The organism is Sporacetigenium mesophilum DSM 16796 (assembly GCF_059569055.1).
This window is the reverse complement of record NZ_JCANUR010000010.1, coordinates 57,672-106,505: the sequence shown is the minus strand read 5'-3', so window position 1 is coordinate 106,505 and position 48,834 is coordinate 57,672. Positions and strand designations below refer to the sequence as shown.

Here is a 48,834-nt window from a genome sequence, read left to right as displayed (position 1 = left end):
CTTTTACCTTACCAACTAGCTAATGGGACGCGGGCTCATCTCATACCGAAATTCTTTGATTAAGAAATGATGCCATTTCTTAATGTTATCTCGTATTAGCATACCTTTCGGTATGTTATCCGTGTGTATGAGGCAGATTACCCACGCGTTACTCCCCCGTCCGCCGCTAGGACCGAAGTCCTCGCTCGACTTGCATGTGTTAGGCACGCCGCCAGCGTTCATCCTGAGCCAGGATCAAACTCTCATGATAAACTTGGCATTACTTTATTATAAATGGTGTGTTAATTGACCTACTGTTTAATTTTCAAAGTTCAATGTTTTGCCCTTTTCTTAAGGACAAGTATTAATATATCATGTGTAATATATTACGTCAATAGTTTTTTTCATTTTTTTATAGGATACAAAAAACAATTCTACAAATAATATATATAAATAATTCTTAGGAGGTTTTAAAATGAAACATTTAAAAGCTAAAAATGCTGGTATTCAATTAGAAAAAACTATAGATGTCGATCAATATAAAGATTGGTCAAGAGAATTAAGAGACTCTTCAGTTATGCCTCTTGATATGAAAAAAGATGTAGACTATATAGACCCAGCTCATTTTTATGATGCACCTGTAGAAAATGATACACATAATACTTCAAAATAATATGGTTTTTGACACTCTATATTAAATTTCCATTTCAGTAGACATATTTCCCGAGAAATATTCATTTTCTATAACTAAAACAAATAAAAACCGACTTGTTATAACAAGTCGGTTAATTTATTAATAAGATATTTACTTATCTTTTATACAAAGTCGCAAAATGCATTAAAATTACATAAAAACATGCACATAATATCTCCTAAATTAATATATATATTATAAAGGCTTTGCATAAGTACTTAAATTTTTTTGGGAGGTAATATTAATATGAAGTATGATAAAAAGTACATGAATTGCAATAATAATAATAATATGTACAGTGATAATAATTACATGTATCCAATGCCTTATATAAATCCTATGATGTATAATATGATGAATCCTATGATGGATATGGATACACACCAAGATGTGGATATGAATATGGATGACGCGGTAATGCATAATATGATGATGAATCCTTATATGATGTATATGAATCCTTACATGATGCAACCAATGCCTGGACAAATGCCTATGCCTAATATGACTCAGCATGTGAATATGCAGATGCCTGGTATGCAAATGCCTATGCCTAATATGGATATGGCTCCAAACATGAATATGCAAATGCCTGGCATGCAAGCGCCTATGCCTAACATGAATATGGCTCCAAACATGAATATGCAAATGCCTGGTATGCAAACGCCTATGCCTAATATGAATATGCAGATGCCCGGTATGCAAATGCCGCCTATGCCTAATATGGATATGAACGAAATGATGATGCAACAACCTATGGGAAATCCTTTTATGATGCAACCTTTTATGCATCCTTCTATGTTATATAATATGATGGCTTTAAACCCTGCATGGTTTAACTGCATGCCTTGTTCATGTGGAGCACCATTTGGAATGCCATCGAATATGCAGAATATGAATATGATGCCTCAAAATATGAATATGATGCCAAACATAAATATGGAAGAACAAGACGAAGAAGAAATGTAAATTTTAAAAAAGTTTCTATATAAGTGTATATATTTATAATATTGGTTAATAATAAGTTATGTATTCTTCATAATATTCCCCCAATATTATAAATACCAATATATAAAGCCGTGATATTAATCACGGCTTTATAAGTTTTTGTCTATAAAATTATAAAAATCATTTTCTTCAGATTCTACAAATTCATATAAAATGCTTCCTTTGAACAAATATTCATTTTCTTTTTTTATATAGTCTTTATATTTAGTGTTTAATATTTTATCTGTATATATTCTATCTCTTTCATTATAACAAGCGACTAATAATTTATTATTTATTACATAATAAAGAGCCTTTATATCATCACTAATTAAATATGTATCTTTCTTTACATGGTTATTATTAAAATTAAATCTAGTAAATAGCACCCCATTTTCTAAGTTACTTTTAAGAGCAAATGGATTGTCACTATAAAATTTTTCTGAAAAATAATTTTGACTATTTACATTGTAGACAACTAGATATTCGTTTTTTATCATTTCATCTAAAACATATATATGATCTATATATTCTCTATCAACAACAATTAAAGATCTTATTTTATATTCTCCATCTATTATATCTATGTTAAACGCCAGTTTGCATTTATAGTATCCGTCATTATCTTCATACATAGCTTCACATATATATTTATTATTTTCTTTCGATATAACCTTATTCTTTAATAACACTCCATTAATATTGGTTATATGCATATTGGCTATATCTTCATTAACACAAAAATATCTTAAGACTTCTCTGTCTCTTGCTATAAACCTCATAGTCATATAATTTATAAATTCTATGTCGTTCTCAATTAATTTGCACATCTTGGGAAATATATGTTCAAATGTTATATCCGATTTATATTCTTCTATAATATACATATATTCATCTATTTCACCTGGCAATTCCTTATTATACATAATTGTTTTATTTCCAAATTGATTGACTAAAAATAACGCCTCTTCTTTAGATATATAAATTCTATCTGATCCAAGTCCCCCCATCAACCTTTCTTGTTCCATATAAAATTTATGTTCATCAACATTTTCTAAGCTAACGTAATCAGCTATTCCCAGGCCTTCAGCATCTAATAAAAAATATTGGTTATATATATGTTCATCTTTATCCCAAGATATTATAAGTCCCATACTTCCCATTAATCTAGAATTAGTTATTTTTGCATATCTAAATTTCATTGTACCACTTCCTTTATCTGTACATACTATATTAATATACTATCAAATTTATCTCAAAATAATTATATATTAATATGATATATATTAACAAAATTGGATAAATTTATAATATAATGTATTAAACTATTAATCTGAGGTGATTTTAATATGAAACAAACAGCAGCATTTTTTGATATAGACGGAACATTGTACAGAGATTCCCTCATGGTAGAGCATTTTAAAAAATTGATAAGGTATGAAATAATCGATCCTAAGCTATGGCACGAACATGCTAAAGATACATTTTTAAATTGGGATAAAAGACAAGGGAATTACGATGACTATCTTCTTGAAATATGCGACCTATATATAAAATCTATTATGGGACTAGACACATCTTGTATAGAATTCACTAGCGAGCAAGTTATAAAATTAAGAGCAGATAGAGTGTATAAATATACCAGATCTCAAATACAATGGCATAAAGATCAAGGTCATATAGTTATATTTATATCTGGAAGTCCAGACTTCTTAGTAAACAAAATGGCACAAAAATACAATGTAACAGATCGTATAGGAAGCCAGTATATACTTGAGAATGGAGTATTTAATGGCACAGTTATTCCAATGTGGGATTCTGAAAGTAAAAATAAGGCAATTGATAAATTTATAGAAAAATATAATATAGATTTATCTAATTCATATGCTTACGGAGATACAAATGGAGATATAAATATGTTAAGAAGAGTAGGAAACCCTGTTGCTATAAATCCTACAAAAGAACTACTTACAAACATCAATAACGATCCTATTATATCTAATACTGCTAAAATCATAGTTGAAAGAAAAGATATAATATATGAATTACCTACAAATATAAGTATATATGATATATAAAAAAGGTGTGTAACATACACACCTTTATTTTTATAGTTTATCCTTAGGAGAATATGATGTATGAAGTAAATGATGAGCTTTTTCACTCATAGGTTTTCCTAAAAATGTTTCATATAACTCTATTACCGCTGGATTTTCATGTGATTTTCTTATATGCTTATTATCATCTTCTCTCAATATCGCATCTCTACGTTTAGCAACTATATCTATATTATTATTGTAGAATGGTTGACCTCCACCACCTACACACCCGCCTGGACATGCCATTATTTCTATAACATGTAAATTACGAGGATTTCCACTTCTTATTTCTTCTAATAATGTTCTTGCATTTCCTAGACCATGAGATATTCCTACATTTATTTGTAAATCTCCAAAATCCACAGTTGAAACTCTTATACCTTCTAAGCCTCTTACCGATTCAAATTCAACCTTTTTTAAGCTTTTACCCGTATATACTTCATATGCTGTTCTTAATGCAGCTTCAGCAACCCCGCCTGTTTGACCAAATATAACAGCGGCACCAGTTGACTCTCCAAGTGGCTTATCAAAATCTTCATCTTCCAATTCACGGAAATTTATATTAGCCATTTTTATTAACTGAGCTAATTCTCTAGTTGATATAGAATAATCCACATCAGGATTTCCATCCACTGAAAATTCCTCTCTTGAACATTCAAATTTTTTAGCCAAACATGGCATTATAGATACAACTACCATTTTTTCTCTATCTATATTTAGTTTTTGAGCAAAATAAGTTTTAGCAATAGACCCAAACATTTGTTGTGGAGATCTTGCTGTTGATGGTATATTTAATAAATCTGGAAATTGACTTTCAAAGAAGTTTACCCATGCCGGGCAACAAGATGTTAATATAGGAAGTTTAGTTTCATCTCCTTTTAAAAACTTATCTAACCTTTCAAGTAATTCTGCTCCCTCTTCCATTATTGTTACATCTGCAGCAAAATCTGTATCAAATACATAGTCAAATCCTAAATTTCTTAGGGAGGCTACCATCTTACCAGTTACTAAAGTTCCTGGTTCCATATCAAATTCTTCACCTAAAGCAGCTCTTACTGCCGGAGCTGTTTGAACTACAATAATCTTTTCTGGGTCCGCTAAATCTTGTATAGCTTTCATAATATGGCTATTTTCACTTAAAGCACCAACAGGACATACAGAGACACATTGTCCACAATGAACGCATACTGAATCATCTAAATTCACTTCAAATGCAGGTGCAATTGCTGACTCAAATCCTCTACGTACAGCAGATAACGCTCCTACAGTTTGAACTTTATTACACATAGTCTCACATCTTCTACACATTATACACTTTTCCATATCTCTTATTATTGATGATGAGAACTCTTTTCTAAATTCCATCCTTCCGCCTTCGTCATATCTTACCTGTGTTACTCCAAGTTGTTGTGATAGATATTGAAGTTCACACTCTCCTGATTTAGAACATGTTAAGCAATCTTTTGGGTGATTAGATAACAATAATTCTAAAACTGTGTTTCTTGCATTAATAACTTCCATTGTGTTTGTTTTTATAATCATATCATCCTGAACTGCAGTTGCACACGCTGGTACTAGCGTTCTTCTTCCTTCAACATGTACTACACATATTCTACATGAAGCACTGTTATTAACTAGCTTTATATTGTGTAAGTTTAGATGACAAAGAGTTGGTATATTTATTCCTACTTCTTTTGCAGCATCTAATATAGTTGTACCTATGGGTACTTTTACTTGTTTTCCATCTATGGTTACCTTAAATTTTTTCATCTCTATTTCCCTCCTTTAAACTATCCTCTTGTAATAGCTGAGAACTTACACTTATCTATACATGCACCGCATTTTATACACTTATCTTGACCTATAATGTGAGTTTTCTTCACTTCTCCAGATATAGCACCCGTTGGGCATATTCTAGAACAAGCTGTACATCCTATACACATATTCTCTAGTATTTCATACTTTAAAAAATTAGCACATTGTCCTGCTGGACACTTATGATCTCTAATATGAGCTATATATTCATCTTCAAACTCTCTAAGAGTAGATAATATTGGATTTGGAGCTGTTTGTCCTAGTCCACATAAAGATGTCTTAATTATAACTTGAGATAAATCTTTAAGTTTCTTAAGATCTTCCATTGTACCATTACCTTCTGTTATCTTATCTAGCATTTTAGATAACCTTCTAGTACCTATTCTACAAGGAGTACATTTACCACAAGATTCTTCTTCTGTAAACTCTAGATAGAACTTAGCAACACTTGGCATACAGTCATCTTCATCCATAACTATCATCCCACCTGATCCCATCATAGAACCTTTAGATACTAATGTATCAAAATCTATTGGTGTCTCTAAATCTTTCTCTGTTAAACATCCTCCAGATGGCCCCCCTGTTTGTACTGCTTTAAATTTCTTACCATCTGGTATTCCTCCACCTATATCAAATATAACTTCTCTTAAAGTTGTTCCCATAGGTACTTCTACGAGACCTATATTATTTATTTTACCAGCTAGAGCAAAAACCTTTGTACCTGACGATTTTTCTGTACCTATAGACTTAAACCATTCTGCACCTTTTAGTATTATTTCAGGGATATTTGCTAGAGTTTCTACATTATTTACATTTGTAGGTTTCCCTCTATATCCTTCTTCTGCTGGAAATGGTGGTTTACTAGATGGTTCCCCTCTTTCACCTTCCATAGAGTGTATTAATGCAGTTTCTTCGCCGCAAACAAATGCTCCAGCTCCATATTTAATATCTATCTTAAAATTAAATCCTGTTCCTAATATATTTTCACCTAATAATCCATATTCCTTAGCTTGTTTTATAGCTGTTTTTAAACGATTTATTGCTAGTGGATATTCAGCACGTATATATACTTTACCTTCGTCTGCCCCTATGGCATATCCACAAAGAGCCATAGCTTCTATAATAGAATGCGGATCTCCCTCTAATATAGACCTATCCATAAATGCTCCTGGATCTCCTTCATCTGCATTACAAACTACATATTTCTTATCTGATTTATTTTTATATGCAAACTCCCATTTTAGCCCTGTTGGGAATCCTGCCCCACCTCTACCTCTAAGCCCAGAGTTCTTAATAATATCTATTAATTCTTCTTGACTCATATTTGTTAAAACTTGACCTAGGGCCCTATATCCATCATTACCCAAGTATTCGTCAATATTTTCAGGGTTTATTAATCCGCAGTTTCTTAATGCTATACGCATTTGCTTTTTATAAAAAGACATATCATGATGCTTTTGAACCTTTTTATGTTCAGTTGGCTCTTCAAATAAAAGCCTTTCTATAACCCTATTATTTATAATATGTTCGTTTATTATTTCACTAACATCTTCAGGCTTTACCTTTACATAAAATACATCGTCTGGCATAACCTTAACTATAGGACCTTGTGCACAAAATCCAAAACATCCTGTTAGATCAACTGTAACACTATCAGAAATCCCAGTATTTTTTATATGTTCATTAAGTTTTTCTATTATTTCTTTACTCCTAGATGCTTGACATCCTGTTCCACCACAAACTAGTAATTGTTTTTTATTACCTTTTACATCATTATTTTCATGTCTTAAAGCTAGTAAAGGCTTACATTTATCTATAACTTGAGTAAGTTCCTCAAAGGATTTTATCTTAGCCATTTCCTATACCTCCATGTTTATTTTTATTTATACTCACCTATAATGGCAGCAACATCTTTAGGCGTCACATGTCCATAAACCTTTTCATTAACCATAACAACTGGCGCTAATCCACATGCCCCTACACAACGTACTGTATCAAGAGAAAAGCTTCCATCTTCAGTTACCTTGCCAACTTCTATATTAAGATGTCTCTTAAACTCATCTACTACTTTTTGTGCTCCCTTTACATAACAAGCAGTACCTGTACATACAGATACTTGATATTTTCCTCTTGGAACCATAGTAAAATATGAGTAAAAACTTACAACTCCATATACCTTTGATGTTGGAACACTTAAATTTGCTCCAACAAATCTTTGTACTTCTAAAGGAAGATATCCGAATATACTTTGCGCTTTATGTAAACACTCTATCAAAGCACCTTCTTTATCTTCTAAACCATCTATAAATGATTCTAATTCTTTAAACTTTTCTTCACATAAAAAGTCATTTTTAGCAGTCATAATACACCCTCCTCTTAGCTTACTATTTATATTTACACATAATAAATTATTATCTTATTTGTTATTTTCATTCAGTTTCTAGAATTATTTTATTTTTTATAGTTATTGTTTAGATTTTAATTTATATAAACTTTAATGATACTTTATCTAAAGTACAATACAAAAAAAGACTACCTAAAAGTAGTCTTAATTGATTATAATATTTTATTTTATTATATTTTTTCTTATTTTTTCATAGTAATAATTTATAGCTAAACTATAAGAATAATCGTATATAAGGAATACTAATTGGCCAAGTAATACTGTCATTATATTAAAAGGAATATTAATAAATTCTTTTATAAAGAAATGTCCTATGCCTATTATTATATTAAAGATTGCTAGCTTTACTATATATTCAACAAATATATTTCTATCTCTTTCAATAAAATACTTTATTATCCCATATAATCCAAAAGTAAAAGTATAGAAAAGCCAATTTAATTTATCTGGCATAAATAAAAAACTCAATATAATAGATGCTATATAAAAGACTATACCACTTTTAATCCCTTGTTCTATTATAACTATTGATATAGGAAGTGACGCCAATCCCATAAAAAACAAGGTATTAGTAGGTATGACAAAGGACAGTATCAAAAGTACTATGTTAAGTGCCAATAACAAGCCGCTATAAGCTATATTTTTACTCATATCTTTTCTCCTAACAACAGTCTATAAAGTCCCCACCAAATGATTCACATAAGCAATCTAGACAGTATAATTTACCACATGTATCACAGCAATCATCACCTGGGCAACAACAACAGTCACAACACGAATCAGCGCAGCAACAACAAGCAAAGTCATTGTAATGATTTCTACGACTCCTATGGTAATTATTTGATCTACTTCTATAAGCTTTATGTGTATTTTTTAGATCATTAAATCTAGTAGTATACTCTGGATTATTAGGATCCATAAAATGTGCTCTTTTTACATAGTCCTCACCTTGTTCATAATATCCTAGATTCATAGAACATAGACCCATTAAATAATGCCACTCAGCATTTCTATTGTTAACATAGTTTAGAGCCTCATAGGCACCTCTATAATCGCCTCTATTTATCCTATCTCTTACAGCACGAAAATCATTGTACTGATGGTTGTTTAACACCTTTATCACTTCCTTTTAATATGTTTTTATACCTTAAATACATTCCAGAGTATACTATATTATCTATAATGCTTATATTATTTTTTATATGTAGTTTATCTATTTCTTGTGATAAAAACCCTAATATATACATCATTAAATTATCTACCTTAAGTTTAAGTTCATCCTTATTATTTATGTATCCAATAAATGGATTATATCTTCCTTTTCTATAATCTTTCTCTAAGTCTTCATAAGCATCTAAAACATATACATACTTTCCTATATTAAAACCTATATTCTTAAGTATATTAGTATACTCATCTTCCTTATAAGTAAATATTTCACCCATTATATCCCCAAATACATTCGATACCTCATCTATATTATTTACTTTGTTTTTTTCTAATCTATGAAGTTCATTTAGTCTATTCTTTATATTATTTGACTTATCAGTATATTTATTATGTGATTTTTTAAATATAGACCTATATAAATAATATACTATTTTATCTCTAAATCTTTTTTCATCTTTAACATTATCTTCTAATTTATAGTATGTTAGCAGTATGTTCATATCAGCTGCATATTCTGTTATTTCATTTGTTATTTTCATTTTTTTCCTAAGTGGATTTGCTAAACACCGTTCATTAACCATATTTGGCTTTATTTTATATAATGAAGATAGTAATAATATTAAAAATGTTATATCGTAATTTAGAGATAAAGTTGATGTTATTCCTCTATTTTCTTTTAAACTTTTACAAAGTCCACAGTAATATCCCTTATATATATCAAACTCGCTAAACGTTAAATCCATTTTATTTATTCTCACATAACCAAACATAATATACCCTTTCTTCTTAATCTATATTTATAAATTCAACATGATACTCACTACAGCTTTCTATATTTAGAATGGCCATGGTAATAGGTAACTTAAACCTTTTACGACCTGCTCCCCCTGGATTTATATATAGTATATCATTTTTTTCATATTTATCGTATTTATGAGAATGCCCATATACAACTATATTTATATCTTCTCTTTTTAAATCTATGTCTATAGTTTTTATATCATGTACAATATAAATTTTTGTATTATTTATATTAATTATTTCACTAAATGGTAAATCCTCTAATTCTTCATCTTTGTCACAATTTCCCTTAACTGCAAATACATTTGATATATTTCTTAATTCTTCAAGAACTTCTCTTTTCCCTACATCCCCAGCGTGAATAATCAAATCACATCCTTTTAAATTTGCTATAGCTTCTTGTCTTAATAATCCATGGGTATCTGATATAAGTCCTATTTTTTTCATATTTAATTATCCTTTAGTATTTATAATAAAAAATTCGCGACCCTCAAGTTTATTAGTTAATTTATCCATAAACCAGATAAATTATAATATCCTTGTAATTAAAAAAGCTAGGTTTATAAAACCTAGCTTTTAAAATAGTTTACTCCACATTCAAATATTCTTTGATCTTTTTCTCCTATTATATTCTTTATAACGTTTTGCCCTAGTCTTTCTGAATGACCCATTTTACCTAATATTCTTCCGTCAAGGCTGGTTATACCCTCAACAGCATAGAATGAACCATTAGGATTAATTTCTATATCATAAGATGCATTTCCATCAAAATCTACATATTGAGTAGCTATTTGCCCTTTTGATATTAGTTTATCCATCACATCTTGTTCACATACAAATCTTCCTTCTCCATGAGATATGGCTATACTGTGTATATCCCCTACATTGGTACTAGAAAGCCATGGAGATAAATTAGAAGCTATTCTAGTTTGAACTATTTTAGATTGATGTCTTCCTATCTTATTGTAGGTTAGAGTTGGAGAATTTTCATCTATATCTCTTATTTCCCCATAAGGAAGTAATCCTAATTTTATAAGAGCTTGGAATCCATTACATATACCCAACATTAACCCATCTTTATTTTTTAAGAAGTTCATAACTGCATCAGAAACCTTTGGATTTCTAAATATAGTTGCTATGAATTTTCCTGAACCATCAGGTTCATCCCCTGCACTAAATCCACCTGGCAACATTATTATTTGAGATGAATTTATTTCTTTTACTATTGTATCTATCGAATCCTCTATATCCTTATAATTTAAGTTTTTAAAAACTTGTATACTAGTTTTTGCACCTGCTTTTTCAAAGACTCTAGCACAATCATACTCACAGTTAGTCCCTGGGAACGCTGGAATAAATACCTTCGGAGAACTTAAATTTAATCCTGATGAATTATTATTTTTAGTCATAAATGTTATAGTTTCTATTTTTTCTTTTAATTCAGTTGATTTTGTTGGAAATATTGACTCAAGTGGTTCGCAGTATTTTTTATAAATTTCATCTATGTTTATAGAAATATCGTTAACTTTTATATTGTTTTCCCTAGTAGTTATACCTAATAATTTGTAGTTATAATTTAACAACTCTTTTTCTACATCTACATCATTAGATAATTCCAATATTATAGATCCGTACTTAGCCTCAAATATTTCTGTATTATTTATTTTATTAAACTCAAATCCTATCTTATTTCCAAAAGCCATTTTGCTTATAGCCTCACATATTCCACCATTAGTCACTACATAAGACGATAAAACATTTTTATCCTTTATCATTTGATTTATCTTTTCTAGGTTTTTCTTTAATTCATCAAAATCCAAAGTCTCATCTTCATTTTTTGCAGTACTGATTAATACTACTTTAGAGTTTACATTCTTAAATTCAGAGGATATAACATTATTAGCATCTACTATATTTACTGCAAATGATACTAATGTAGGCGGAACATCTATATCCTTAAATGTACCAGACATACTGTCTTTCCCACCTATAGCTGGTATATCTAGTTTACTTTGGGCATAGTACGCACCTAATAATGCACTAAATGGTTTACCCCATTTCTCTGGATCACTACCTAATTTTTCAAAATACTCTTGTAGTGTTAACCTTGTTGTTTTATAGTCTCCGCCTATAGCCACTATTTTGCATACAGATTCAACTACTGCATACATAGCTCCATGGAAAGGACTCCACTTCCCTATTTTAGGATTATATCCATAAGTCATTATTGTAGATGTATTAGTTTCTCCATTTAGTACAGGTATTTTAGCAACCATCCCCTGTGCTTCAGTGGCCTGATACTTACCTCCAAATGGCATTAATACAGTATTTCCACCTATTGTACTATCAAATCTTTCTACTAATCCTTTTTTAGAACATACATTTAAATCTTGTAATGTATTTATCCAATTTTCCTCTATATCAACATATTCTTTATTTCTAAAACATTTTACATTTTCTGAAGGAGATTTTACCGAAATCTCTGTACTTTGTTTTATTCCATTAGTATCCAAAAATTCTCTACTTATATCTACTATAGCTTTATCATTCCAAAACATTCTCATTCTACCATTGTCTGTAACCTTCGCTACAACTGTTGCTTCTAGATTTTCAGATTTTGAAATTTCTATAAATCTATCTGCATTTTTAGGACTTACAACTACAGCCATACGTTCTTGAGATTCTGATATAGCAAGTTCAGTTCCATCTAACCCATTATATTTTTTAGGCACTAAATTTAAATTTATGTCAATACTATCGGCTATTTCACCTATAGCAACGCAAACTCCTCCAGCTCCAAAGTCATTACATCTTTTTATCATCTGCGCTAATTCTTTATTTCTAAACAATCTTTGGATTTTTCTTTCCGTTGGAGCATCTCCTTTTTGAACTTCTGCAGAACAAGTAAGTATTGACTCTTCGCTATGTTCTTTAGATGAACCTGTGGCTCCTCCACATCCATCTCTTCCTGTTTTTCCGCCTAATAATATTATAATATCGCCTTGAGACGGAACTTCTCTTACAACATTTTCTTTTGGAGTTGCTGCTATAACAGCTCCAATTTCCATTCTCTTTGCTACAAAGCCCTCATCATAAACTTCTGCAACTTGTCCCGTAGTAAGTCCTATTTGATTCCCGTATGAACTATATCCATGTGCAGCCCCTGTTGTTATTTTCTTTTGCATAAGCTTGCCCGGTAAAGTGTCTTCTATAGATGTTCTAGGATCTCCACTACCAGTAACACGCATAGCTTGATATACATAACTTCTTCCTGATAATGGGTCCCTTATCGCTCCACCTAAACAAGTAGCTGCCCCTCCAAAAGGTTCTATTTCTGTTGGATGGTTATGTGTTTCATTTTTAAACATAACTAGATACTTTTCTATTTTCCCATCTATTTCAACATCTACATTTATACTACAGGCATTGATTTCTTCCGATACATCTAAGTCTTCTAATAACCCTTTTTTTCTTAGTTCTTTCATAGCCATAGTAGCTATATCCATTAAGCATATATCTCTATCTTGATTACCATATACATATTCCCTTGAATTTATATACATATCATAAGCTTGTTTAACTATATCACTGTATTTTCCACTTTCTATTGTTATATCTTTTATATTAGTTAAAAATGTAGTGTGACGACAATGATCCGACCAATAAGTATCTACAACTTTTATTTCTGTTATAGTAGGATTTCTTTTTTCTATATTATTAAAGTAATTTTGAATATGCTTTAAGTCATCAAATGTCATAGCTAAATTATTTAATTTCATAAAATCTAGTAACTCTTCATCAGTATAATCTACAAAACCATCTAAAATTTTAACTTCTGTTGGTATATCTGTTCTCATTTTTAAAGTATCTGGTTTTTGAAGGCTAGCTTCTTTAGAGTCTACTGGATTTATACAATATGATTTTATTTTATTAAATTCTTCATCAGTTATATCTCCACTTAGTACTATTATCTTTGCTGTATTTATATTAGGTCGTACTCCATCGTTTACAATTTGTATACATTGAGAAGCCCAATCTCCTCTTTGATCATATTGGCCAGGAAGATATTCTACTCCAAACACTTTAGTATTATCTTCAAATTGCATTTCTTCATAACATATATTGTCTACATTCGGTTCCGAAAATATTGTTATGGCTGCCTTTTTATATACTTCATCTGATATACCTTCAATGTCATATCTATTTATAATTCTAACTTTAGTTAAGCTATTTATATTTAATCCCTCTGCTATATCTTTATATAGACCAGTTGCTTCAACATCAAATCCAGGTTTTTTTTCTATTAATATTCTTCTTACTATATTATTAATCATTATCCCCACCTGCCTTAATTTATTTTAGTCCTATATCATTTCTATAGTGAGCACCTTCAAATTTAACTTTTGCTACATTCTTATAAGCCTTTTCAGTTGCTTCCTTAAGAGTTTTTCCCTTAGCTGTAATTCCTATTACCCTTCCTCCATTAGTAACTAAGTTATCATTTACTAATTTAGTTCCACTATGAAATACCATTATATCTTCGTCGACACAATCAGTGCCTGTTATGATTTTTCCCTTTTCATAATTATCTGGATATCCTTTTGATGTAAGCATTACACATACAGTAGCACAATCTTCATATTTTATATCTATATTTTTTAAATCATTATTTAATATAGAATCTATAATATCTGTTAAGTTTGTTTTAAGCCTTGTGAGTACAACTTGAGTCTCAGGATCTCCAAATCTAACGTTATATTCTAATACCTTTGGTCCATCATTTGTCATCATTAAGCCTATAAATATAACTCCCTTATAGTTTAATTTATCTTTTTTTAAACCATCTAATGTTCTTTGTAATACTTGGTCTTTTATAATACTTGATAATTCTTCAGTATATATGCTACTTGGAGAAAACGTACCCATTCCTCCTGTGTTAGGCCCTTCTTCATTATCATATATTCTCTTGTGATCTTTAGCACTTACCATAGGAACTATGGTGCCACTATCTACAAAAGCTAGTATAGAGGTCTCTATTCCACTTAAATATTCTTCTATAACTACTTTATTTCCAGCTTCTCCAAACTTTTTTTCTTCCATCATTTCTTTTAAAGTATTTAATGCCTCTTCCCTATTCTGAGCTATAACTACTCCTTTTCCAGCAGCTAACCCATCTGCTTTTAAAACTACAGGATATCCGAAGTTATCAATATCTTTTATAGCACTATTTATATCAATATATTCTCTATATTTTGCTGTTGGGATATTATGTCTTATCATAAAATCTTTTGAAAATGATTTACTTCCTTCTAACTGTGCACATTGTTTATTCGGTCCAAATATTTTAAGACCAAGAGCTTGAAATTTATCAACTATTCCATTAACTAACGGAACTTCTGGTCCAACTATAGTTAAATCTATATTATTAGTTAAAGCAAAATTCGATAATCTTTCAATTTCATTGTCACCTATATTTATACACTCAGCTATTTTAGATATTCCTGCATTACCTGGTGCACAATATATCTCTTTTACATTGTCTTCACCCTTTAATTTCCATACTATGGTGTGTTCTCTTCCTCCACTGCCTATAACTAAAACTCTCATATTGTCCTCCTTAGTGTTTGAAGTGTCTTATTCCTGTAAATACCATAGATATATTATTCTTATCACAAGCCTTTATAGAATCTTCATCTCTCATAGATCCGCCAGGTTGTATTATCCCTTTTATTCCATATTTAGCAGCTAAAGTTACGCAATCTTCGAATGGGAAAAATGCATCAGATGCCAGTATTGCACCTTCAAAATTCTTATCAATATTATTTTCTATAGCATTTTTAAGTGCCCATATTCTAGATGTTTGCCCACATCCTAGTGCTAATGTTTGCCCATCTTTAACTATTGCTATAGCATTAGATTTCATATGTTTAACCACCTTAAGCCCAAATTCCATATCCTTTATTTGGTTGGAAGTTGGAACATTTGCAGTAACTACTTTATAACTTTGTGCTAAAGATTCATTTTTATCTTGTGCTAATAATTTACCATCTAAATATTTAAAGTCATAGTTTTGATTGCTTCCTTCTAGGTTGTTTATCTTTAATACCCTTAGATTTTTCTTTTGTTTTAATATTTCTAAAGCCTCTTCCGTAAAGTCATACGCTACTATTATCTCTAAGAATATCTCATTCATTTTTTGTGCCGTTTTTGTATCTATAATAGATGTAATTCCTACTATGCCTCCGAATATAGATGTTTTATCACCTTCATAACACTTTTGATAAGCTTCAAAAGAATCGACACCCATTCCAACACCACATGGATTTGTATGTTTTATTGCGACACAGGCTATTTCTTCGCTATTTTTAAATTCTTTCATAATTTCTAGTACTGAATTTAAGTCATTTATATTATTAAAAGATAATTCTTTACCATTTAATTGTTCAAAATTTAATATAGAGTTTTGTGCATTACTTTGTTTATATAAAACAGCATCTTGGTGTGGATTTTCCCCATATCTTAAGTTACATTCCTTTTCAAATGTTAGATTTAAGTAGTTAGGATATTTTTCATTTAGTACATTTGCAAAGTAGTTAGATATTAAAGCATCGTAGCGACCAGTTAAAGAAAACGCCTTAAATGCAAGTCTTTTTCTATCTTCTAAACTTAATCCTCTATTTTCTAGTTTTTCTATTATAAAATTATAATCTTCTATATCTACAACTACTGTTACATCTTTATAATTTTTAGCAGATGACCTTATAAGAGTTGGGCCGCCTATATCTATATTTTCTATCATTCCACTGTGATCTTTTCCGCTTTTTAATGCCCCTTCAAAATCGTATAAGTTTACAACTACCATATCTATAGGACTTATACTGTATTTTTGTATAGTTTCTAAATGTTCTTCTTTATCTCTTTTATATAATATACCTCCATGTATATATGGATTTAGAGTCTTAACTCTTCCATCTAACATTTCTGGAAAATTTGTAACTTCATCAACTTGGATAACATCTATATTATTTTGTTTTAATATGCTATATGTGTTTCCTGTAGATACTATTTCATATCCAAGGGTATTTAAACTTTTAGCAAAATCAACTATTCCCTCTTTATTAGTAACGCTTATTAATGCTCTTTTATTCATTTATAAACACTCTCCCACTATGAAATTTTATTTTATTATCACAGAAAAGTTTTACAGATTTTTTAAGTATTTCATGTTCTATATCTAAAACTCGCTTTGCTATAGTATCTACTGTGTCATTTTCTAAAACGTCTATACATTTTTGTATTATTATAGGTCCAGCATCTGCTTCCTCATTTACAAAATGTACAGTAGCTCCTGTTATTTTAACTCCATAATCAAGAACGGACTTGTGCACTTTTTTGCCATAATATCCTTCACCACAAAAGGATGGTATAAGTGATGGATGTATATTTATTATCTTATTTCTAAATTCATCGACAAATTTAGGGCTTATAATTTTTAAATATCCTGCTAGAACTATTAATCCTATGTTTTTTTCTTTTAATAATTTTATTATATTTTCCTCATCATTTTCATATATAGCCTCTATATTGTTTTTTTTAGCACGTTCCAGTCCATAAGCATCTTTTTTATTAGATATTACTAATTTTATTTCTCCATTTATTTCATTTTCAGCAGCAGAATCTATAAGAGCTTGTAAATTTGTTCCTCCTCCAGATATGAGAACTGCTATATTTAGCATAATTCTACTCCGACCTGTTTTTTAGTAACCTGACCTATAATATACCCCTTATCAATGGAATTGATATATTCTAGTATTTCATCAGCCTTTTCTTGTTCTACCGCTATAACTAAGCCTATTCCCATATTAAAACTTTTGTGCAATTCTATTTCACCTATGCTATTAATATTTTCTATAAGACTAAATATTGCTGGTTTATCCCATGAATTCTTGTTTATGCTTACTCCTAATCCCTTGGGTATAACTCTAGGTATATTTTCTATAAGCCCGCCTCCAGTTATATGCGCTATGGCTTTTATATCATATTTATTTAATAAATCCATAACTAATTTTACATATATTTTTGTCGGCTCTAGTAATGCTTCTCCTAATGTTTTTCCTAGTTCAGGTACATATTTACTTAAATCCCATTTAAGAGTATCTAAGAAGATTTTTCTTACAAATGAGTATCCATTACTGTGTATCCCACTTGAAGATATCCCTATTAATACATCTCCTTCTTTAACATCACTTCCTGTAACTATTTTTTCTCTATCACATATTCCAACTGAAAACCCCGCTAAGTCATATTCTCCATTGGAATACATCCCTGGCATTTCAGCAGTTTCTCCACCTATCAAAGCACAATTTGCAAGTTTACAACCTTCTACTATCCCACCTACTATACTTTCTACATTTTCAGCCTTTAGCTTCCCAGTTGCTATATAATCTAAGAAAAATAGAGGTCTTGCTCCTTGACATATAAGATCATTAACACACATTGCAACCAAATCTATGCCTACAGTATTGTGTATATCTATCATTTGAGCAATTTTCAACTTCGTGCCAACTCCATCAGTTGAAGAAAGTAATACTGGCTCTTTCATTCCTGTAAATTCTTTTAAACTATATAATCCACTAAAATTACCTAAATCTCCTATTACATTATTGTCATAAGTAGATTTTATTTTATTTTTGATTAAATTTACCGCTTTATTTCCTTCATCTATATCAACACCTGAATCTTTATAAGTTATATTAAGCATAGATATCTTCCCCCTTATCTGTAATTTCTACTGGATAACTTCCATCGAAACATGCTTTACAGAATATATTTTGGTTATTCCCTGCTTCTAAAATTCCATCTATATCTATAAACTTAAGACTATCTGCTCCTATAGATTTACAAATCTCATCCACTGAATTATTAGCTGCAATTAGATGTTTGCGATTTGGAGTATCTATTCCATAAAAACATGGATACTTTACAGGAGGAGATATTATTCTTACGTGAACTTCTCTAGCTCCTGAATTTTTTAGGGAATCTATTATTTTTTTAGAAGTAGTACCTCTAACTATTGAATCATCTACTAATATTATAGATTTACCTTTAACTACTGAAGTTAGAGGGTTGAGCTTTATTTTAACACCTATTTCACGTTCAGCCTGAGTAGGCTTTATAAAAGTTCTTCCAACATATCTATTCTTTACTAATCCTTCAGCTAGCCGTACATTACTAGCTCTTGAATATCCAATTGCTCCTGACCAACCTGAATCTGGAACAGGAACTACTATATCTACATCTATATCATCTTCCTTTGCAAGTATTTCTCCACACCTAACTCTAAATTCATAAGCATTTACCCCATCTAAAGTGGCGTCATTTCTAGCAAAGTATATATGTTCAAATATGCAAGTTTTCTTTAATTCCTTGTAATTTTCCCTATAATTATAAGACTTTAATTCATTGTTTTTTATAACTATTATTTCTCCAGGTTCTATATCTCTGACTATTTCTCCACCTATTATATCTATTGCACAAGTTTCAGATGCAACTATATAGGTATCTCCTTTTTTACCTAAAACTAAAGGTCTAAATCCATGAGGGTCTCTTACCGCTACCAATTCATCTTCACTCATTATAACCAAGGAATAAGCTCCCTTTATATAATCCATAGTTATTTTTAGACTTTCTACAATATCGCCTTTATAGTACCTAGCTAATATATATAATATAACCTCAGAATCTGTATTAGTTTGAAACATAAAACCTTCATCTTCTAAAGTTGTTCTTAAATATTTTTCATTTACCAAATTTCCATTATGTGCTAACGCCAACTTTCTTCCTCTACATATTCCTACCAAAGGTTGACAGTTAGATATATGACTTCCACCAGCTGTTGAATATCTAACATGACCTATACCAAAATTACCATTTAACTTTTCTAACTCCTCTTCCTTAAATACTTCTCCAACTAATCCCATATCTTTTTTGTATTCTATTCCATTATCTGATGATACGGCCATCCCGCAACTTTCTTGACCTCTGTGTTGTATGGAATATAAAGCATAATATAACTCTTTTGAAACATCCTTATTTGAATATACACCCACTATACCGCACATATTTATTCCCCCTATTAGCAACCCATTCTAGTTAAGACTTCTTTGTAACCTTCTATTACATTTCCTAAGTCCCTTCTAAATCTATCCTTATCATATTTTTCGTTAGTATTAGCATCCCATAACCTACAAGTGTCAGGCGATACTTCATCTGCAAGTATTACTTTTCCATCTGACGTTTTTCCAAATTCTAATTTAAAATCTACTAATTTTAGATTCATATCTTCGAAAAATTTCTTCATAACATTATTTATCCTAAAAGTTTGTTGTTTTATATAATCTATTTCTTCTTTAGTCGCTAACTTCATAGCTATAACATGATCGTCATTTATTAATGGATCTCCATATTCATCATTTTTATAGCATAATTCAAATACAGGTTCTTCAAATTGTATTCCTTCTTCTAGCCCTAACCTCTTACACATAGATCCTGCTGATATATTTCTAACTATAACTTCAAGAGGAAGTATTTCTACCTTTTTTACTAACATTTCTCTATCAGATATATTTTTAATATAGTGAGTTTCTACGCCCTCTTTTTCCAGCATTTCAAATACTATAGAAGATATCTTATTATTTATTATTCCTTTTTCATATATTTCATCTTTTTTAATTCCATTAAAAGCAGTCGCATCATCTTTAAAGTAAACTACATATTCATTGTTGTTTTCTGTTAAAAATACTCTTTTTGCTTTTCCCTCGTATAATAATTTCATTTTAATTACCCCCTTAATTTTTCATCATCTTCTAATACCTTGTTTTCCATTTCAATTCTATAATTTTTTAGTTTTTGTTTTAATTCTGGATATTTTATAGACATTATTTGAATTGCCATAAGAGCTGCATTTAAACCTGAATCTATCGTTACTGTTGCAACAGGTATTCCCTTAGGCATTTGAACTATTGAAAGAAGTGAATCTAATCCATCGAGAGTGGATGATTTAATCGGCAGACCAACTATAGGTATTAATGTATGAGAAGCTATTACTCCAGGAAGATGCGCTGCTTTACCAGCAGCTGCTACTATAACATCTGTATTATTTTCTATCTCGTTTAAAAAACTCATTAGTTGTTTTGGAGTTCTATGTGCTGACAATGCTCTAACTTCAGTTTTTATTCCAAACTCTTTAATTAGGTCTATTCCTTCTTCTAATTTTGGATAATCTGATATAGATCCCATAATTATTGATATTTTCATGTTTTTCCCTCCTTTAAAATTAGATTCTAAGTATTTCTCAAACTTTAATTCACCTTTTAATATTATAGTTCGATATATACCTAACTTTTATATTTATATGTTAGTATATTGTACGCATATAGTCAACAATAAATACGTATGTTTTTTAAAAATATATAAACATAATTCGTAATATATGTAAAAACCATAAAAAAATAACATACATCGAATAATGTATGTTATTTCAAGTTTAAATTATGAGTTTGTTTTATAGTAAAGCGAATTTTACTATAAATAACAGAGATAGTATAATAAGTGAAATTTGAACTTCTTTAGTTCTCTTAGTCAATAATTTTATAATTGTATAAGATATTATCCCAAACATTATTCCATCAGCTATACTGTAAGTGAATGGCATAATTACAACTGTTAAAAATGCTGGTACTGCATCTGTGAAATCATCAAAGTTTATATTAAGCAATGAACTTGCCATCATAACTCCAACCAATATAAGCACTGATGCTGTTGCTTGGGCTGGTATCGCTATAAATATCGGAGCAAAGAATAATGACATTAAGAATAACATTCCTGTTGTTAAAGCTGTAAGTCCAGTTCTTCCCCCTTCAGATATTCCTGAAGCACTTTCTATATATGAAACTACTGTAGACGTTCCTAGAAGTCCAGCTGTTGTCGTACCTATAGCATCTGCAAGTAACGCTTCTTTAGCCCTAGGCAATTTTCCATTTTCATCTAACATCCCTGCTTTACTAGCTAGTCCAACTAAACATCCTACTGTGTCAAACAGATTAACAAATAAGAATGTAAATACTATAACTACCATATCTAAACTAAATAATTTCGATTGGTCTACATTCATAAATTGCATAAATACTGGTTTTAAAGATGGAACTGATGATACTATACCTGTTGGTAATCCAACTATATTTATTGCCATCCCTATTGCTGAAGTTACTAATATCGATATTAAAAATGCACCTTTTATATTTCTAGCTAATAATACCGAAGCCAATATTAGGCCAAATAACGCAAGTAAAACTAATGGCGATTTAAGATTTCCTACTTCTAGAATCGCTCCACCTTGTTTAATTACACCTGCATTGATCAATCCTATAAATGCTATAAAAAATCCTATTCCACCTGTAATTGCATGTTTTAAAACTGTTGGTATTGCATCTATTACTTTTTCACGAATATTTGTAAGACTTAGAATGATAAATATTACACCTTCTACGACAACCGCACATAATGCAAACTGCCAACTATACCCCATTCCTAAAACTACCGTATACGCAAAGAACGCATTAAGCCCCATACCAGGCGCTAGTGCTATAGGGTAATTTGCAAGAAGTGCCATAGCTACAGAAGCAATAAATGAAACTAGTGCTGTAGCTGTAAATACAGCTCCTTTATCCATTCCCGCATCACCTAGTATCATTGGATTTACAACTAATATATATGCCATAGTCATAAACGTAGTAATCCCAGCTAATACTTCTGTTTTAATATTCGTATTATGCTCTGATAACTTAAATAATTTCTCTAATAATCCATTTTTTTTCCCAAAATTTTGAGATGTCTGCATGTTTATCCTCCTGTTAGTCACATTTTTTATTTTTATATAATTAATATTCATATTTTGTCTAATTTTGTCTAACATTATACTCTTATTATATATTATAGTACGTATTTTTGCAATATGAAATTCCGAATGTTTTTATATGTTCCACATAAATAATTCGAATTTTTGCATAAAAAAATTGATATATATTAGGTTTCCCAATATATATCAATTTTATTTTTAAAGTAATATAAATTTTGCTATAAACAATACAGATAATATAATCAAACTTAAATTAACTTCTTTTCTTTTATTAGATAGTCCTTTTATAACTGTATAAGATACTATTCCGAATATTATACCGTCAGCTATACTATAAGCAAGAGGCATCATTACAACAGTTAAAAATGCTGGTATTGCATCTGTAAAATCATCAAAGTTTATATGAAGTAGCGAGCTAGACATCATAACGCCAACCAATATAAGCACTGGTGCCGTTGCTTGAGCTGGTATCGCTGTAAATACTGGAGCAAAGAATAATGATGCTAAAAATAAAATTCCTGTTGTCAATGCTGTAAGTCCAGTTCTTCCACCTTCAGATATTCCTGATGCACTTTCTACATAAGAAGTTACTGTTGAAGTTCCTAATAAAGCTCCTGCAGTAGTGCCTATCGCATCAGCAAATAATGCTTGTTTTGCCTTAGGTAATTTTCCATTTTCATCTAGCAGATTGCCTTTGCTTGCAACCCCTACTAAACATCCTACAGTATCAAATAAGTCAACAAACAAGAATGTAAATACTATAACTACCATATCCAAACTAAATATTTGAGAAGTTTCTATATTAAATGCTTGTAAAAATATAGGCTTTAACGAGGGTACTGAAGATACTATCTCACTTGGGAAAGGTACGATTTGAGATACCATGCCTATTGCGGATAAAACTAGCATAGCTATTAAAAAAGCTCCTTTTATGTTTTTGACTAATAATATTGAAGCCAATAGTATTCCAAATATTGATAATATTACAAGGGGAGACTTCATATTTCCTAACGCTATTATAGCCCCGCCTTGGGTAACTATGCCTGCATTAACTAAACCTATAAAAGCTATAAACAATCCTATACCTGCTGTGACAGCATGTTTCAGAACTGTAGGTATACAATCTATTATTTTTTCACGAACATTTGTAAGAGTCAACAATATAAATATTATTCCTTCTATTAAAACTGCACACAATGCAAACTGCCAACTATATCCCATTCCTAAAACAACTGTATATGCCATGAATGCATTAAGCCCCATACCAGGTGCTAATGCTATTGGATAATTTGCAAGAAAAGCCATAACTGCGCAAGCTATAAATGAAGCTAAAGCTGTAGCTGTAAATACGGCTCCTTTATCCATTCCAGCATCTCCTAATATCATAGGATTTACAACTAATATATATGCCATGGTCATAAATGTAGTTGTCCCTGCTAGTATCTCAGTTTTAACATTAGTTTTATTCTCAGTTAACTTAAATAACTTATCTAGCAGATTTCTTTTTTCATAATTAATATTTTTAGATAATTGCATTTTAAAGCCCCCTTTTTCCCTTATAATATTTTTTGTATTGTTATTATAGTTCGTTATATGTCTAACTTTATATTTATATTTTAATATATTATATGTTGTTAGTCAATGCATTTTACGAATAATAATTTAATTTTATAAAAAATAATTCGAAATACTTATAAAAAAATTGATATACGTTAATTAAATTAACATATATCAATTTACATTGTAATTTATTAAGTTTTCATTCTATAAAAATATAAACTTTAGTACAAATAATACAGACAATATAATTAAAGTTATATTCACTTCTTCTCTTTTATTAGATAAAACCTTTATAATTGTATAAGATATTATACCTAGCATGATTCCATCAGCTACACTATAACTTAATGGCATTAATATAAATGTTAAAAACGCCGGTATCGCATCTGTAAAGTCATCAAAGTTTATTTTTAGTAATGAACTAGCCATCATAACTCCTACTAATATAAGTACTGGAGCTGTTGCTTGTGCTGGTATAGCTATAAATATCGGAGCAAAGAATAAAGATATTAAAAACATTAATCCTGCCACACAAGCTGTAAGACCTGTTCTTCCTCCTTCTGCTATACCTGCCCCACTTTCAACAGTTGTCGCTAATGTAGATGTTCCTAGAAGAGCTGCCGTAGTAGTTGCAATAGATTCAGCTAATAAGGCCTTTTCTACTCTAGGCAGTTTTCCATTTTCATCTAACAAATTAGCCTTACTTGCTATTCCTAATAAAAATCCTATAGAGTCAAACATATTAACAAATAATAAAACAAGAACTACAACTGCCATATCTAAACTAAATAGTTGAGCTTTATCAACATTAAATAACTGCATAAATACCGGCTTTATAGATGGTACCGATGATACTATGCTACTTGGCATAGGTACTATACTAATAACTATACCTAAAATAGTTGTTACTACCATAGATATTAAAAATGCACCTTTTACATTTCTAGCTAATAATATAGATGCCATTATAAGGCCAAATAAAGAAAGTAATACCAGTGGAGATGTTAATTTACCTAGTGATAGTATAGCTCCACCTTGTACTATTAGGCCTGCATTTACAAAACCGATAAAAGCTATAAATAATCCTATACCTGCTGTAATTGCATGTTTTAAAACATCCGGCATACAATTTATTATCTTTTCACGAACATTAGTAACAGTTAACAATATAAATATTATCCCTTCTATAAATGCTGCACATAGAGCAAACTGCCAACTATAACCCATAGTCAAAACTACAGTATAGGCAAAGAATGCATTTAACCCCATGCTCGGCGCTAACACTATAGGATAGTTAGCAAGAAGTCCCATAATAAGACACCCTATAAATGAAGCAACAGCAGTAGCTGTAAATACAGCTTCTTTATTCATTCCTGCTTCCCCTAATATTGTTGGGTTTACAACCAATATATATGCAATAGTCATAAAAGTAGTTATCCCGGCTAACACCTCAGTTTTAACATTTGTGTTACTTTCTGATAACTTAAATATTTTATCTAGTATACCTTTTTTATTTTGAAATTTTTCTTTTTGTGATAACTGCATTTTTATTCCTCCTTTTATTCCCACTCTATAGTTCCAGGTGGTTTAGAAGTTATATCATATACAACTCGATTCACCCCATCAACTTCATTTACTATTCTATTTGATATTTTTTCTAATACTTCATAAGGCATCTTGTACCAATCTGATGTCATCCCATCTGAAGAAGTGACTGCTCTTAAGCCTACTAAGTAAGCATATGTTCTTTCATCACCCATAACTCCTACAGTTTTTACATCTGGTAACGTAGCGAATGCTTGCCATATTTCTCTATATAATCCTGCGTTTTTTAATTCTTCCATATATACGGCATCTGCTTCTCTTAATATGTCTAATTTCTCTTTTGTAACATCTCCTATAACTCTTATGCCAAGGCCTGGACCTGGGAATGGATGTCTAAATATCAATCCTTCTTCTATTCCAAGTTCTAAACCTATTTTTCTAACTTCATCTTTGAATAGTTCTCTTAAAGGCTCAACTATTTCGAACTCTATATCTTCAGGTATTCCTCCAACATTATGATGGGATTTTATAGTAGATGCTCCACCTTCACCATGTCCGCTTTCTATAACATCTGGATATATAGTTCCTTGAACTAAGAAATTCATTTTCCCTAGTTTATTTGATTCCTCTTCAAATACCCTTATAAATTCTTCACCTATTATTTTTCTCTTTGTTTCTGGTTCACTGATTCCAGCTAGTTTACTTAAAAATCTATCTTCACAGTTAACTCTTATTAAATTGATATCAAATTTTTCTCTAAATATTCTTTCTACATCGTCACCTTCATTTTTTCTAAGTAAGCCATGATCAACAAATATACAAGTTAAATTAGATCCTATAGCTTTGTGGACAAGAACTGCTGCAACAGATGAATCTACTCCACCACTCAAGGCACATAGTACTTTTTTATCTCCAACTTTTTCTTTTATTTCTTTAATTTTTTGACTTATAAAAGAATCAGCAGTCCAATCTCCGCTAATTTTGCAAACATTATATAAGAAGTTCCTTAATATTTTATCTCCTTCTATACTATGTTCAACCTCTGGATGAAATTGAACTCCATATAAATCTAGTTCCTTATTTTCCATAGCTGCAACAGGGCATTCAGATGTTTTAGCAGTTACTCTAAACCCATTTGGTACTTTATCTATTAAATCGGTATGGCTCATCCACACTATGTTGTCAGTTTTTATATTATTGAATATTGGAGATTGTCCGTAGTTTATTGTAGTTTTCCCGTATTCTCTTTTATCTCCCCTCCTTACATTTCCACCTAATTTATAAGCCATAAGCTGAGCTCCATAGCATATCCCAAGTATAGGTACTCCTAGTTCAAATATTTCTTTAGATATAGTGGGTGCATTTTCTGCATAAACACTGTTAGGCCCACCTGTGAAAATTATGCCTTTAGGATCTTTTTCTTTTATTTTTTCTATTTTATAGTTATGCGGTATTATTTCACAATATGCATTATTTTCTCTAACTCGTCTAGCTATTAATTGGTTGTATTGCCCCCCAAAATCTACTATTAATATTAATTCTTTTTTCATATTATATTTCTCCTCCCGTGCTATAGTTTGGCGCCTCTTTAGTTATAGTTATATCATGAGGATGACTTTCTTTTAGAGATGCAGCTGTTATCTTTATAAATGAAGAATTATCAATCAATCCTTTTATACTAGGAGCTCCACAATATCCCATACCAGCTCTTAATCCACCTATTAATTGGTATACTATATCTTCAACTTTGCCTTTATATGGGACCATTCCTTCTACACCTTCTGGAACCAGTTTCTTAGCATCATTTTGGAAGTATCTATCTTTAGATCCTTCTTCCATAGCTCCTATAGAACCCATACCTCTATAAGTTTTAAATGCTCTACCTTTATATATTATTCGCTCTCCTGGACTTTCTTCAGTTCCAGCAAACATAGATCCCATCATACAAACAGATGCACCTGCAGCTATAGCTTTCACTACGTCACCTGAGTATTTTATTCCACCATCAGCAATTATAGGAACTCCATACTTATTAGCAGCTTCAGCACAATCCATAACGGCAGTTATTTGAGGGACCCCAATTCCCGCTACTACTCTTGTTGTACATATCGACCCTGGACCTATTCCAACTTTAACACAGTCAGCACCTGCTTTTATAAGTTCTTCCGTAGCTTCATATGTAGCAACATTACCTGCTATAACTTGAAGTTTTGGATATTTTTCTTTTATTTGTTTAACTGCATTTATAACACCTTTTGAGTGACCATGTGCTGTATCTAATACTACAACATCAACTTGTGTTTTGACTAATGCATCAATTCTATTTATCATATCATTTGTAATACCTATTGCCGCTCCACATAAAAGTCTTCCTCCTTCATCTGTAGCTGAATTAGGATATTGTATTTTCTTTTCTATATCTTTTATAGTAATAAGTCCTTTTAGATAACCTTCTTCATCTACTAGAGGTAGCTTTTCTATTTTATTTTTTTTCAATATGTTTTGAGCATCGTCTAAGCTAATACCCTCTTTAGCTGTTATTAAATTTTCTTTGGTCATAACTTCATCTATTTTTTTATTAAAATTTTCTTCAAATCTTATGTCTCTATTTGTTATTATTCCTATTAACTTGTTATCTTTGTCTACTATAGGTACACCCGATATTTTGTATCTTCCCATTATTGCATCTGCATCTGCTATAGTATTTTCTTTAGAAAGATAGAAAGGATCAACTATAACTCCACTTTCACTTCTTTTAACCTTGTCCACTTCTAAGGCTTGTTCTTCTATACTCATGTTTTTGTGTATTATTCCTATACCACCTTGTCTAGCCATAGATATAGCCATTTTAGACTCTGTAACAGTATCCATTCCAGCACTCATTAGAGGTATGTTTAATTTTATATTTTTTGTAAGATTAGTTGTTATATCTACGTCCTTAGGCAATACTTCAGATTTCTGTGGTACCAATAGAACATCGTCAAATGTTAAGCCTTCTTTTAGTATCTTAGCCATTTTATTTCCTCCTTAGTATTATATATAATAGTATTAACTAATTAATAACACTTTATAATAATGCAAAATGTCGAATTTTAAAATTTTATTTTTATATTATAGTTCGTGTTTTAAAAAAATTAAAAAAAATAAATATTTATACAAAAAAGACCTATATAATAATTTCTATAAGTGAAATTATTATATAGGTCTTTTAATATCTACTTTTTAAAGCAAACCCTTAGGGATTTATAATCGGCCTAAAAGCTCACTTTTTATATAATAGATATTATCCTATAATAACTTCACTCATAGTCAGTACATTTACGGTGTACCGGTAGAGACTCTCAGCCCATATTGCTGAGTATATATGAGTGATATTAAATTGTGTTTCTTTGAGTTGTTGTATATTAGATTATCAAAATTTGTCGTTTATGTCAACATATTTGATTTAAAATATTCATGTATAGAAATATTTACATCATTGTATACCTTATTCAAAGATAGACTTAAGTTTTTAGCTATTAATTTACAATCTTCATATTCTGGAGTAACTTTTATTAATTTTTCATCATAGTATCCTAATTTAACTTTTACCTTACCATATATAGTGTTTATGGTTTTTATTTTTCTAGAAAGTATCTCTCTATTGTACTTATTAAATCTTACTCCAAAGGTGCTAGTTTCCTTTAGAATAACTTCTATAATGTTTTCTAGGTCATCTTCAATACATATTACAGATAATTTAACAGCAGGTCTGTTTTTTTTCATATATATACTTTGAGTATATATATCCAATGCCCCTATAGATAATATTTCTTCATATAAATATGAAAATATTTCTGATGACATATCATCTATATTAGCACTCACTTCATATATTATTTCTTCTTTTTTTTTACTCCTATTATAGACCTTAGCATGTTTGGCACTTCAAATTCTTTTTTACCCATACCATACCCTATCTTCTTCACTTCAAATTCTATATCGTCTACAAATTCAGTTACTAATGTTTTTGCTATAGCTGCTCCCGTTGGAGTCGTACATTCCCCACGTACATTGTTTAACTTAACCTTTGCTCCCTTTAGTATTTCTATAGTTGCTGGGGCTGGAACAGGTATCATTCCATGGTCACATTTTACAAACCCTGATCCCAAGGGAATTGTAGAGGCATAAACCTTATCTATGTTTAATATATCTATTAAAATAGAACAACCTACGATATCTACTATAGAATCTACAGCGCCCACCTCATGAAAATGAACTTTGTCTATAGTAGTCCCATGCACCTTAGCTTCTGCTTTAGCTATAGTCATAAACATAGTCTTCGATAGTTCTTTTACAGTTTCACCTAATTGGCTTTTATCTATAATGTCATATATATCGATTAAGTTTCTGTGATTATGACTTATATTATTATTTTTGATTATAACTTCAACATTTTTCCCAACAATACCATTTACTTCTTTAGAAGTTACTTTTATTTCATATTCATTATCTAAATTTAACTTCGATAGTTCTTCTAAAAATATTTCTTCTGGTATTTCTAAGTCCAGTAAAGATGCCAATGTCATATCTCCTGAAATTCCATTTACCATATCTAAATACAATATTCTTTCTTTCATATTTATCTCCTATCTACAACTTATTTATCATACTAGCCAAGTATCCCGCTCCAAAACCATTGTCTATATTAACTACAGATATACCTGAAGCGCAGCTATTTAGCATAGTAAGTAAAGCCGATATCCCATTAAAATTAGCTCCATACCCTACAGATGTAGGTACTGCTATAACAGGAACATCTACAAGACCTCCTACTACACTAGGTAGAGCGCCTTCCATACCTGCAACAGCTATTATCACTCTAGCAGAATTTAAAATATCTGAATTATTCAATAACCTATGTATACCAGCTACTCCTACGTCATATAATTTCTCCACATCATTCCCTAGAAATTGCGCTGTATGGTATGCTTCTTCTGCTACTGGTATGTCAGATGTTCCACCTGTTACTACCAATATTTTTCCTTTACCTTTTATTTCAATTGGTTCACTTTGTAATTTTATTATTCTAGCAGACTCATTATACTCTAGGCTAGGATATATTTTATTTAATTTCTCATATGATTCTTTTCTACATCTAGTTCCTAATACGTTTGAACCTTTTTCACTCATTTTTTCTATTATACCTATTATCTGTTCATCTGTTTTTCCTTCACAATATATAACCTCAGGATATCCAGTTCTTATTTTTCTGTGATGATCTACTTTCGCATACCCTATATCTTCAAATGGAAGAGTTTTAAGTTTATTTAATGCATCATCTAGATTTATATTATCATTTTTAACATTTTGAAGTATGTCTTTTATATATTCCATATTCATTAAGTTTTCACTCCCTAAAGTTGTGGTGTATATTAATTTTAACATATCTTTTATACTTTATACACTAAAATTCGCTTTGCTCATATCGCCAACGACCTTAAGAAAGAGGACCGTTGCTCAAGTTTATCAGTTGGAAATTATCATTTCCTTATAATAAAAAAGAGAGTGACTAAGCACTCTCTTTCAATTACATCATCGGCATTCCGCCACCCATTCCAGGCATCGGGTCTTCTTTTCCAGGTATATCAACTACAGCAGCTTCTGTAGTTAAGAATACAGCAGCTATAGATGCAGCATTTTGTAATGCTGTTCTTGTAACTTTAGTTGGATCAACTATACCAGCTTCTATCATGTTTACATATTTTTCGTTTAATGCATCAAATCCCATTTCTGGCTCAGAGTTCATAACATTTTGTACTATAACAGCGCCTTCAAGACCTGCATTTGTTGCTATTTGTCTTAATGGCTCCTCTAATGATTTTCTTATTATTTGAGCTCCTATTTTAACTTCGCCTTCTAATGATTGAACTAAAGCTTCTACCGCTGGTATTACACTAACAGGTGCTGTACCACCACCGGCTACTATACCTTCTTCAACAGCAGCTCTAGTAGCATTTAGCGCATCTTCGATTCTTAATTTTCTTTCTTTTAATTCAGTTTCAGTGGCAGCTCCAACTTTTATAACAGCTACTCCTCCAGCAAGTTTAGCTAGTCTTTCTTGTAATTTTTCTTTGTCAAATTCAGAAGTAGTTCCTTCTATTTGAACTTTTATTTGATTTACTCTATCTTCTATAGATTTTTCATCTCCGGCACCACCAATTATTGTAGTGTTATCTTTGTTAACCTTAACAGTGCTTGCTCTACCTAACATAGATAAATTAGCTTCTTTTAAGTCTAATCCAACTTCTTCAGATATAACTTGACCACCTGTTAAAATAGCTATATCTTCTAACATGGCTTTTCTTCTATCACCGAATCCTGGAGCTTTAACAGCAACAACTTCAAAAGTACCTCTTAACTTATTAAGTACTAATGTAGATAAAGCTTCACCTTCAACGTCCTCTGCTATTATCAGTAATCTTCTTCCTTGTTGTACTATTTGCTCTAGTAATGGTAGTAATTCTTGTATATTAGATATCTTTTTATCAGTTATTAATATGTATGGATCGCTTAATACAGCTTCCATTTTTTCAACATCTGTTACCATATATGCAGAAACATATCCTCTATCAAACTGCATACCTTCTACCGCATCTAACTCAGTATGCATCGTCTTAGATTCTTCTACAGTTATAACTCCATCTTTTCCTACTATTTCCATAGCCTCAGCTATTAAATTTCCTACTTCTTCATCTCCAGATGAAACAGAAGCAACTTGAGCTATAGCTTCTTTAGTTTCTACAGTTCTTGATTGTTTCTTTAATTCCTCAACTGCTACATCAACAGCTTTTTGTATACCTTTTCTTAGCAATATTGGATTAGCTCCAGCTGTTACATTTTTTAATCCTTCTCTTATTATAGCTTGAGCAAGAACTGTAGCTGTTGTTGTACCATCTCCAGCTACATCATTAGTTTTAGTAGCAACTTCTTTAACTAATTGAGCTCCCATATTTTCATACGGATCTTCTAATTCTATTTCTTTAGCTATAGTAACACCATCGTTAGTTATAAGTGGCGAACCAAATTTTTTATCTAATATAACATTTCTTCCTTTTGGTCCTAATGTAACCTTCACTGTATCTGCTAGTTTATTAACACCAGTTTCTAAAGCTTTTCTTGTAGCTTCTGAAAATCTAATTTCCTTAGCCATAACAAACCCCTCCTATTGTTAATTTCTAAATATTTTTATATAAACGTAAGTTAAATTTTATTATTCTACAACTGCTAATATGTCACTTTGTTTTAATATAGTGTATTCTTCTCCATCTAGCTTAACTTCTGTTCCAGCATATTTAGAGAATATAACTTTATCTCCAACTTTTAATTCCATTGTCACTTCTTTCCCGTCTATTAATCCTCCAGGTCCTACTTCTACAACCTCTGCCATTTGTGGTTGTTCTTTAGCTGTTCCTGGTAATACTATACCACTTCTAGTTTTTTCTTCAGCTTCTACCTTTTTTATAACAACTCGGTCCCCTAATGGTCTTATTTTCATATTTATCCCTCCTATTAGTTTTTATAATTTTATGTAAAATTTTATCATTTAATACGGTTTTATGTTAGCACTCTTCATCATCGAGTGCTAACAACTATTATATTATATTAATTGGTTATTTTTTGCAAGTATTTTTTGATTTTTTTTACCTATATTTTCATATTTATGTAATTGTTGATTTTACTGAATTTAGGTTAACAAAATTATAAAAGACCGCTCATAAAAGCAGTCTTTTTATAACAATGGTGAGAATAGTCTAGCTGCAGATTCCTTTATCTTTTTTATAGTAGCTCTATTACAATATTTATCCATTGTAATTTCCTCACTATTTCTTAAATCCTCATTAAAATCACCTGTAATATCCTTAACTATGCTTTTATCATATAGAAATGCATTAACTTCAAAATTTAACATAAAGCTTCTTAAGTCCATGTTAGCAGAACCTATAGATGCCAGTTTATTATCTATTATCATAACTTTAGAATGTATAAACCCTTTATTGTATAAATATACCTTACCCCCAGCTTTTAGTATATCTCCAAAATAGGAGTAAGATGCTTCGTGGACTATCCTATGGTCTGCAATTTTTGGAAATATTATTCTAACATCAACTCCACTTAGTGCTGCAGATTTTAATGCTTTTAGTATACTTTCATCTGGTATAAAATAAGGTGTTTCTATATATATTTTTTCTTTTGCTTCACATATAGCTGTAAAATATGCATAGTGTATAGCTTCCCAGTCACTATCAGGTCCGCTAGGCACTACTTGAACCATACTGTTACCTTTATTGTTTATACTTGGAAAATACTTTTCTTCAAATATGGCCTCTTTTGTTGTAAAGTACCAATCCATTAAAAACGCCATTTGGAGCATATACACAGATGTTCCTTCTATTCTTATATGAGTATCTCTCCAATAACCAAATTTATTATTTCTTCCTAGATACTCATCTCCAATGTTAATTCCGCCTGTGTAACCTATGCATCCATCTATGACAGCGATTTTTCTGTGATTCCTATAATTTAATTGACTAGATATAATAGGAAATTTAGCTGGTAAAAAAGGATACACTAATATACCCCGCTTTCTCATATCATAAAAGAATTTTCTATTAAACCAAAGTTTCCAGCATCCAACATCATCGTATAATATTTTTACTTCTACGCCTTCTTCTGATTTTTGAATTAGAATTTCTTTTATTTTATTTCCTATTTCACTGTACTTTATTATAAAATATTCAAGATGTATATGAGATTTTGCATTTTTCAAGTCTTCTATAAGCGAATCAAATTTTTCACTTCCATCCCTAAATACTTTTACATTGTTATTTATAGTAAATGGAAACCTACCTGTATTTAAAAGTAAGTTTACAACTCTTCTTTTTGTATCACAACTATCTTCACTACTTAATAGTTTCTTTTCAGCTATAGCCTTCTTTTCCATCAAAACCAAATCCTCAAACTCTTGAAGATTTTTAAATAAATTAGATTCTCTAATGTCATCTACCATTTGTCTTGTTTTAAATATTTTTCTTTCTCTTATGTTTCTTCCAAAGAAGATATATACAATCAAACCAGCTATAGGAATCAAAATAAATATAAGTAGCCATGCTATAGTTTTGGACGGATCTCTATTTTCCAAAATTATGCTTATAGATACAAATATTGCAGATATATAAGATAAGATTATCAGTGTCATAAATATAGTTTCTACAATATTCATGTAACCTCCTATCCTTTTCCTATGCCTAACTCTCTAGCATAGTAAAAAAGGTATTGTTGTGCAAATCCTGCTAAACCACCAAATTTCTCTATTGCATACTCTCTCATTTTCTTTAAACTCATATCTTCAGATACATAAAATTCTTGCATAACTCTTTTTACCCATACATCAACAGGAAAAGTGTCATACTTTTGCATAGAAAATAACGCTATACAATCACAAACCTTTGGACCTACCCCACTAAATTTAAGCAGTTCTTTTCTGCACATATCTGTATCTAAGTTTTTGTATTTATATAAATCATAATTATAAGAAACTACTGCATAGGCCGTATCTTTTATATATTGTGCCCTAAATCCAGTTTTACAAGACCTTATATCTTCTTCACTTAGCTTGTTCATTTCATCTGGAGTTGGAAATGCGTAATATTTCTTTTCTCTATACTCTCCTATATATTCTCCATATCTAGATGATAGGTTTTCTATAGCTTTCTTAATCATAGGTATTCTATTATTAGCAGATATTATAAATGATATAAGCATTTCCCATTCATCTTGTTGCAAAATTCTTATCCCATGACCAAATTCTGTTGCTTTATCTAGATATTTATCCCTTTTCTTTAACTCTTTTTTTATTTTATTGTAATCTGTCTCTAAATCAAAATATCTATACCATATACTATGAAATTCTTCTAAATTTGTATTATCAAAATAAACTTTATTGTCTTCCTTTTTAACATTTATTACTTTTGATTTTACTACTCCTGTATACGATCCATCTTCCTCAAGATTCCATCTAAAGCACTGACCACATTCGAATATATGCTTAAGGTCAAAATCAGGTAAATTTTCCACAATAATTTTATTATCATCTTCATGTATTTTCATAATACTTCTCCTTTCATATACCTTATATAGTTAATTTACCCAAATTTATACAAAATTAATTACATCTTCCTATTTTATTTTCCATTATTTAATTACACCCATAAGGTAGCATTAATATTTCTTTTTTGATAAAATATTTTAGACACTATTTTTAGAAGGTGATTGACTATGATGAATAAAAAAGGCATATTTATATCTATCGAAGGGCCTATAGGTGTAGGCAAAACTACTTTAGCAAATATATTAAACGAGCATTTTAATGCTATACTGTTACGAGAAATTATTGAGGAAAACCCATTTTTATCTAAATTTTATACCGATATAAAGGAATATGCTTTGCAAACAGAATCATTTTTCTTGTTTAATAGAATAAAACAGCTTGAAGATGCTGAAAAAGTACTCCGCAAAGGTCAAAACGTAGTCAGTGACTATAACATAATAAAAAACCTAGTATTTGCAGGACTTACTTTGGATAAAAAACAATTTCATAGATATAAACAAGTTTATAATATATTTGTAAGTGATTTACCTCAATCTGATATTATAATTTATCTTACTTCTAATACCGATACTCTTATGAAGAGAATAGCTATGAGAGATAGAAGTTTTGAAAGGCAAATGGATCAAATTTACATAGATACTCTTAGAAAAGAGTATAAATATTATTTTGACCCGCTTTCTATAAAACATCATTTCGGAGATAAGATTCCTTTAATAATAGAAATAGATAATTCTAACCTTGATTTTCTTAATAATGAAGAAGATAGAAAAATGTTAATAAAAAAGGTAGAGGACGCCATTAGCAACTTAGGAGGTACAATTAATGTTTAAACTTATAGACAACTGTGAAATTAAATGCGAACTAGATCCTTATAGAAATAGATTTATAACTGTAGCTGGTAATGTGGGAGCTGGAAAGTCTACATTAACAAAACTCTTAGGAGAGTCTCTTGATTTTAGAACTCATTTTGAAAAGGTGGATAATAATCCTTATTTATCAGATTTTTACCTGAATCAAAAACAATGGGGATTTCATTTACAGTTGTATTTTTTAGCTCAAAGATTTAAGCAACAAAAAGAAATAGAATTAAATACATTTAATAACATTCAAGACAGAAGTATATATGAGGATGTTGAAATATTTGCCCAGGCTCTATACGAAGATGGCAAAATGAATGAAAGAGACTATGTAACTTATAAAGAGCTATTTTATGATATGTTACCATATTTAAGAAAACCAGATTTAATGATATATCTTGATGGTTCTATAGATACTATACTTCATAGAATAAATCTTAGGGGTAGAGAGATGGAAAAAGCTGTAGACAAGAGCTATTGGACAAATCTCCATAGCAGATATGAGGGTTGGATATCTAATTATGAACAATCTCCTGTTTTATATGTCGATATAAATAAAGTAGATTTAATAAATAATCCAGAACATCTAAGTATTTTAAATGATGAAATAAGAAATATATTAAATTTAAAATAAGTTTTTCTAAAAATTTTAATTAAATAAAGGCGTGATTTCTATATTATATAGAAATCACGCCTTTTGTTCTTTCATTTATTCTGCAATATTAAATACTTTTAAATTTTCATTATGCATATCTTTTTTCATAATGCCTATCATTGCCTTTAATGTATCTAATGATGTAATTACTTCTACCCCAAATTCTATAGCTGTCCTTCTTATTTTAAATCCATCTCTAGTTGAGTCATTTCCTTTAGTTGGGGTATTTATAACTATATCTACTTCTTTATCTCTTATAACATTTAATATATTAGGTTTTTCCTCGTTAACTTTATTAATAATATTTGATTTTATTCCATGATTCAAGAGTATATCCGCTGTCCCTTTAGTAGCTATAAATTTAAATCCTAAATCATATATTTCCTTTGCTATATCTATAAACTCTTCTTTATCATAATCATTTATGGTAGCTAATACTACACCTTTATTTTTCATCATTTCTCTACCTGATGCTATAAACCCTTTGTATAATGCTTCGCCAAGGGTTTCTCCAACGCCTAACACTTCACCTGTCGATCTCATTTCAGGACCCAAACTTACCTCTACTTTAGACAACTTTTCAGTAGAAAATACTGGAACCTTAACCGACACTAAATTAGGCTCTTTATATATACCAACTCCATAGCCTAAGTCTTGTAATTTTTCTCCTAACATAACTTTAGTTGCAAGTTCTACTATAGGTACATTACTTACCTTACTTATATACGGAACTGTTCTACTAGCCCTTGGATTTACCTCTATAATATACAAATCTCCATTATATTCTATAAATTGTATATTAATCATTCCTAATACATTTAAATTAAGAGATATTTTTTTAGTATACTCTAGTATTTTTTGTTTTATATCATCACTTATATTTTGGCTAGGATACATTGTTATGCTATCTCCAGAATGTATACCTGCTCTCTCTAGATGCTCCATTATTCCAGGTATTAATATATTTTCCTTGTCACATATAGCATCTACTTCTATTTCTCTACCAATTATATATTTATCTATAAGAACAGGATTTTTCCTATCTCTCTTAAATGCACCTTTAAGGTATTGTATCAATCCATCTTCTTCGTAGGTTATTTCCATTCCTTGACCACCTAATACATATGATGGTCTAACTAGTACTGGATATCCTAAGTTTTCAGCTTCTTTTATTCCTTCTTCTACTGACCATATAGCCTTTCCTTTTGGTCTATTTATATTAAGTTTTTCAAGTAAATCATCAAATTTTTCTCTATCTTCTGCTGTATCTATATCCTCAAAGCTTGTACCAAGTATATTTACATTATTTTCTTTTAGGAATTTAGATAATTTTATGGCAGTCTGTCCACCAAACTGAAGTATAACTCCATAGGGCTTTTCTTTTTCTATTATATTTAAAACTTCTTCTTCTGTAAGGGGTTCAAAGTACAACTTATCTGATATATCAAAATCTGTACTTACTGTTTCCGGGTTATTATTAATTATTATAGTCTCTATCCCCATTTTCTTAAGAGCTTTTACAGAGTGCACAGAGCAATAATCGAATTCTATCCCTTGTCCTATTCGTATAGGTCCAGACCCTATAACTATTACTTTATTTTTGTTACTAACTTCCACTTCATCATATGTTTCATAAGTTGAGTAGTAATAAGGAGAAAGTGCATCAAATTCTCCACCACAAGTATCTACCATTTTATATACAGGATTTATATTATATAACTTTCTAAGCTCATATATTCTTTCTGGACTTATTTCCATAAGGTCAGCTATACCCTTATCTGAAAATCCTTTTTTCTTAAGATCATATAAGTATTCTTTAGATAAGTCTTCTATTTTGGATTTTGTCAGCTTCTCTTCTTCATCTACTATCCATTTTATTTTGTTTATAAACCATTTATCTACCCCTGTTATTTCGGAAATCTTATTTATCTGGTATCCTCTTCTTATCATTTCTGCTAAGTCAAATATTCTTTCGTCATCTGGAACTATTACCCTAGATTTTAGTTCATCTAAGCTGCGATTTTGAGATTGATTATGGATAAGAGAGTATTTTCCTATTTCAAGTGACCTTATTCCTTTAAGGAATGCAGCTTCAAAATTACTTCCTATAGCCATAATTTCTCCTGTAGCCATCATCTTAGTTCCTAGTTTTCTATTTGCATTATGAAATTTATCAAAAGGCCATTTAGGTATTTTAACAACTACATAATCTAGTGTTGGTTCAAAGCAAGCATATGTTTTCTTGGTAACTGCATTTTTTATTTCATCTAATCCATATCCTAGCGCTATTTTTGCTGCAACCTTAGCTATAGGATATCCAGTTGCCTTAGATGCTAATGCTGATGATCTACTTACCCTCGGGTTTATTTCTATAACTGCATATTCAAAACTATTTGGATTTAGTGCAAATTGTACATTGCATCCACCTTGTACTTCTACAGCATTTATTATATCTATAGAGGCCCTACGAAGCATCTGATATTCCTTATCGCTTAATGTTTGACTTGGCGCAACAACTATACTATCTCCAGTGTGTATACCAACAGGGTCTATGTTTTCCATGTTACATACAGTTATGCAGTTGCCATTAGAGTCTCTCATTACCTCATATTCGACTTCTTTCCAACCTTTTATAGATTTTTCTAATAGTACCTGATTTACTGGGCTAAGTTGTAATCCTTGAGTTAATATTTCTACTAATTCATCCTTGTCTTCTGCTATTCCCCCACCAGTTCCACCTAGTGTATATGCAGGTCTTACAATTACTGGATATCCTATTGTATTTGCAAATTCTAAACCTTCTTCTAAATTAGTTACTATTTCACTTTTAACTACAGGTTGTTCTATATCCATCATTAAATCTCTAAATGTGTCTCTATCTTCGCCTTTTTTTATGGATTCTATAGATGTTCCTATTACTCTTACGTTGTATCTATCTAATATTCCTTTATCATATAATTCAACAGCTAAATTTAATCCTGTTTGACCTCCCATTCCAGCTAGTAAGCTATCCGGCCTTTCCTTTTCTATTATTTTTTCTATAAATTCCAATGTTAATGGCTCTATATATATTTTGTCAGCTATTTCTCTATCAGTCATTATAGTAGCTGGATTACTATTTATTAAAACTACCTCTATTCCTTCTTCTTTCAACGCTTGACAAGCCTGTGTTCCTGAATAATCAAATTCAGCTGCTTGACCTATTATTATAGGTCCTGACCCCAAAACTAATACTTTTTTTATACTATTATCCTTTGGCATATATATCTCCCCTTATTTATATTAATTTTAAGAACTTATCAAATATATAGTCATTATCCATCGGTCCAGGGCAAGCTTCTGGATGATATTGTACACTATATATAGGTAACATCTTGTGTCTCATACCTTCCACTGTATTATCATTTAAATTTATATGAGTAACTTTCATGTTTTCTGGCATACGTGAAACATAATATCCATGATTTTGTGATGTAATAAATACCTTATTTTCTTCAGTGTCTTTTACAGGATGATTTCCACCTCTATGTCCAAACTTAAGTTTTGATGTTTGACCTCCTAGACTAAGTGCTAATAATTGATGCCCCAAACATATACCAACTATTGGCTTTTTTCCTACCAATTCTTTTATAGTTTGTATAGTGTCAACCAAGTCTTCTGGATCTCCAGGCCCATTTGATAAGAATATCAAGTCTGGATTTACATTTAGTATTTCATTGCTAGTAGCATTAGCTGGAAATACAGTTATTTTACATTCTCTATTTCTAAATGATCTTATTATATTTTGTTTTATACCAAAGTCCATAATAGCAATGTGTTTTCCATTACCATCTATTGTGTATATTTCTTTGGTAGTTACATTACTCACGGCATCAATATTACTAAACTTGTCTAGCTTATCTTTAATATCTTCTATACCGCTATTATCTAAAGTTATTATTCCTTTCATTGTCCCGTTATTTCTCAGTATTTTAGTTAAAGCTCTTGTATCTATATCTTCAAGACCTATTACCTTGTTTTGATTAAGATAAGTATCTAAATCCATTTCGCATCTGAAGTTACTTGGATTATCGCTTTTTTCCCTTACTATAAATCCTTTTACATGCACTCCTTTTGATTCAACATCGTCTAGGTTTATCCCATAATTCCCTATAAGAGGGTAAGTCATAACTACTATTTGTCCATAATAAGATGGGTCTGTTAAAACCTCTCCATATCCTATCATTGATGTGTTAAATACTACTTCGCCAACACTTTCTTTTAAATATCCAAATGCTTTTCCTTCAAATATAGTTCCATCTTCTAATATAAGTTTAGCTTTCATATCTAACCTCCCAAGCTTTTTCTATTTCTTTCATCATATTAATTGCAGATTCTTTAGGATTGTGTGATTGTGTTATAGGTCTTCCAACTACTAAATAATGAGCTCCATTTTGTATCGCCTCAGTTGGATTTACTACCCTCTTTTGATCACCAGCATCTAAAGAGGAAGGCCTTATTCCTGGACATACTGTGACAAAGTCTGGTCCACAATTTTCTACTATATAACTAGCTTCTTGTGCTGAACATACTACCCCATCTATTTCTGCTTCCTTAGCAAGTTTAGCTCTTTTTATAACGGCTTCTTGAATATCCAAATTACATCCTATATCTTTTAAATCTTTTTCGTCCAAAGATGTCAACACTGTAACTGCTACTATTATAGGTTTTTGTATATTTAATTCTTCAGCTTGTTCTTTTGCTATTTTTGCTACCTGTTTCATACCTTCTATATCTGATACATGTATAGTCATCATCCATACGTTATCTTTTGTGACCTCTCTTACTGCTGACATCATTGTATTTGGTATATCATGGAACTTAAGGTCTAAAAATATCTTTTTATTTTTATCTTTTAAATATTCTATTATCTTTCCTTTTGTTGCTATATATTGTTCAAGTCCTACTTTAAATATATCTACAACTTCATCTAATTTATCTATTAAATCTTTAGCCTTATCAAAACTATCTGTATCTAATGCAACTATTAATCTTTCTCTTCCCTTCATAGTAACATCTCCTTTTATTTATATATATTAAAAAACTCCTTTGTCATAGAGACAAAGGAGTTTTTCCACATAGAAATTATACATAAATGTATAATATCTATGTTATACCCTTTTTAGCCTCTCTGGACTACTTTAAAAAGATTTATTTAGTTTTATTTAAATTCCCTACTTCCAGGCTTTACTATTGGTATATTAGCTTTGCACAGAGGACAGTTATCTGGATCATGTACTTCTATATCTACTTTTATGGCGCTGTATATAGGTAATCCTATATCTACACTAGTTCTATCCGCTATACAAGCTACTCCTATTACTTTTCCACCTAAACCTTCTATTACATTCTTTGTTTCAATGGTAGATTTACCTGTAGTAACAACATCTTCTGTTATTAAAACTTTAGCTCCATTTGGTATCTCAAATCCTCTTCTAAGTTGCATTATATTATCTTTTCTTTCTGTAAATATGGATTCTTTATTTAGCTGTCTTCCTATTTCATAAGATACTATAACCCCTCCCATAGCAGGTCCTACTACTAAGTCTATATCAATATCCTTTATTTGCTCTACAACTGTACTTAATACTGTTTCTGCATATTTAGGAAATCTTAGTACCTTAGCACATTGTACATATTTATTACTATGCTTACCTGATGATAGCAAGAAATGACCTTCAAGTAATGCATCACTCTTTTTTAATATATTTTCTATAGTTATAATCTTTTCCATAATTTTACCCCCTATATTATCCCTCTTATTTCATCTAGGGACTTAATTTTTTCTTTATCCATAAAATTATTAATTTCATCTATTATTTGTAGTCCTATTTTAGGATTAATAAAGTTTGCAGTTCCTACTTGTATACAGGTTGCTCCTGCCATTATAAATTCTATTGCATCTTTTCCACTAGTTATTCCACCCATTCCTATAACTGGTATAGAAATATTTTTACATACTTCATGTACCATTCTAAGTGCTATTGGCTTTATAGCGGGTCCAGATAATCCAGCATATATATTTTCAAATACAGGTTTTCTTTTATTTATATCTATAGCCATAGCTTTAAAAGTATTTACTAAAGATATTCCATCGGCTCCTTCTTCTTGGCATACTTGAGCCATTTTTACTATATCCTCAGCATTTGGAGATAACTTTATTAACAGAGGCAGGTTTGTTGATTTTCTTACCTCTTTTATAACTTCTCTTGCTACTGTATCTTTTATTCCAAATGCCATTCCACCTTGTCTTACATTAGGACAAGATATATTTAGCTCTATTATATCTACAGATTGACTATTTATAATTTCTATAGACTTAACATAATCTTCTATCGTTGACCCCCCTATATTAACTATTTTTACTAAGTCTAAGTTTTTAAAATAATCCATTTCGTTTTCTATAAACCCTTGTATCCCTGGATTTTCTAAACCTACGCTATTTAACATTCCAGACGGAGTTTCATATACTCTACATCCATTGTTTCCATCTCTTTTATTTAAAGTTAGACCCTTGCTACTTATTCCACCTAATTTTTCAATATTGTATACTTGTCCATATTCCCTTCCAAATCCAAATGTTCCAGATGCCATTATAACAGGATTTTTAAAGGATATATTCTTAAACTTAACTTCTAAATTAGCCATTAAAGATCACTTCCTCTCCCCAGAAGGCAGGGCCGTCTTTACAAGTTTTTTTATTTCCAAATTTAGTTTTACAAGTACATACTAGGCAAGCACCTATCCCACATGCCATCTTATTTTCCATAGATATCATTATTTTTGTATTTGTATCATTACACATATCTACTAATTTTTCCATCATTATTTGTGGTCCACAAGTTATTATATAGTCATAATTATTTATCTCTATTATATCTGTAACAAGTTTATCCCCTATGGCAACGTGTACATTGTTTGATATATTTTTAAATTCATCTAATAATATTGGTTTGTCCCTAAATCCCATATATACATCTATATTATCTAAAGTTTTAGCTGCAAGGTATAATGGTGCAACTCCCATACCTCCACCAACTAAAGCTATTTTTCCATTTATATTTTCGAATCCATTTCCATAAGGCCCTTCTAATTTTATACTGTCATTTGACTTTAGTGTGCTTAGTATTTCCGTTCCCTGACCAACTACTTTATATAAAAAACTTATATAGTTGTCCTCTATATCGTGTATGCTTATTGGTCTAGATAATAAGGGAAACTTGTCCCACGCTCTTAACATATAAAACTGACCCATTTTCCCTTCAAAGTTGCCTTCTATTTTTAGAAGATACATATCTTCTCCCATATAATCATTACTTAATACTTTATACATTTTGAGCCCCCCTAACATCATAAACGATATTTCCATCCTTTATAGTAGTAACTACTTCTCCTTTTACTTTATAGTTATTAAAGGGATTATTTTTTCCTTTTGAAATAAATTCATCTGTATTTATTTTGTATTCTTTATTTATATCTACTAAAACCAGATCTGCTTTATATCCTTCTTTTATAAGTCCACAGTTTATACCTAATATATTTGCTGGGTTGTAAGACATCATTTCACTTAACTTATTAATTGATATATTATTTTCATTAAATACCTTATAAACCATACTAAAAGCTACTTCTATATTGGATATTCCAGGCGATCCATTTATTTTATCTTCTTTACTATGAGGAGCATGGTCAGTTCCTACAACATCTATATGTCCATCTTTTATCCCTTGTATAAGATGATTTATATCTTCCTTTTTTGCAAATGATGGATTTACTTTATAATCAAGTCCATATTCAAATATATGATGTGGACTAACCTCACAGGTAAAATTCATCCCTTGTTTTTTATATTTTTTAATTTCGTCTAAGGTATCTTTTAAACTTATATGGCATATATGTAAGTTCCCACCTATAGACTTCAATAAGCTTAAATCTCTTCTTACTATTTCATACTCAGGTTGGCAGTGGGTAAGTATTTTAAAATTGTATTTCGAAGATAACTTTAATGCTTCTTTCATTATTTCTTCACTAAGTATTGTATTCCCATCATCTGAAAATAAGTTTGTATATTTTCTCATAGACTCTATATCTACTATTTCTTTTCCATCTAAATTTTTTGTAATTGCACCTACTTGTTTTATATTACATAAATTTAGCTGTTTTGATTTATTTATTATATATTCCATAGTCTCTGTATTATCACATACAGGACTTGTATTTGCCATGGAGCATAATGTTGTATATCCACCTTTTAAAGCAGCCCTCTGTCCACTTTCTAAATCCTCTTTGTATGTATATCCAGGATCTCTTAGATGGTTATGCATATCTACAAAAGATGGCATAATTATACAATTTGTTTCACGTATAACATTATGATTATCTACATTTATACTTTTACCAATTTTAGTTATTATTCCATTTTCTATTAATATATCGCTATATATATCTTGTTTTGCATCTATTATATGAGCGTTTTTTATTAATATATTACTCATGTATATCAACCCCTAGTAGCTTGATTATAAGCGCCATTCTAACGTACATTCCGTAGTTAGCTTGTTTGAAATATACAGCCCTTGGGTCTATATCAATTTCTTCTTCTATTTCGTTATTTCTAGGTAATGGATGCATAACTATCATATCTTCTTTGGCTTTATCTAACTTAGATTTATTGAGTACATATGAATCTTTTAAATTCATATAATCTTCTTCATTCTCAAATCTTTCTTTTTGAACTCTAGTCATATAAAGTACATCTAGACTTCCTATAACTTCATCTAAATTTGAAGTTTCATAGTATTCATGTCCTTCTATACTTTCTTTTATGTAATCAGGCATTTTTAATTCTTCAGGTGATATGAATATAAACTTAGTGTTTTTATGTCTAGACATAGCTTTAACTAAAGAGTGTACTGTTCTTCCGTATTTTAAGTCACCGCATAAACCTATTGTATGACTTTCTAATGTTTTTTTAAGGGATTTTATTGTAAAAAGATCTGTAAGTGTTTGAGTTGGATGTTGATTTTCTCCGTCTCCTGCATTTATAAAAGGTATCTTAGCAAACTTTGATACCTCTAGAGCTGAACCTGATTTTGGATGTCTCATTGCTATAACATCACAATAATTAGATACTGTTTGTATAGTGTCTTTCAAACTTTCGCCTTTGGCCACAGATGATACATTAGGTTCAGAAAATCCTATGCTACTTCCTCCTAATCTAGACATTGCAGCTTCAAAGCTAAATTTAGTTCTAGTCGATGGCTCATAAAATAAAGTTGCTAATAGTTTACCTTCACATGCACGAGAGTATTTAGATTGGTTTTTTATTATATCTTCAGATAAAGATAGAATTTTATTTAATTCTTCTATAGAAAAGTCTTCCGATTGGATTAGATGTCTTCCTTTTAACATTATTATTTCCTCCTTTTTAGTCTCTCTGGACTAATTTAAAAGTTGTTATTTTCTTTTTTGTTATAATATCATTATTGTAGTTATATGTCAAATTTTTTTAAACAAAAAAGTCGTTGGATAATCCAACGACTTTATATTACAATACTCTTTTTGCACCTTTGTAAACACTTGAGTAGAATGCAGAATTTAAGCTAGATACTGTTACACCTTTACTTGAAGATGCATGTATAAATTGCCCTCCACCTACGTATATACCAACGTGACTTATATCTCCATCTCTATCTGAGTCGAAGAATACTAGATCTCCTGGTTGTAATTGGCCTTTACTAACAGATACTCCTACACCAGCTTGAGATATTGATGTTCTCGGCAATGAAATTCCTGCGCCACTTCTAAAAGCATAAGAAGTAAATCCTGAACAGTCAAATGAGTTCGGACCTTCAGCTCCCCAAACATATGGTTTACCCATTTTAGAATAAGCTGTATTTATTATAGAACTAGCTTTTGATGATGAGTAATTAGTATTACTTTGAGTGCTAGCCTCTTTAACTTCTGTGTTTGAAGATGTTTTTGTTGAAACACTTGAAGAAGTTCTAGTTGAAGTGCTTCTTGAAGTTACTTTTGTAGCTTGTACTACTTCTTGTATTTCTTCTTCTATTTCTGGTTTATCTTCAGACACATATAAAGATCTTATATATCCTTCTTTTCCATCTTTTTCTATTTTAATCCAATTATCTTGTTCTTCAATAACTTTTATCGAATCACCAAGAGCTAACTCACCGTATAACTCTGATTCAATATTAGATTCTGATCTAAAATTGACTTTATCACCATTTATATACGCTGTTGCATTCATTAATTCTAAATATCTAGCTGGAGCCCAACCTACTGTTTCTTCATCTAATTGTATCTTGTACCAATCACCCTGTTTGCCTATTACTTTTAAAACATCGCCTTCATAAGCAACTTCTTGAACTTCTCCTACTTTTCTTATTTTCACAGCAGTTCCTTCTTTAACTTCTGCAACCTTGTATGACAATTCTTCATATCCATTCGTACTGTTGTCTTGTGTTTCAGTTAAATTGTCAGTTTTATCTAAATCTTGGTTTGCAAATGCAACAGAATTAATTGATAAAGCCATAAATGATGCAAACACCGGTACTAATATTTTTCTCTTCATAATTTTTCCCTCCTAAAAATTCATCATAAGAACATCCTTATGTGGTATTTTTATTAGATGAAACTTATGTAGGATAAAATACTAATACACAAGATATTTAAAAAATGCTTGTAACTCTTTTGTAACTAATAATTACATTTTTTATTGTATTATAAGTATGTAGAAATATAATATCTTGTATATCAAAAAATAAAAAATTTAATTCAAATTTATTATTTTATCCAAATATCACCTAAATTATGTATTCCAATATATATAATACACTATTTTTATGTAATTGTAAAGTTTTCTGTCGATTTATAGCCCACATACTATCTTTCCGTTGTCTATATTCATTTTAATTACATCCTGTCTTTTTATTCCAGATTTACAAAAATGATTTATTTCATCCAACAAACCTTGTCCATGAAAAACTCCATAGCATCCACTATCACTTCCAATAGCCATTTTTACATTTAAATCATAAGCTTCTTTTACCATATTTAAATGATCATTATATGTACGTTCTACAACATTAATATTTTTAATAAATCTTTTATCTTTTGTATCTAAAATATTTCCTAACGGTGATA

Annotated in this window: 41 protein-coding genes, 1 rRNA gene, 1 pseudogene and 1 riboswitch (1 of these 44 cut by a window edge); of the genes and pseudogenes, 5 read left to right on the top strand and 38 right to left on the bottom strand. The window is 30.4% G+C overall.

Features of this window, described 5'->3' with window-relative positions:
- Positions 1 to 250 (bottom strand): 16S ribosomal RNA (locus tag BS62_RS09640); the annotation flags it as partial.
- A 204-nt stretch (positions 251 to 454) separates the two neighbouring features.
- On the opposite strand from BS62_RS09640, the gene BS62_RS09635 reads away from it, so the two are divergent.
- Together BS62_RS09635 and BS62_RS09630 are read left to right on the top strand one after the other, a co-directional pair.
- Entirely contained in the window at positions 455 to 652 is a 198-nt protein-coding gene (locus tag BS62_RS09635; RefSeq protein WP_496491055.1) for a hypothetical protein, read from the top strand.
- 267 nt (positions 653 to 919) lie between these two features.
- On the top strand, positions 920 to 1,642 hold the full coding sequence (locus BS62_RS09630; protein ID WP_496491054.1) for a hypothetical protein: 723 nt from the start codon (positions 920 to 922) through the stop codon (positions 1,640 to 1,642).
- Between the two features lie 128 nt (positions 1,643 to 1,770).
- On the opposite strand, the gene BS62_RS09625 is transcribed toward BS62_RS09630, so the two are convergent.
- Complete coding sequence (locus BS62_RS09625; RefSeq protein WP_496491053.1) at positions 1,771 to 2,862, bottom strand: hypothetical protein; 1,092 nt, start codon at positions 2,860 to 2,862, stop codon at positions 1,771 to 1,773.
- A 147-nt stretch (positions 2,863 to 3,009) separates the two neighbouring features.
- Between BS62_RS09625 and BS62_RS09620 the strand changes: the two genes are divergently transcribed.
- Entirely contained in the window at positions 3,010 to 3,738 is a 729-nt protein-coding gene (locus BS62_RS09620; protein WP_496491052.1) for an HAD family hydrolase, read from the top strand.
- A 30-nt stretch (positions 3,739 to 3,768) separates the two neighbouring features.
- Here BS62_RS09620 and BS62_RS09615 read toward each other — a convergent pair whose 3' ends face one another.
- From BS62_RS09615 to BS62_RS09490, 26 genes and pseudogenes are all read right to left on the bottom strand, one after another.
- A complete protein-coding gene (locus tag BS62_RS09615) occupies positions 3,769 to 5,529 on the bottom strand; it encodes an NADH-dependent [FeFe] hydrogenase, group A6 (RefSeq protein ID WP_496491051.1) in 1,761 nt (586 codons plus the stop codon).
- Positions 5,530 to 5,549: 20 nt separating this feature from the next.
- Entirely contained in the window at positions 5,550 to 7,430 is a 1,881-nt protein-coding gene (locus BS62_RS09610; RefSeq protein ID WP_496491050.1) for an NADH-ubiquinone oxidoreductase-F iron-sulfur binding region domain-containing protein, read from the bottom strand.
- A 23-nt stretch (positions 7,431 to 7,453) separates the two neighbouring features.
- On the bottom strand, positions 7,454 to 7,936 hold the full coding sequence (locus BS62_RS09605; protein WP_496491049.1) for an NADH-quinone oxidoreductase subunit NuoE family protein: 483 nt from the start codon (positions 7,934 to 7,936) through the stop codon (positions 7,454 to 7,456).
- A gap of 204 nt (positions 7,937 to 8,140) precedes the next feature.
- Positions 8,141 to 8,629, bottom strand: a complete 489-nt coding sequence (locus tag BS62_RS09600; RefSeq protein WP_496491048.1) for a hypothetical protein — start codon at positions 8,627 to 8,629, stop codon at positions 8,141 to 8,143.
- A 10-nt stretch (positions 8,630 to 8,639) separates the two neighbouring features.
- Positions 8,640 to 9,092: a tetratricopeptide repeat protein gene (locus tag BS62_RS09595; protein WP_496491047.1), complete on the bottom strand. Its 453-nt coding sequence runs from the start codon at positions 9,090 to 9,092 to the stop codon at positions 8,640 to 8,642.
- Positions 9,067 to 9,918, bottom strand: coding sequence for a DUF5685 family protein (locus tag BS62_RS09590; protein WP_496491046.1), 852 nt, complete (start codon positions 9,916 to 9,918; stop codon positions 9,067 to 9,069). Before BS62_RS09590 ends, BS62_RS09595 begins: the two co-directional genes overlap by 26 nt.
- Positions 9,919 to 9,934: 16 nt before the next feature.
- Positions 9,935 to 10,396: a metallophosphoesterase family protein gene (locus tag BS62_RS09585; protein ID WP_496491045.1), complete on the bottom strand. Its 462-nt coding sequence runs from the start codon at positions 10,394 to 10,396 to the stop codon at positions 9,935 to 9,937.
- Between the two features lie 122 nt (positions 10,397 to 10,518).
- Positions 10,519 to 14,283: a phosphoribosylformylglycinamidine synthase gene (locus tag BS62_RS09580; protein WP_496491044.1), complete on the bottom strand. Its 3,765-nt coding sequence runs from the start codon at positions 14,281 to 14,283 to the stop codon at positions 10,519 to 10,521.
- 19 nt (positions 14,284 to 14,302) lie between these two features.
- Positions 14,303 to 15,556, bottom strand: coding sequence for a phosphoribosylamine--glycine ligase (gene purD / locus BS62_RS09575; protein WP_496491043.1), 1,254 nt, complete (start codon positions 15,554 to 15,556; stop codon positions 14,303 to 14,305).
- Positions 15,557 to 15,566: 10 nt separating this feature from the next.
- Entirely contained in the window at positions 15,567 to 17,099 is a 1,533-nt protein-coding gene (gene purH, locus BS62_RS09570; protein ID WP_496491042.1) for a bifunctional phosphoribosylaminoimidazolecarboxamide formyltransferase/IMP cyclohydrolase, read from the bottom strand.
- Complete coding sequence (gene purN, locus BS62_RS09565) at positions 17,092 to 17,685, bottom strand: phosphoribosylglycinamide formyltransferase (protein WP_496491041.1); 594 nt, start codon at positions 17,683 to 17,685, stop codon at positions 17,092 to 17,094. The genes purH and purN overlap by 8 nt, the downstream gene beginning before the upstream one ends.
- Positions 17,679 to 18,710 (bottom strand): phosphoribosylformylglycinamidine cyclo-ligase, encoded by a 1,032-nt coding sequence (gene purM, locus BS62_RS09560; protein ID WP_496491040.1) that lies wholly within the window; start codon positions 18,708 to 18,710, stop codon positions 17,679 to 17,681. The genes purN and purM overlap by 7 nt, the downstream gene beginning before the upstream one ends.
- Positions 18,703 to 20,070 (bottom strand): amidophosphoribosyltransferase, encoded by a 1,368-nt coding sequence (purF, locus tag BS62_RS09555; RefSeq protein ID WP_496491039.1) that lies wholly within the window; start codon positions 20,068 to 20,070, stop codon positions 18,703 to 18,705. Before purF ends, purM begins: the two co-directional genes overlap by 8 nt.
- A gap of 14 nt (positions 20,071 to 20,084) precedes the next feature.
- A complete protein-coding gene (gene purC, locus BS62_RS09550) occupies positions 20,085 to 20,783 on the bottom strand; it encodes a phosphoribosylaminoimidazolesuccinocarboxamide synthase (RefSeq protein WP_496491038.1) in 699 nt (232 codons plus the stop codon).
- A gap of 5 nt (positions 20,784 to 20,788) precedes the next feature.
- Positions 20,789 to 21,265 carry a 5-(carboxyamino)imidazole ribonucleotide mutase gene (gene purE / locus BS62_RS09545; protein ID WP_496491037.1) on the bottom strand — a complete coding sequence of 159 codons (477 nt, stop codon included), beginning with the start codon at positions 21,263 to 21,265 and terminating at the stop codon, positions 20,789 to 20,791.
- Positions 21,266 to 21,512: 247 nt separating this feature from the next.
- A complete protein-coding gene (locus BS62_RS09540) occupies positions 21,513 to 22,847 on the bottom strand; it encodes an NCS2 family permease (RefSeq protein ID WP_496491036.1) in 1,335 nt (444 codons plus the stop codon).
- Between the two features lie 216 nt (positions 22,848 to 23,063).
- Positions 23,064 to 24,401 (bottom strand): NCS2 family permease, encoded by a 1,338-nt coding sequence (locus BS62_RS09535; protein WP_496491035.1) that lies wholly within the window; start codon positions 24,399 to 24,401, stop codon positions 23,064 to 23,066.
- A 228-nt stretch (positions 24,402 to 24,629) separates the two neighbouring features.
- Positions 24,630 to 25,970, bottom strand: coding sequence for an NCS2 family permease (locus BS62_RS09530; protein ID WP_496491034.1), 1,341 nt, complete (start codon positions 25,968 to 25,970; stop codon positions 24,630 to 24,632).
- Positions 25,971 to 25,984: 14 nt separating this feature from the next.
- Positions 25,985 to 27,520 (bottom strand): glutamine-hydrolyzing GMP synthase, encoded by a 1,536-nt coding sequence (gene guaA / locus BS62_RS09525; RefSeq protein WP_496491033.1) that lies wholly within the window; start codon positions 27,518 to 27,520, stop codon positions 25,985 to 25,987.
- A 1-nt stretch (position 27,521) separates the two neighbouring features.
- Positions 27,522 to 28,985, bottom strand: coding sequence for an IMP dehydrogenase (guaB, locus tag BS62_RS09520; protein WP_496491032.1), 1,464 nt, complete (start codon positions 28,983 to 28,985; stop codon positions 27,522 to 27,524).
- Between the two features lie 271 nt (positions 28,986 to 29,256).
- Positions 29,257 to 29,358, bottom strand: a riboswitch (purine riboswitch).
- Positions 29,359 to 29,396: 38 nt separating this feature from the next.
- Positions 29,397 to 30,589 (bottom strand): annotated as a pseudogene (larC, locus tag BS62_RS09515) (nickel pincer cofactor biosynthesis protein LarC).
- A gap of 13 nt (positions 30,590 to 30,602) precedes the next feature.
- The gene (gene larB, locus BS62_RS09510; RefSeq protein WP_496491031.1) at positions 30,603 to 31,352 is read right to left on the bottom strand and encodes a nickel pincer cofactor biosynthesis protein LarB; all 750 of its coding nucleotides are present in this window, start codon (positions 31,350 to 31,352) and stop codon (positions 30,603 to 30,605) included.
- A gap of 187 nt (positions 31,353 to 31,539) precedes the next feature.
- Entirely contained in the window at positions 31,540 to 33,162 is a 1,623-nt protein-coding gene (gene groL / locus BS62_RS09505) for a chaperonin GroEL (RefSeq protein ID WP_496491030.1), read from the bottom strand.
- Positions 33,163 to 33,222: 60 nt separating this feature from the next.
- The gene (gene groES, locus BS62_RS09500; protein ID WP_496491029.1) at positions 33,223 to 33,507 is read right to left on the bottom strand and encodes a co-chaperone GroES; all 285 of its coding nucleotides are present in this window, start codon (positions 33,505 to 33,507) and stop codon (positions 33,223 to 33,225) included.
- Positions 33,508 to 33,741: 234 nt separating this feature from the next.
- Positions 33,742 to 35,232, bottom strand: coding sequence for a cardiolipin synthase (gene cls, locus BS62_RS09495; protein WP_496491028.1), 1,491 nt, complete (start codon positions 35,230 to 35,232; stop codon positions 33,742 to 33,744).
- A gap of 8 nt (positions 35,233 to 35,240) precedes the next feature.
- A complete protein-coding gene (locus BS62_RS09490; protein WP_496491027.1) occupies positions 35,241 to 36,119 on the bottom strand; it encodes a DNA-3-methyladenine glycosylase family protein in 879 nt (292 codons plus the stop codon).
- Between the two features lie 168 nt (positions 36,120 to 36,287).
- Between BS62_RS09490 and BS62_RS09485 the strand changes: the two genes are divergently transcribed.
- Both BS62_RS09485 and BS62_RS09480 read left to right on the top strand, forming a co-directional pair.
- Positions 36,288 to 36,950, top strand: a complete 663-nt coding sequence (locus BS62_RS09485) for a deoxynucleoside kinase (protein ID WP_496491026.1) — start codon at positions 36,288 to 36,290, stop codon at positions 36,948 to 36,950.
- The gene (locus BS62_RS09480) at positions 36,943 to 37,611 is read left to right on the top strand and encodes a deoxynucleoside kinase (protein ID WP_496491025.1); all 669 of its coding nucleotides are present in this window, start codon (positions 36,943 to 36,945) and stop codon (positions 37,609 to 37,611) included. Before BS62_RS09485 ends, BS62_RS09480 begins: the two co-directional genes overlap by 8 nt.
- A gap of 75 nt (positions 37,612 to 37,686) precedes the next feature.
- Here BS62_RS09480 and carB read toward each other — a convergent pair whose 3' ends face one another.
- The 10 genes from carB to BS62_RS09430 all read right to left on the bottom strand — a co-directional run.
- The gene (carB, locus tag BS62_RS09475) at positions 37,687 to 40,893 is read right to left on the bottom strand and encodes a carbamoyl-phosphate synthase large subunit (protein ID WP_496491024.1); all 3,207 of its coding nucleotides are present in this window, start codon (positions 40,891 to 40,893) and stop codon (positions 37,687 to 37,689) included.
- A gap of 16 nt (positions 40,894 to 40,909) precedes the next feature.
- Positions 40,910 to 41,956 carry a glutamine-hydrolyzing carbamoyl-phosphate synthase small subunit gene (gene carA, locus BS62_RS09470; RefSeq protein WP_496491023.1) on the bottom strand — a complete coding sequence of 349 codons (1,047 nt, stop codon included), beginning with the start codon at positions 41,954 to 41,956 and terminating at the stop codon, positions 40,910 to 40,912.
- A complete protein-coding gene (gene pyrF / locus BS62_RS09465; protein ID WP_496491022.1) occupies positions 41,946 to 42,680 on the bottom strand; it encodes an orotidine-5'-phosphate decarboxylase in 735 nt (244 codons plus the stop codon). The genes carA and pyrF overlap by 11 nt, the downstream gene beginning before the upstream one ends.
- A 152-nt stretch (positions 42,681 to 42,832) precedes the next feature.
- A complete protein-coding gene (gene pyrE, locus BS62_RS09460) occupies positions 42,833 to 43,405 on the bottom strand; it encodes an orotate phosphoribosyltransferase (protein ID WP_496491021.1) in 573 nt (190 codons plus the stop codon).
- Between the two features lie 11 nt (positions 43,406 to 43,416).
- The gene (locus tag BS62_RS09455) at positions 43,417 to 44,319 is read right to left on the bottom strand and encodes a dihydroorotate dehydrogenase (protein WP_496491020.1); all 903 of its coding nucleotides are present in this window, start codon (positions 44,317 to 44,319) and stop codon (positions 43,417 to 43,419) included.
- Positions 44,312 to 45,004 (bottom strand): dihydroorotate dehydrogenase electron transfer subunit, encoded by a 693-nt coding sequence (locus BS62_RS09450; RefSeq protein ID WP_496491019.1) that lies wholly within the window; start codon positions 45,002 to 45,004, stop codon positions 44,312 to 44,314. The genes BS62_RS09455 and BS62_RS09450 overlap by 8 nt, the downstream gene beginning before the upstream one ends.
- Positions 44,997 to 46,166 (bottom strand): dihydroorotase, encoded by a 1,170-nt coding sequence (locus BS62_RS09445; protein ID WP_496491018.1) that lies wholly within the window; start codon positions 46,164 to 46,166, stop codon positions 44,997 to 44,999. Before BS62_RS09445 ends, BS62_RS09450 begins: the two co-directional genes overlap by 8 nt.
- Positions 46,159 to 47,082 (bottom strand): aspartate carbamoyltransferase, encoded by a 924-nt coding sequence (gene pyrB, locus BS62_RS09440; RefSeq protein WP_496491017.1) that lies wholly within the window; start codon positions 47,080 to 47,082, stop codon positions 46,159 to 46,161. Before pyrB ends, BS62_RS09445 begins: the two co-directional genes overlap by 8 nt.
- Before the next feature lie 136 nt (positions 47,083 to 47,218).
- A complete protein-coding gene (locus BS62_RS09435) occupies positions 47,219 to 48,262 on the bottom strand; it encodes a C40 family peptidase (RefSeq protein WP_496491016.1) in 1,044 nt (347 codons plus the stop codon).
- Between the two features lie 297 nt (positions 48,263 to 48,559).
- Positions 48,560 to 48,834, bottom strand: the final stretch of a protein-coding gene (locus BS62_RS09430; RefSeq protein ID WP_496491015.1) for an amidohydrolase family protein. It continues 589 nt past the right edge of the window; the window shows 275 of its 864 coding nt (coding positions 590–864); the start codon falls outside the window, past its right edge; the stop codon is at positions 48,560 to 48,562.

Excerpts from the sequence above, each read along its gene's own strand:
- BS62_RS09635 (WP_496491055.1), top strand. The coding sequence starts at position 455 with ATGAAACATTTAAAAGCTAAAAATGCTGGTATTCAATTAGAAAAAACT.
- BS62_RS09630 (WP_496491054.1), top strand. The coding sequence starts at position 920 with ATGAAGTATGATAAAAAGTACATGAATTGCAATAATAATAATAATATG.
- BS62_RS09625 (WP_496491053.1), bottom strand. The coding sequence starts at position 2,862 with ATGAAATTTAGATATGCAAAAATAACTAATTCTAGATTAATGGGAAGT.
- BS62_RS09620 (WP_496491052.1), top strand. The coding sequence starts at position 3,010 with ATGAAACAAACAGCAGCATTTTTTGATATAGACGGAACATTGTACAGA.
- BS62_RS09615 (WP_496491051.1), bottom strand. The coding sequence starts at position 5,529 with ATGAAAAAATTTAAGGTAACCATAGATGGAAAACAAGTAAAAGTACCC.
- BS62_RS09610 (WP_496491050.1), bottom strand. The coding sequence starts at position 7,430 with ATGGCTAAGATAAAATCCTTTGAGGAACTTACTCAAGTTATAGATAAA.
- BS62_RS09605 (WP_496491049.1), bottom strand. The coding sequence starts at position 7,936 with ATGACTGCTAAAAATGACTTTTTATGTGAAGAAAAGTTTAAAGAATTA.
- BS62_RS09600 (WP_496491048.1), bottom strand. The coding sequence starts at position 8,629 with ATGAGTAAAAATATAGCTTATAGCGGCTTGTTATTGGCACTTAACATA.
- BS62_RS09590 (WP_496491046.1), bottom strand. The coding sequence starts at position 9,918 with ATGTTTGGTTATGTGAGAATAAATAAAATGGATTTAACGTTTAGCGAG.
- BS62_RS09585 (WP_496491045.1), bottom strand. The coding sequence starts at position 10,396 with ATGAAAAAAATAGGACTTATATCAGATACCCATGGATTATTAAGACAA.
- BS62_RS09580 (WP_496491044.1), bottom strand. The coding sequence starts at position 14,283 with ATGATTAATAATATAGTAAGAAGAATATTAATAGAAAAAAAACCTGGA.
- purD (WP_496491043.1), bottom strand. The coding sequence starts at position 15,556 with ATGAGAGTTTTAGTTATAGGCAGTGGAGGAAGAGAACACACCATAGTA.
- purH (WP_496491042.1), bottom strand. The coding sequence starts at position 17,099 with ATGAATAAAAGAGCATTAATAAGCGTTACTAATAAAGAGGGAATAGTT.
- purN (WP_496491041.1), bottom strand. The coding sequence starts at position 17,685 with ATGCTAAATATAGCAGTTCTCATATCTGGAGGAGGAACAAATTTACAA.
- purM (WP_496491040.1), bottom strand. The coding sequence starts at position 18,710 with ATGCTTAATATAACTTATAAAGATTCAGGTGTTGATATAGATGAAGGA.
- purF (WP_496491039.1), bottom strand. The coding sequence starts at position 20,070 with ATGTGCGGTATAGTGGGTGTATATTCAAATAAGGATGTTTCAAAAGAG.
- purC (WP_496491038.1), bottom strand. The coding sequence starts at position 20,783 with ATGAAATTATTATACGAGGGAAAAGCAAAAAGAGTATTTTTAACAGAA.
- purE (WP_496491037.1), bottom strand. The coding sequence starts at position 21,265 with ATGAAAATATCAATAATTATGGGATCTATATCAGATTATCCAAAATTA.
- BS62_RS09540 (WP_496491036.1), bottom strand. The coding sequence starts at position 22,847 with ATGCAGACATCTCAAAATTTTGGGAAAAAAAATGGATTATTAGAGAAA.
- BS62_RS09535 (WP_496491035.1), bottom strand. The coding sequence starts at position 24,401 with ATGCAATTATCTAAAAATATTAATTATGAAAAAAGAAATCTGCTAGAT.
- BS62_RS09530 (WP_496491034.1), bottom strand. The coding sequence starts at position 25,970 with ATGCAGTTATCACAAAAAGAAAAATTTCAAAATAAAAAAGGTATACTA.
- guaA (WP_496491033.1), bottom strand. The coding sequence starts at position 27,520 with ATGAAAAAAGAATTAATATTAATAGTAGATTTTGGGGGGCAATACAAC.
- guaB (WP_496491032.1), bottom strand. The coding sequence starts at position 28,985 with ATGGCTAAGATACTAAAAGAAGGCTTAACATTTGACGATGTTCTATTG.
- larB (WP_496491031.1), bottom strand. The coding sequence starts at position 31,352 with ATGAATATGGAATATATAAAAGACATACTTCAAAATGTTAAAAATGAT.
- groL (WP_496491030.1), bottom strand. The coding sequence starts at position 33,162 with ATGGCTAAGGAAATTAGATTTTCAGAAGCTACAAGAAAAGCTTTAGAA.
- groES (WP_496491029.1), bottom strand. The coding sequence starts at position 33,507 with ATGAAAATAAGACCATTAGGGGACCGAGTTGTTATAAAAAAGGTAGAA.
- cls (WP_496491028.1), bottom strand. The coding sequence starts at position 35,232 with ATGAATATTGTAGAAACTATATTTATGACACTGATAATCTTATCTTAT.
- BS62_RS09490 (WP_496491027.1), bottom strand. The coding sequence starts at position 36,119 with ATGAAAATACATGAAGATGATAATAAAATTATTGTGGAAAATTTACCT.
- BS62_RS09485 (WP_496491026.1), top strand. The coding sequence starts at position 36,288 with ATGATGAATAAAAAAGGCATATTTATATCTATCGAAGGGCCTATAGGT.
- BS62_RS09480 (WP_496491025.1), top strand. The coding sequence starts at position 36,943 with ATGTTTAAACTTATAGACAACTGTGAAATTAAATGCGAACTAGATCCT.
- carB (WP_496491024.1), bottom strand. The coding sequence starts at position 40,893 with ATGCCAAAGGATAATAGTATAAAAAAAGTATTAGTTTTGGGGTCAGGA.
- carA (WP_496491023.1), bottom strand. The coding sequence starts at position 41,956 with ATGAAAGCTAAACTTATATTAGAAGATGGAACTATATTTGAAGGAAAA.
- pyrF (WP_496491022.1), bottom strand. The coding sequence starts at position 42,680 with ATGAAGGGAAGAGAAAGATTAATAGTTGCATTAGATACAGATAGTTTT.
- pyrE (WP_496491021.1), bottom strand. The coding sequence starts at position 43,405 with ATGGAAAAGATTATAACTATAGAAAATATATTAAAAAAGAGTGATGCA.
- BS62_RS09455 (WP_496491020.1), bottom strand. The coding sequence starts at position 44,319 with ATGGCTAATTTAGAAGTTAAGTTTAAGAATATATCCTTTAAAAATCCT.
- BS62_RS09450 (WP_496491019.1), bottom strand. The coding sequence starts at position 45,004 with ATGTATAAAGTATTAAGTAATGATTATATGGGAGAAGATATGTATCTT.
- BS62_RS09445 (WP_496491018.1), bottom strand. The coding sequence starts at position 46,166 with ATGAGTAATATATTAATAAAAAACGCTCATATAATAGATGCAAAACAA.
- pyrB (WP_496491017.1), bottom strand. The coding sequence starts at position 47,082 with ATGTTAAAAGGAAGACATCTAATCCAATCGGAAGACTTTTCTATAGAA.
- BS62_RS09435 (WP_496491016.1), bottom strand. The coding sequence starts at position 48,262 with ATGAAGAGAAAAATATTAGTACCGGTGTTTGCATCATTTATGGCTTTA.